Annotated in this window: 58 protein-coding genes and 1 pseudogene; 36 read left to right on the top strand and 23 right to left on the bottom strand. The window is 35.3% G+C overall.

What is annotated here, in order from left to right:
• The 4 genes and pseudogenes from V7Z48_RS05605 to V7Z48_RS05590 form a co-directional block, all read left to right on the top strand.
• A pseudogene (locus V7Z48_RS05605) lies at positions 1-354 on the top strand (ribosome biogenesis GTPase Der); the annotation flags it as partial.
• A gap of 233 nt (positions 355-587) precedes the next feature.
• Complete coding sequence (locus V7Z48_RS05600; protein WP_334112419.1) at positions 588-1430, top strand: hypothetical protein; 843 nt, start codon at positions 588-590, stop codon at positions 1428-1430.
• 151 nt (positions 1431-1581) lie between these two features.
• The gene (locus V7Z48_RS05595) at positions 1582-2301 is read left to right on the top strand and encodes an FISUMP domain-containing protein (protein WP_334112418.1); all 720 of its coding nucleotides are present in this window, start codon (positions 1582-1584) and stop codon (positions 2299-2301) included.
• Between the two features lie 170 nt (positions 2302-2471).
• Positions 2472-5255 (top strand): outer membrane beta-barrel protein, encoded by a 2784-nt coding sequence (locus V7Z48_RS05590; protein WP_334112417.1) that lies wholly within the window; start codon positions 2472-2474, stop codon positions 5253-5255.
• A 154-nt stretch (positions 5256-5409) separates the two neighbouring features.
• On the opposite strand, the gene V7Z48_RS05585 is transcribed toward V7Z48_RS05590, so the two are convergent.
• The 5 genes from V7Z48_RS05585 to V7Z48_RS05565 are packed head-to-tail and all read right to left on the bottom strand — an operon-like array spanning position 5410 to position 8662.
• A complete protein-coding gene (locus V7Z48_RS05585) occupies positions 5410-6246 on the bottom strand; it encodes a TPM domain-containing protein (RefSeq protein WP_334112416.1) in 837 nt (278 codons plus the stop codon).
• A 12-nt stretch (positions 6247-6258) separates the two neighbouring features.
• Positions 6259-6696 carry a TPM domain-containing protein gene (locus tag V7Z48_RS05580; RefSeq protein WP_334112415.1) on the bottom strand — a complete coding sequence of 146 codons (438 nt, stop codon included), beginning with the start codon at positions 6694-6696 and terminating at the stop codon, positions 6259-6261.
• A 51-nt stretch (positions 6697-6747) separates the two neighbouring features.
• Positions 6748-7347, bottom strand: a complete 600-nt coding sequence (locus V7Z48_RS05575; protein ID WP_334112414.1) for a LemA family protein — start codon at positions 7345-7347, stop codon at positions 6748-6750.
• A gap of 11 nt (positions 7348-7358) precedes the next feature.
• Complete coding sequence (locus tag V7Z48_RS05570; protein ID WP_334112413.1) at positions 7359-7688, bottom strand: MerR family transcriptional regulator; 330 nt, start codon at positions 7686-7688, stop codon at positions 7359-7361.
• A 2-nt stretch (positions 7689-7690) separates the two neighbouring features.
• Positions 7691-8662, bottom strand: a complete 972-nt coding sequence (locus tag V7Z48_RS05565) for a M23 family metallopeptidase (protein WP_334112412.1) — start codon at positions 8660-8662, stop codon at positions 7691-7693.
• Between the two features lie 130 nt (positions 8663-8792).
• Between V7Z48_RS05565 and alaS the strand changes: the two genes are divergently transcribed.
• Positions 8793-11423, top strand: coding sequence for an alanine--tRNA ligase (alaS, locus tag V7Z48_RS05560; protein ID WP_334112411.1), 2631 nt, complete (start codon positions 8793-8795; stop codon positions 11421-11423).
• Between the two features lie 319 nt (positions 11424-11742).
• Here alaS and V7Z48_RS05555 read toward each other — a convergent pair whose 3' ends face one another.
• The 3 genes from V7Z48_RS05555 to V7Z48_RS05545 form a co-directional block, all read right to left on the bottom strand.
• Entirely contained in the window at positions 11743-12378 is a 636-nt protein-coding gene (locus V7Z48_RS05555; RefSeq protein ID WP_334112410.1) for a DUF6705 family protein, read from the bottom strand.
• 66 nt (positions 12379-12444) lie between these two features.
• Positions 12445-12933, bottom strand: a complete 489-nt coding sequence (locus V7Z48_RS05550) for a hypothetical protein (protein WP_334112409.1) — start codon at positions 12931-12933, stop codon at positions 12445-12447.
• Positions 12926-14572 carry a hypothetical protein gene (locus V7Z48_RS05545; protein WP_334112408.1) on the bottom strand — a complete coding sequence of 549 codons (1647 nt, stop codon included), beginning with the start codon at positions 14570-14572 and terminating at the stop codon, positions 12926-12928. The genes V7Z48_RS05550 and V7Z48_RS05545 overlap by 8 nt, the downstream gene beginning before the upstream one ends.
• Positions 14573-14882: 310 nt before the next feature.
• Here V7Z48_RS05545 and V7Z48_RS05540 point away from each other — a divergent pair, with 310 nt between their 5' ends.
• The 5 genes from V7Z48_RS05540 to V7Z48_RS05520 all read left to right on the top strand — a co-directional run bounded on the left by V7Z48_RS05540 (position 14883) and on the right by V7Z48_RS05520 (position 21335).
• Positions 14883-15830 (top strand): GSCFA domain-containing protein, encoded by a 948-nt coding sequence (locus V7Z48_RS05540; RefSeq protein ID WP_334112407.1) that lies wholly within the window; start codon positions 14883-14885, stop codon positions 15828-15830.
• 77 nt (positions 15831-15907) lie between these two features.
• The gene (locus V7Z48_RS05535) at positions 15908-16432 is read left to right on the top strand and encodes a DUF6252 family protein (RefSeq protein ID WP_334112406.1); all 525 of its coding nucleotides are present in this window, start codon (positions 15908-15910) and stop codon (positions 16430-16432) included.
• Between the two features lie 7 nt (positions 16433-16439).
• Positions 16440-18344: an outer membrane protein assembly factor BamB family protein gene (locus V7Z48_RS05530; RefSeq protein WP_334112405.1), complete on the top strand. Its 1905-nt coding sequence runs from the start codon at positions 16440-16442 to the stop codon at positions 18342-18344.
• Between the two features lie 430 nt (positions 18345-18774).
• Positions 18775-20619, top strand: a complete 1845-nt coding sequence (locus tag V7Z48_RS05525; protein ID WP_334112404.1) for a tetratricopeptide repeat-containing sensor histidine kinase — start codon at positions 18775-18777, stop codon at positions 20617-20619.
• Positions 20620-20684: 65 nt separating this feature from the next.
• Positions 20685-21335, top strand: a complete 651-nt coding sequence (locus tag V7Z48_RS05520; protein WP_334112403.1) for a response regulator transcription factor — start codon at positions 20685-20687, stop codon at positions 21333-21335.
• Positions 21336-21359: 24 nt separating this feature from the next.
• Here V7Z48_RS05520 and coaD read toward each other — a convergent pair whose 3' ends face one another.
• Entirely contained in the window at positions 21360-21818 is a 459-nt protein-coding gene (gene coaD / locus V7Z48_RS05515; RefSeq protein ID WP_334112402.1) for a pantetheine-phosphate adenylyltransferase, read from the bottom strand.
• Between the two features lie 54 nt (positions 21819-21872).
• Positions 21873-22859: a D-alanine--D-alanine ligase gene (locus V7Z48_RS05510; protein WP_334112401.1), complete on the bottom strand. Its 987-nt coding sequence runs from the start codon at positions 22857-22859 to the stop codon at positions 21873-21875.
• A 227-nt stretch (positions 22860-23086) separates the two neighbouring features.
• Here V7Z48_RS05510 and V7Z48_RS05505 point away from each other — a divergent pair, with 227 nt between their 5' ends.
• The 3 genes from V7Z48_RS05505 (at position 23087) to yaaA (ending at position 25597) form a co-directional block, all read left to right on the top strand.
• Positions 23087-23698: a PASTA domain-containing protein gene (locus V7Z48_RS05505; protein WP_334112400.1), complete on the top strand. Its 612-nt coding sequence runs from the start codon at positions 23087-23089 to the stop codon at positions 23696-23698.
• 3 nt (positions 23699-23701) lie between these two features.
• Positions 23702-24745 (top strand): RluA family pseudouridine synthase, encoded by a 1044-nt coding sequence (locus V7Z48_RS05500; protein WP_334112399.1) that lies wholly within the window; start codon positions 23702-23704, stop codon positions 24743-24745.
• A 93-nt stretch (positions 24746-24838) separates the two neighbouring features.
• Positions 24839-25597 carry a peroxide stress protein YaaA gene (gene yaaA, locus V7Z48_RS05495; RefSeq protein ID WP_334112398.1) on the top strand — a complete coding sequence of 253 codons (759 nt, stop codon included), beginning with the start codon at positions 24839-24841 and terminating at the stop codon, positions 25595-25597.
• Positions 25598-25650: 53 nt separating this feature from the next.
• Here the strand turns inward: yaaA and V7Z48_RS05490 are convergent, their stop codons facing one another.
• From V7Z48_RS05490 to htpG, 3 genes are all read right to left on the bottom strand, one after another.
• Positions 25651-25896, bottom strand: coding sequence for a 30S ribosomal protein THX (locus V7Z48_RS05490; protein ID WP_334112397.1), 246 nt, complete (start codon positions 25894-25896; stop codon positions 25651-25653).
• 124 nt (positions 25897-26020) lie between these two features.
• Positions 26021-26344: a TraR/DksA family transcriptional regulator gene (locus tag V7Z48_RS05485; protein ID WP_334112396.1), complete on the bottom strand. Its 324-nt coding sequence runs from the start codon at positions 26342-26344 to the stop codon at positions 26021-26023.
• Positions 26345-26436: 92 nt separating this feature from the next.
• On the bottom strand, positions 26437-28320 hold the full coding sequence (gene htpG, locus V7Z48_RS05480) for a molecular chaperone HtpG (RefSeq protein WP_334112395.1): 1884 nt from the start codon (positions 28318-28320) through the stop codon (positions 26437-26439).
• Positions 28321-28538: 218 nt separating this feature from the next.
• Here htpG and V7Z48_RS05475 point away from each other — a divergent pair, with 218 nt between their 5' ends.
• Together V7Z48_RS05475 and V7Z48_RS05470 are read left to right on the top strand one after the other, a co-directional pair.
• The gene (locus tag V7Z48_RS05475) at positions 28539-29549 is read left to right on the top strand and encodes a 3-oxoacyl-ACP synthase III family protein (RefSeq protein WP_334112394.1); all 1011 of its coding nucleotides are present in this window, start codon (positions 28539-28541) and stop codon (positions 29547-29549) included.
• A gap of 261 nt (positions 29550-29810) precedes the next feature.
• The gene (locus V7Z48_RS05470) at positions 29811-30173 is read left to right on the top strand and encodes a CoA-binding protein (RefSeq protein ID WP_334112393.1); all 363 of its coding nucleotides are present in this window, start codon (positions 29811-29813) and stop codon (positions 30171-30173) included.
• Here V7Z48_RS05470 and V7Z48_RS05465 read toward each other — a convergent pair.
• A complete protein-coding gene (locus V7Z48_RS05465) occupies positions 30144-31589 on the bottom strand; it encodes a sodium:solute symporter (RefSeq protein ID WP_334112392.1) in 1446 nt (481 codons plus the stop codon). The genes V7Z48_RS05470 and V7Z48_RS05465 overlap by 30 nt on opposite strands.
• A 139-nt stretch (positions 31590-31728) precedes the next feature.
• Here V7Z48_RS05465 and V7Z48_RS05460 point away from each other — a divergent pair, with 139 nt between their 5' ends.
• The 13 genes from V7Z48_RS05460 to V7Z48_RS05400 all read left to right on the top strand — a co-directional run bounded on the left by V7Z48_RS05460 (position 31729) and on the right by V7Z48_RS05400 (position 44285).
• On the top strand, positions 31729-34236 hold the full coding sequence (locus tag V7Z48_RS05460; RefSeq protein WP_334112391.1) for a VPS10 domain-containing protein: 2508 nt from the start codon (positions 31729-31731) through the stop codon (positions 34234-34236).
• 92 nt (positions 34237-34328) lie between these two features.
• Positions 34329-34946 (top strand): recombination mediator RecR, encoded by a 618-nt coding sequence (recR, locus tag V7Z48_RS05455; protein WP_334112390.1) that lies wholly within the window; start codon positions 34329-34331, stop codon positions 34944-34946.
• A gap of 10 nt (positions 34947-34956) precedes the next feature.
• Complete coding sequence (locus V7Z48_RS05450; RefSeq protein WP_334112389.1) at positions 34957-36063, top strand: glycosyltransferase family 2 protein; 1107 nt, start codon at positions 34957-34959, stop codon at positions 36061-36063.
• 80 nt (positions 36064-36143) lie between these two features.
• Complete coding sequence (locus V7Z48_RS05445; protein ID WP_334112388.1) at positions 36144-37499, top strand: dihydrolipoamide acetyltransferase family protein; 1356 nt, start codon at positions 36144-36146, stop codon at positions 37497-37499.
• A gap of 80 nt (positions 37500-37579) precedes the next feature.
• Complete coding sequence (locus V7Z48_RS05440) at positions 37580-38356, top strand: exonuclease domain-containing protein (protein ID WP_334112387.1); 777 nt, start codon at positions 37580-37582, stop codon at positions 38354-38356.
• Between the two features lie 38 nt (positions 38357-38394).
• Positions 38395-39006 carry a fumarylacetoacetate hydrolase family protein gene (locus tag V7Z48_RS05435; protein ID WP_334112386.1) on the top strand — a complete coding sequence of 204 codons (612 nt, stop codon included), beginning with the start codon at positions 38395-38397 and terminating at the stop codon, positions 39004-39006.
• Complete coding sequence (locus tag V7Z48_RS05430; protein ID WP_334112385.1) at positions 39007-39348, top strand: Hpt domain-containing protein; 342 nt, start codon at positions 39007-39009, stop codon at positions 39346-39348. It begins immediately after the preceding gene.
• On the top strand, positions 39348-40595 hold the full coding sequence (locus tag V7Z48_RS05425; protein ID WP_334112384.1) for a CinA family nicotinamide mononucleotide deamidase-related protein: 1248 nt from the start codon (positions 39348-39350) through the stop codon (positions 40593-40595). Before V7Z48_RS05430 ends, V7Z48_RS05425 begins: the two co-directional genes overlap by 1 nt.
• A gap of 80 nt (positions 40596-40675) precedes the next feature.
• On the top strand, positions 40676-40915 hold the full coding sequence (gene rpmB / locus V7Z48_RS05420) for a 50S ribosomal protein L28 (protein ID WP_334112383.1): 240 nt from the start codon (positions 40676-40678) through the stop codon (positions 40913-40915).
• A gap of 23 nt (positions 40916-40938) precedes the next feature.
• Positions 40939-41121, top strand: coding sequence for a 50S ribosomal protein L33 (gene rpmG / locus V7Z48_RS05415; protein ID WP_334112382.1), 183 nt, complete (start codon positions 40939-40941; stop codon positions 41119-41121).
• A gap of 6 nt (positions 41122-41127) precedes the next feature.
• The gene (locus V7Z48_RS05410; protein ID WP_334112381.1) at positions 41128-41280 is read left to right on the top strand and encodes a DUF4295 domain-containing protein; all 153 of its coding nucleotides are present in this window, start codon (positions 41128-41130) and stop codon (positions 41278-41280) included.
• A gap of 220 nt (positions 41281-41500) precedes the next feature.
• Positions 41501-42454, top strand: a complete 954-nt coding sequence (gene ftsY / locus V7Z48_RS05405; protein ID WP_334112380.1) for a signal recognition particle-docking protein FtsY — start codon at positions 41501-41503, stop codon at positions 42452-42454.
• A gap of 94 nt (positions 42455-42548) precedes the next feature.
• Positions 42549-44285, top strand: coding sequence for an amidase family protein (locus V7Z48_RS05400; protein WP_334112379.1), 1737 nt, complete (start codon positions 42549-42551; stop codon positions 44283-44285).
• Positions 44286-44308: 23 nt separating this feature from the next.
• On the opposite strand, the gene V7Z48_RS05395 is transcribed toward V7Z48_RS05400, so the two are convergent.
• Both V7Z48_RS05395 and V7Z48_RS05390 read right to left on the bottom strand, forming a co-directional pair.
• Positions 44309-45493, bottom strand: coding sequence for a tRNA modification GTPase (locus V7Z48_RS05395; RefSeq protein WP_334112378.1), 1185 nt, complete (start codon positions 45491-45493; stop codon positions 44309-44311).
• Between the two features lie 122 nt (positions 45494-45615).
• Positions 45616-46692, bottom strand: a complete 1077-nt coding sequence (locus V7Z48_RS05390) for a serine hydrolase domain-containing protein (protein WP_334112377.1) — start codon at positions 46690-46692, stop codon at positions 45616-45618.
• Between the two features lie 84 nt (positions 46693-46776).
• Between V7Z48_RS05390 and rimO the strand changes: the two genes are divergently transcribed.
• Positions 46777-48087: a 30S ribosomal protein S12 methylthiotransferase RimO gene (rimO, locus tag V7Z48_RS05385; RefSeq protein WP_334112376.1), complete on the top strand. Its 1311-nt coding sequence runs from the start codon at positions 46777-46779 to the stop codon at positions 48085-48087.
• On the opposite strand, the gene V7Z48_RS05380 is transcribed toward rimO, so the two are convergent.
• The 6 genes from V7Z48_RS05380 to recF are packed head-to-tail and all read right to left on the bottom strand — an operon-like array spanning position 48080 to position 51801.
• Positions 48080-48769, bottom strand: a complete 690-nt coding sequence (locus V7Z48_RS05380) for a hypothetical protein (RefSeq protein ID WP_334112375.1) — start codon at positions 48767-48769, stop codon at positions 48080-48082. The genes rimO and V7Z48_RS05380 overlap by 8 nt on opposite strands.
• Before the next feature lie 14 nt (positions 48770-48783).
• A complete protein-coding gene (gene def, locus V7Z48_RS05375) occupies positions 48784-49437 on the bottom strand; it encodes a peptide deformylase (protein ID WP_334112374.1) in 654 nt (217 codons plus the stop codon).
• A 24-nt stretch (positions 49438-49461) separates the two neighbouring features.
• The gene (locus tag V7Z48_RS05370) at positions 49462-49956 is read right to left on the bottom strand and encodes a CIA30 family protein (protein ID WP_334112373.1); all 495 of its coding nucleotides are present in this window, start codon (positions 49954-49956) and stop codon (positions 49462-49464) included.
• Positions 49957-50012: 56 nt separating this feature from the next.
• Positions 50013-50309 carry a DUF721 domain-containing protein gene (locus tag V7Z48_RS05365; RefSeq protein WP_334112372.1) on the bottom strand — a complete coding sequence of 99 codons (297 nt, stop codon included), beginning with the start codon at positions 50307-50309 and terminating at the stop codon, positions 50013-50015.
• A gap of 2 nt (positions 50310-50311) precedes the next feature.
• Positions 50312-50725 carry a lipocalin family protein gene (locus V7Z48_RS05360; RefSeq protein WP_334112371.1) on the bottom strand — a complete coding sequence of 138 codons (414 nt, stop codon included), beginning with the start codon at positions 50723-50725 and terminating at the stop codon, positions 50312-50314.
• Positions 50722-51801: a DNA replication/repair protein RecF gene (gene recF, locus V7Z48_RS05355; protein WP_334112370.1), complete on the bottom strand. Its 1080-nt coding sequence runs from the start codon at positions 51799-51801 to the stop codon at positions 50722-50724. Before recF ends, V7Z48_RS05360 begins: the two co-directional genes overlap by 4 nt.
• Positions 51802-51936: 135 nt before the next feature.
• On the opposite strand from recF, the gene V7Z48_RS05350 reads away from it, so the two are divergent.
• From V7Z48_RS05350 to V7Z48_RS05320, 7 genes are all read left to right on the top strand, one after another.
• A complete protein-coding gene (locus V7Z48_RS05350; protein WP_334112369.1) occupies positions 51937-52701 on the top strand; it encodes a tetratricopeptide repeat protein in 765 nt (254 codons plus the stop codon).
• An 11-nt stretch (positions 52702-52712) separates the two neighbouring features.
• A complete protein-coding gene (gene ribH / locus V7Z48_RS05345; RefSeq protein ID WP_334112368.1) occupies positions 52713-53198 on the top strand; it encodes a 6,7-dimethyl-8-ribityllumazine synthase in 486 nt (161 codons plus the stop codon).
• Between the two features lie 100 nt (positions 53199-53298).
• The gene (locus V7Z48_RS05340; RefSeq protein ID WP_334112367.1) at positions 53299-53529 is read left to right on the top strand and encodes a hypothetical protein; all 231 of its coding nucleotides are present in this window, start codon (positions 53299-53301) and stop codon (positions 53527-53529) included.
• On the top strand, positions 53516-53800 hold the full coding sequence (locus V7Z48_RS05335) for a riboflavin synthase subunit beta (protein ID WP_334112366.1): 285 nt from the start codon (positions 53516-53518) through the stop codon (positions 53798-53800). Before V7Z48_RS05340 ends, V7Z48_RS05335 begins: the two co-directional genes overlap by 14 nt.
• A complete protein-coding gene (gene mutL, locus V7Z48_RS05330; protein ID WP_334112365.1) occupies positions 53800-55632 on the top strand; it encodes a DNA mismatch repair endonuclease MutL in 1833 nt (610 codons plus the stop codon). Before V7Z48_RS05335 ends, mutL begins: the two co-directional genes overlap by 1 nt.
• 1 nt (position 55633) lies before the next feature.
• Positions 55634-56386 (top strand): rhomboid family intramembrane serine protease, encoded by a 753-nt coding sequence (locus tag V7Z48_RS05325; RefSeq protein WP_334112364.1) that lies wholly within the window; start codon positions 55634-55636, stop codon positions 56384-56386.
• Entirely contained in the window at positions 56386-57261 is an 876-nt protein-coding gene (locus V7Z48_RS05320; RefSeq protein ID WP_334112363.1) for a rhomboid family intramembrane serine protease, read from the top strand. The genes V7Z48_RS05325 and V7Z48_RS05320 overlap by 1 nt, the downstream gene beginning before the upstream one ends.
• Here the strand turns inward: V7Z48_RS05320 and V7Z48_RS05315 are convergent.
• Positions 57258-57609 (bottom strand): DUF6122 family protein (locus V7Z48_RS05315; protein ID WP_334112362.1); only part of this gene is annotated, 352 nt, incomplete at its 5' end. The genes V7Z48_RS05320 and V7Z48_RS05315 overlap by 4 nt on opposite strands.

The following is a 57609-nucleotide window of genomic DNA, read 5'->3' as shown; positions in this document are numbered from 1 at the left end:
CCTTTTACCGATGTGCCTATTATTTTTATATCGGCGTTAACCAAGCAGCGTATTTTCAAAGCTATCGAAACTGCTGTTGAGGTGTATAAAAACAAATCGAAAAACATAAAAACCAGTGTTTTAAATGATGTGATGTTGCCTATTATAGAAAACAATCCACCGCCTGCACTTAAAGGTAAATATGTTAAGATCAAATACATTACGCAGTTACCAACACCTCAGCCACAATTTGCTTTCTTCTGTAATTTGCCGCAGTATGTAAAAGAGCCATACAAACGCTTTTTAGAAAACAAATTACGTGAGCAATTTGATTTTCATGGTGTACCGATTAGTATTTATATGCGGAAGAAGTAATTTTTTTTGATTAACTTTTCTGTTTATTCTTTGTTCAAATTATTTATATACATTGGTATAAAGTGATTGAAAACATTTATTGTGAATTGTGCAAATACGTTTTTCAGTTTCTCCAAGGTTTACCAATAATTTTAGTTAAAGATCCCAGTCAAATAGGTGTAAATAATTAATTTAGTACTTTGTAGTTAACAATGTACTTTTTAAATAATTTTAAATTTATAGTAGCTTTATTCATGCTCTGTCTTTTGTGTTCCAGTCAGGTACAAGGACAGAGCAATGATGTTGAGGCAGGTTTAGCCAATATAGGTTTAGGTGCTGTTGTTGGTGGATTAGGTGCCATAATCAATAAAAAACCGGAAGAAAAAACAGGGAAAGTATTTTTAAAAGGTTTATATCAAGGTGCCTTTGGTGGTTATTTAGTGTTTGAAAGTAAAAGATTAATTGGAAAATTTGCCGAAACTGAGAATTATGCATTTGTTTGGCCGTCTAAGTTGATAAATAGTGCAGGTACTTCTATAATCGAAAATGCAGCTCTTAACACTAATTTTTGGGAAGTATGGCACCTTAATATCGGGTTTAACCGATTGCAATTTTATACCAAAGATAAATTTAAGGTAGATTATAGAATCATGCCATTTTCATTAGGTGCTGCCGTTTATGGTTTTACACAAGGTAATTTAGATTTCAGAACTTCTTTGAAAACGGGAAATTTCGTGTTTATAAATAATAGAATGACAACCAATCGTGACGGCTTTGTAATTGACGGTATGACGGCTGCTAATGTTATATTTTATAGAATAGAAGAAACATCTATGTTATCAAAAAATCAAATTGTAGCTCACGAAATTATTCATGTTTACCAATATGAAAGTCTTTCAGGAGTAAATACCTTTTTAGATAAGCCGACTAAAAAATTTAATTCTAATTATAAATGGTTAAATAGCTACCATAAAATTTTTTATACTGACTTTAATTTTTTATTAGATGGGACACTAGCAGTCATCAACCCAAATTTTGAAACGAATTTTCTTGAACGTGAAGCAAGATATTTTGTAAATAATAGAGTTATGGATTAATATTTTAGATTTACTCTTGATTCATAATGATTATAAAAGCTAAAGTTATGTCCAATAAGATTTTATAAGTGATAATAATTTGAATACAGGGGAATAGCTTAACTTTAAACTTATATATTAACATATCTATCTTATAATAAACCATGTGACTATGAAGCGTTTACTTTATTTGATACTATTGGTCAGCTCTTTTACGATTTTGATTGAGTCTTGCTATAACGACGACGGCAACCTACCAACGAGCAGTTTTACCGATGCCCGTGATGGCACTATTTACCAAACGGTTACTATTGGTGACCAAGTTTGGATGGCTGAGAATTTAAAATATTTACCTATTGTAGTAGGCCCTGATATGGGATCCTTAACAACGCCCTATTCTTATGTAAATGATTTTTTTGGTTCGGATGTAAATAATGCCAAAGGAACTGAAAATTTCAATATTTATGGGGTGTTATATAACTATCCTGCTGCTATGAATGGTGCATTAAGTAGTATCGAAAATCCTAGTGGCATACAAGGTATATGTCCTGATGGATGGCATTTACCAAGCAATGCAGAGTGGCAAGAACTCGTGAATTTTATTGGCGGAGAAGCGAATGCTGATTTACTGATCAAAACAGACACTAATAAATGGGCATTCCCCAATGAAAATGCAACTAATGAATTTGGCTTTAGTGCCTTACCAGGTGGTTCTTTTTCTAATAGTGGTAATAATTTTTCTTCAGTAGGCTTAGAAGGTTATTGGTGGACTTCACAAGAGTTTGAAGAAGAAAACGCTCTATTGTTTAGATTATCAGATGAAAACATAGTTGTTATTGGTTTCTCAATATCAAAAGCTTCAGGTTTTTCTGTTCGTTGTGTCAAAGATTGATTTATGAGGTAAGTGGTTTTTTGTTCTATGCTTGTTCTATGTGTGATCACATAATTTTTCCGCTTTGAAATTGATTACTTGATAAAATTTTGATGTTTTTAAAGAAAATTCATACGAAATTACAAAAGCTTTCGTTTCTTGTACATAATTAATCGTCAATCAATCAATTAATGAACAGTAAATTTGTTGTTACGCTTATTTTATGTTGTTTCGTTTCACTAATTTCCGCTCAAAATTCATCTTATAAAATATCTGGAATTATTATTTCAGAAGATGAAAAGTTACCTCTCGAATCTGCTACTATTTACCTAGAAACTATAAAAGATAGTACGCTTATCAGTTACACTATTTCTGATAAAAATGGCGCTTTCAACCTAGAAGGCAAGACCTTTTATGAACGTTGCAATTTAACAGTTTCCTATTTGGGGTATGAACCTTACACGTCCATTATCAATTTCAAGGACGTCATTACCGATTTAAAAAACATTACCATGAAGCCAGCCAATTTATTGGATGCTGTTTTGGTGAAATCGCGTGCGCCTATTACCATAAAAAAGGACACTTTAGAATTCAATGTGAGTTCGTTTAAAACCAAACAAGACGCCACAGTAGAAGATTTATTGAAAGAACTACCTGGTGTTGAAGTAGATGAAGAAGGCAACATTACGGTAAACGGTAAGCCTGTTTCAGAAATATTGGTGAATGGCAAACCGTTTTTCGGAGATGATGCGACCATTGCTACACGAAATTTAACCAAAGAAATTATTGAGAAAGTTCAGGTAGTTGATACCAAAACCGATGCTGAAGCTTTTGCTGGTGAGGAAGGCGATCAAAAAAGTAAAACCATTAATCTTACCATAAAAGAAGAAAACAACAAAGGTCAATTTGGTAGGTTGGCGGCAGGTATTGGTACCGACGACCGTTATGAGTTTGCTGGTATCTACAACAATTTTAATAACGACCGTCGCATTAGTGTTTTGGCTGGTGGCAACAATATCAATTCGCCGGGATTCAGTTTTGGTGAAATTCAGAAAATGTTTGGCAATGCCAGTTTTATGTCGGTGAGCTCCAATGGTTCCTTTAATATTGATGGCAGAAGTTTTGGCGGTGGCGAAGGCATTGTGACTTCTTCTAATATTGGTGCTAATTATGCTGATGTTTTAACTAAGGGAGTTGACATCACCTCTGATTATTTCTACAGTAGAAGTGATTCAGAAAACGAAAGTATCACCAATAGAGAAACCATTTTGGCTGACAATAGATTTTTCACCAACTCCACCGGAAGTAACTTGACTGATAACCAAAATCATGCGTTCAACACGCGGATAGACGTGAAGTTAGATTCTACCTTATTGCTTAATATTAGACCTGCCTTTTCTTATGGGAATTCTCAATCAAGTAGCAGTAATACTCAAGAAACTTTTAATGCTAATAACGAATTGACCAACAGTTCGGAAGCCATTACTTTTGCTGAAAACGAACGTCGAAATTTTAGAAATCGAATGGACCTCACCAAGCGTTTTGGCAGCAATGGCAGTTTTTTAAAATTTGGATTTGATACAGAATTTAATACAGGCAAAGCAGAAAATTTCCTGCAATCTGAAGCTCGTTTTGAGGATGAGAACCAAGACGATGTTATAAGGAATCAATTTACGCAACGCGATGATAAGGTCAATAATTTGGGTGTGAATGTTACCTACCGGCTTCCGTTAATTGGCAAAATTCTGTCTTTGGATATGAAATATAGTTATGGTTATAACAATGAGGTAAATCAAAACAGCACCTTTGATTTTGATGAGAATAGTGAAACATTTTCTCAGTTTAATACTGACTTGAGCTCTGATTTCACCAATACTAATAGGGTTAATAAGCCGAGTGTCAAGTTGAGCTATCGCAAAGAAAAATTTTCAACTTCTGTTGATGTTGGTTATGTGTTGCGTAATTTGGAAAACAGCGATCAGCTTCGTCCCGAATTAAGTTTGAATCGCAATTTCAATGCTGTTGAACTTCAGGCGAATATGAATTATAACTTTTCCGAAAAGGGCAGTATTTATTTATGGTACAATTTGGCGAATCGGCCGCCGAGTGTCAATCAACTTCAGCCATTTCAAAACGTCAATAATCCACTCAATATCATCACTGGAAACCCAGATTTAAAGCCAACCAATTCGCACGATTTATATATCAGTTTGAATAATTTTGATTGGGAAAAAGGCACAGGATTTTATAGCTATTTTAGTTTAAATGTAGATACCGACAGAGCCATAGCCAAAACCACCATCGACGAGAATTTTGTTAGAAACACAACTTACGAAAACGTGGATGGCAATTATGACCTATATGGTGATATAAGTACGAGTCGCAGCATAAAAATAGATTCTTTGAAAACCTTAAAATTTAATATTGGGGTTTATAGTAGTTTTGCAAATGCAGTGAATTTTAATAATGACGTTAAGTATAATTCAACCAATTTTAATCTAAGTCCGAATTTGGGTTTCACCTTCAATTGGAAGCAATTATTTGAGTTTAGACCTAATTATAGATTGACTTTTACGGATAATAGATTTGACCTTGAGAATATCGAAAATCAAACCTTTGTGAGTCATTCATTACGACTAGGAACGGCAACTTTTTTTCCAAAGAAGTTTGAGTGGCGGAATGATATTGCCTTTAATTACAATCCGAATGTCGCAGAGGGATTTCAGCGCAGTGCTTGGTTTTGGAATAGCACTTTGGCTTATACGTTTTTAAAAGACAAAGCGATTCTCACTTTAAAAATTTACGACCTATTAAATCAAAACACCAATGCCAGACGTATCGCTTCTGGTGATTTTATACAAGACACCCAGAGCACGGTTTTAAGGCAGTATTTTATGCTGAATTTTAGTTGGAAGTTTAATACCTTGGGTAAGAAAGGAAATACTAATGATGGTAACTTTATGTTTATTGATTGATAATTGCTATGGAAATTCTTTGTAAGAATTTCTGCTGGAAAACTATAAAGCAGTTAAATTTAATTAGTAAGTTTTTAGAAAACTAGACCTCACAGGTTTTCAAAACCTGTGAGGTCTTATGTGAGGTATTCTACTATGTAAACTAAGCAAATTTTTACCAACCGCCAGAAGCGCCACCACCACCAAAACTACCACCACCGAAGCCACCGCCAAAGCCACCAGAGCTTCCGCCACCAAAACCTCCGCCAAAACCACCTGAACGTCTTCCGTAACTGCTTCGTCCCATGTTGCTCAAAATAATGGCATCTAACAAACTACCTGCTTGACGTCGATGACCGCCTGAGCCGCCATGGTTGTTTTTTGTCTTTGAAATTGCAATGATAAAAATGATAAATACGATAAACATGACCATGAAAAAACCATAAGGGAATGGCGCCTCGTCGCTTTGCCTTGTGCCTTGGTAGGCGCCAGTAAGGACTTCAAAAATTGCGTCGGTACCACGGTTAAGTCCTCCGTAATAGTCGTTTTGTTTAAAGAAAGGAATGATATCGCGTTCGATAATGCGTCGGCTCATGGCATCGGTGAGGAGATATTCTACACCTTTACCTGAATTAATTCCAATTTTGCGATCGTTTAATGCCAATAAAATCAAAACTCCGTTGTCTTCCTTAGCTTGACCAATACCCCATTTTTCGCCCCATTGCGCACCGAGATAGTTGATGTATTCACCTTTGGTGCTCTCTATTACGACAATTACTATTTGCGTTGAGGTAGTATCGGAATAACGAATTAGCTTTTGTTCTAAATTGGTTTTTTCGTTAGCGTCTAATAAGTTGGCATAATCATAAACGCTTGTTTGTTCTTTGGGTTTATCAGGAATAGTGTATTGCGCCAACAACATCTGGCTGCTACCAAGCCATAAGACTCCAATTATTAGAAGCTTAGTTAGACTTGAAAACAATTGAGGTTTCGCATGACCTATAGGTTTCATTTGCGCTTATTTTTATCCTTTTGAAATCGCGTTAGGCAGTTCGTTTTGGTTGCCAGGTTTCCAAGGAAAATATTCAGCAAGCACGGTACCTGCTTCTTCTATGCCTTTTATAAGACCTTGTTTGAAATCTCCTTTTTTGAAGTGTACAAGCATGGCATCACGTGTACTATCCCAAAATCCAACTTGAACCGCATCGTTGATGCCTTTGTCGCCGTAAATTACAAATTGTTTTAAGTCGACCGCCACATAAATCAAAACGCCGTTTTGAAGTTTTGTATTGTCCATTTTTAGCTCATGAAAGACTTCCATGGCATGATCGAATGGGTCGTTTTCGCATTGACTTTCTATATGCACCCGAATTTCACCAGAGGTTAAAGCTTCGGCTTTTCTAATGGCATCAATGATTTGTGATTCGTCTGTGATTGATAAAAAATCTTCGATATTCGACATTTGACAATGATTTTATGATTATAGCACGTTAGTTTACAAACACTTTAGATTTTAATTAAAATCAAACTCCACATCGGGCGCTATTTCAGAGCCAGCTTCTGCTTTGTAATAATTGAGATCTTCAAAACCGAACAATCCTGCTAATATGGTATTAGGAAAGGTTTTAATGTGTTTGTTGTAAGGCTCCACGGCTCCGTTGAATCTATCACGTGCTACGTTGATTCTATTCTCTGTGCCTTCTAACTGGCTCTGTAATTCAAGGAAATTCTGATTCGCTTTTAAATCAGGATAACGTTCAACCGTTACCAGTAGTCTCGATAAAGCGCTGCTCAAACCACTTTGGGCTTGATTGAATGCAGCTAAATCTTCAGGGGTAATGTTGGTAGGATCGATGGTTGTTTTCGTCGCTTCAGCACGGGCTTTGATCACCGCTTCTAAGGTACTTTTTTCGAAATCGGCGGCACCTTGCACTGTCTTTACTAAATTGCCTATAAGATCGTTACGACGTTGGTAACTACTTTCTACATCACCCCATGTTTTAGTGGCAGTTTCTTTTAGTTCAACAGCAGTATTATTAAATCCTTTTGCCCAAGAATAGAGCCCTATCCCAATTACGGCAATAATAATTACAGGGATTAACCATTTTTTCATGATGATAAGTTTTAGAGTTGATTTTTTATATTGATGAGTTGTTGTTTGATACCTTCTAATTTACTAATAATTTGAAAATTAGATAAACTTTCTTTACGTTCTTCTTTGAGGTGAATTTTTGCGCCTTCAAGGGTGAAGCCACGTTCTTTTACCAAATGGTAAATTAACCTTAGGTTTTGGATGTCTTCCGGTGTGAATTTTCGGTTGCCTTTGGCGTTTTTCTTTGGTTTTAAAACGTCGAATTCCTTTTCCCAAAAGCGCAATAGCGACGCATTAACATTAAAAGCTGTGGCTACTTCGCCAATGCTGTAATATCGTTTTTCTGCTAGTTCAATATACATGATTAGTCGAGAGATTGGTTTTCAAGCGACGCGCGTTTTAACAGCTCATCAAATTCTTCTGGTGATAGGTTGCCGTAATAGAAGTTTATAGGATTAATGCGTTCGCCGTCTTTAAAAATTTCGTAGTGCAAATGCGGTGCTTCTGAGCGACCCGTACTTCCGACGTAGCCAATTAAATCGCCACGTTTTACGCGTTGGTTCACTCTCACATTATAATTATACAAATGCGCATAAAGCGATACGTATCCGTAGCCGTGGTCAATTCTAATATGTTTTCCGTAACCCGTGGCGCTATTATCGGCACGTTCGATAATGCCATCGCCTGTCGCATAAATTGGCGTTCCGCGTGGCGCTGTAAAGTCCATACCGTAATGAAATTTTCTAGCTTTGGTGAATGGATCCGTTCTAAAACCATAGCCAGAAGCCATTCTGGTTAAATCTTCATTACTTACCGGTTGAATCGCAGGAATTGCGGCAAGAAATTTCTCTTTATTTTCAGCTAAAACAGCTACTTCATCTAAGGATTTAGATTGTACCACAATGGCTTTTTCTAGAACATCGAGGCGTTTATTACTTTCAACGATAAGTTTTGAGTTGTCGTAACCTTCATATTTTTTATAACGGTTGATACCACCAAAACCAGCACGTCGTTGCTCTAAGGGAATCGGGTTGGCTTCAAAATACAATCGGTAGATTGAATTGTCTCTTTCTTCAACATTTTCAAGTGCAGCGTAGGCTTCATCCAATCGTTTGTTAAGAAGTTTGTACTGCAGTCGCATGTTAGATAATTCTCTAGATATTTCGCGTTCACGAGGCGATTCAATAAACTGGCTGGCAATAAAAATCATTAAAAATGCGAAAAGCGCCGAAGCCAGCATAAATAGCGCAACATATTTAACGGTTGTGCGCTTTTTTCGCTGAATTTTACGGTAACTTAGTGTTTCGTGGTCGTAGTAGTATTTTACCTTACTCATTTACTAAATTATACTATTTTTGCACTGTTGAAAGCGCCAATTTATCGCGCTTAAACAAAGTTAACGAACAAATATAAAGATTGTTTCGCATTAAATGTAATTTAACAACTGTTAGCAGTATCATCAGCCTATGAAATCTCAAGAAGTACGACGTAAATTTTTAGAATTTTTTGAGCAGAAATCTCACACTATTGTGCCATCGGCGCCTATGGTTGTGAAGGATGATCCTACTTTAATGTTTGTAAATTCTGGAATGGCACCGTTTAAAGAATATTTTCTAGGAAACGCCAAACCTAAAAGTAACCGCATAGCTGACAGCCAAAAATGTTTACGTGTTTCCGGTAAGCATAATGATTTAGAAGAAGTTGGTTACGATACCTACCACCATACACTTTTTGAAATGCTAGGCAATTGGAGTTTTGGTGATCCTACCAATCCGGATAGTGGTTATTTTAAGAAGGAGGCAATTGCATGGGCTTGGGAATTATTGACCGAAGTTTATAAGATAGACAAGGATATTCTTTATGTGACCGTGTTTGAAGGCAGTGATGACGATGGATTACCCATGGATAGTGAGGCTTATGATTTATGGAAATCCTTTGTTCCAGAAGACCGGATATTGATGGGCAACAAGAAGGATAATTTCTGGGAAATGGGTGATCAAGGGCCCTGTGGGCCTTGTAGTGAAATTCACGTGGATATTAGAAGTGCGAACGAAAAGGCGCAGGTTGATGGTAAAAGCTTGGTGAATCACGACCATCCGCAGGTAGTTGAAATATGGAATTTGGTATTTATGCAGTACAATCGCAAGGCCAACGGTAGTTTAGAACCCTTGCCAGCCAAGCATATTGATACTGGTATGGGATTTGAGCGGTTGTGCATGGTATTACAAGGAGTTACCTCGAATTATGATACCGATGTATTTACGCCAATTATTAAGGAAATTGAAACCATTTCAGATATAAAATACGGTAGCCAAACAGATACCGATGTGGCTATTCGGGTGATTGTTGATCATATTCGTGCGGTGGCCTTTTCTATTGCCGACGGACAATTACCGAGCAATACAGGAGCAGGCTATGTGATAAGACGTATTTTGCGACGCGCTATAAGGTATGCTTTTACCTTTTTAAATCAGAAAGAACCGTTTATCTATAAGTTGGTTAGGGTTTTAACTGAAACCATGGGCGAAGCATTCCTAGAGCTTAAATCGCAGCAAGCGCTTATTACAAATGTCATAAAAGAAGAAGAGCATTCCTTTTTAAAAACCTTAGATCAAGGTTTGGTATTGCTGAACCGTATGATAGAAGAAGAAAAAGGAACAGTAATAGCTGGCGAACGCGTTTTTGAATTGTACGATACTTTTGGATTTCCTAAAGATTTAACTGCGCTTATTTTAAAAGAAAACGGCAAGCAAATAGACGAAGCAGGATTTGAGGTTGAAATGCAAAAACAGAAAAACCGTTCAAGGGCTGCAGGTGAGATGACCACAGACGACTGGACTATTTTGAAGGACGACGCACATGAAGAATTCGTAGGCTATGATAGTTTATCTGCGACAGTATCCATTACACGTTACCGGAAGGTTGTGTCAAAAAAAGACGGAGAACTGTATCAGTTGGTATTTAATCTCACGCCTTTTTATCCAGAAGGCGGCGGACAAGTAGGCGACAAGGGCTACATAGAAGCAATGAATGGCGATGTCACTTATATATTAGATACGAAGAAAGAAAACAATGTGATTATTCATTTTGCCAAGGAACTACCAAAGCATTTACAAGGAAATTTTACTGCAAAAGTTGATGAAACTTTTAGAGCACCCGTTACTTGTAATCACAGTGCAACCCATTTGTTGCATCAGGCTTTAAGAGATATTTTAGGCACTCATGTTGAGCAAAAAGGAAGTGCGGTTAGTGCCAAACAACTTCGTTTTGATTTTTCGCATTTTTCGAAATTGAGTAAAGAAGAATTGGTTGCCGTTGAAAATTTTGTGAATGATAGAATAGAAGCGAAAATCCCATTGCAAGAACAAAGAAATATTCCAATGGAACAGGCTGTAAGCGAAGGTGCAATGGCTTTATTCGGTGAAAAGTACGGCGATACGGTACGTACCATAAGGTTTGGTAAATCTATTGAATTATGTGGTGGAACACACGTACAAAACACTTCCGATTTATGGCATTTTAAAATTGTATCCGAAGGCGCTGTGGCTTCGGGAATCAGACGTATTGAGGCCATTACCAATCAGGCAGTAAAGCAATATTATTTTGAAGCTCATGATCAATTACACGAGGTAAAAAGTTTATTGAATAATGCACAAGACCCGATTCAGGCCGTTGAAAACTTACAAGATGAAAACAATGCCCTAAAAAAACAATTAGAGCAGTTGTTAAAAGAAAAGACCAAGCAGTTACAGGTAGGAATAAAAGAAGAGCTTAAGTTAAAAAACGGGGTTCAATTTTTAGCGAAAGCTGTTGATTTAGATGCGACTGCGATTAAAGACCTGAGTTTTGATTTGGGGTCGAATGTAGATAATTTGTTTTTAGTATTGGCTTCGGCGCAGGATGGTAAGGCGGTGTTATCTTGTTATATTTCAAAGGAATTGGTAGCTGATAAAGGTCTGAATGCTGGAAGCATTGTTCGGGAATTAGGAAAATTTATTCAAGGCGGTGGCGGTGGACAGCCATTTTTTGCCACGGCTGGAGGTAAGAATCCAGAAGGGATTGCTGAGGCTTTGAAGGCGGCGGAAAGTTATGTTTAACATTTAGTGGGCTGATTTAGTTGTATCGCAGACTTGCCGGCAGGCAGGCAGGGTTGCACAGCGCTTTCACGTAGTTGCCCCAGAGTTTTAAATTACATACTTTTTTTGAGACACAGATTTGCTTAGCCAGTTCGCTTCGCTCGTGTCACGGATAATCACGGATAAGTGAGTAAATTCTATAAGGTTGAAAATAAAATTCCTGCCTTTCGGCAGACAAGCTTGTAATCCGTGTCAAACAAATACGTTTATATTTACATATAAAAAGAGCCATTGCTGACTTTACAACAATGGCTCTGTAAGTTGTAAAAATTAATATTGGTTAATCTTGTTTGATTAAAATATATTCACCAAACGGCAAGGCATATTCATTACATGGAGGTGGATTACCATACATGTCAGTCATAAATCTTTCACCTGAATTAAAGTATAACAGTATTTTCTCAACCCCATTTTCAACAAAATATCTCATGCTTAAAACCGGACTCATCCAACGGTCGCAGTTGGGCTCACTATAACTACCTCTTAAATAAATATCCCTTGGTTGGCAATTTATACAAGTGTTAATATCGCTTGATATAGAAACACTGGTCATAACCATATTGTAATCGTATGGGTCTGAATAATTATTGAGGAGATTCTGTAACGTATTAATTTTTTCGATACCATTTTCAATGAATTTATATTCTCCAATAACGACATCAGTATAATAATCTGAACTTAAATCTGAGGTAGTTACGTGAACCATTGCCTTTTTTTGAAGTGTAGTTGTTAATGAGGTGTTACCGTTGGTATAGACCCAAGTGTCCTCAAACACATTTAAATAATTATTAAAATCTTTATAATAGTATCCATTTATACCGAATGCCTCGGCTGAATTGTGTAAGCTTACAGTTGATTGTTGAGCCTTACAGGTGAACAAAGTTGTAATAAAGACTATTATGATTGTGTTTTTCATGATTTATAAATAGCCAATGTTCTGAATTTTTAAACATTGGCTTTATTTGATTAGAGACTTTAAAGCTTATTCTATATTTGGATATGAAAACAACAGCTCTTTAATAATTAAATGTTTTTTAGTAAAATCTGATTTATCAATAAGTAAAATTTTACTGGCATTTTTAAATGATTCTATAGCTTGTTCATATCCCATTTCATCTAATTGGCGCTTTGTGATAATGATGTCTTTATTTTTTCGTAAAAACGATTTTGATACTTTTAAGTACAAAACTTGCTTATTGGCAAATTTGTCATCAAAATCAGCATATTTACTATATCTAAATCTTAAAATGTGTTGGGTAGAATGTTCACTAAACTTTTTAAGATGAAATTGATATAAAACATCATTTTCTAGATTTTCTTTAACAGGGCTTTGAGATGACCTTTTAACTTGCATTGTATCATTTTCGTCAAACAAAATTATAACTGTATTAGATTGACTTAATACATTTTGCTGTGTAGCTAGCAATAAAAGTATTGTTAAATAATATTGTATTGTAAATGCTTTATTCATTACACTCTTTTCTAAAACTATCTCGACCATAGGTTATTGCATATTTCTGAAAATTTTCTTCAAGGTGACTGCCTGGCGGTATATTCCATTGAAAGGTATCAGTATTTTGTAAACCAGCCATGCTTAAATATTTGTAAAAATTATTCCAATCCCATGGAACTGTTGGTCCATAAGGGTTATTCTCATCTTTAAAAGAAGTATCTGATTCCGCCAATTGTCTATGTGTCAACGGTATTAACGAATCTCTAATATCTGCTAAAATTTCTGACATAGCTGGTATCATTTTATCGAACATAAACTCATGTTGCTCTTCTAAAGGACATGCTGTCTCATAATAATAGTTTAATAATTCTTCTAAGGATTTGTTGTTAATATCATCAATCAATTCTTCAAAAGGCGTACCTAAATTACAATTAAGATGTTTTAATATTAAATAGGCATGAATACTTTCATGTAATATTGTTCTAGCTACTGCTATTGAGGAAGCACTTTCTAGGTAGTTTGAATTGATATAGATTTCTACATTCAATAGCAAATCACCAGTTTGTGAATTTATAGTCGAGCCTTGTGCTGCTTTTGCCATACCATTTACGCTTAATGTATCGGACAACTTAAATTTTACATTTAAATTTTGGCTTTCTTCAAATGTGTTAAGAAATAATGTTTTGAATTTGTTGCTTTGGATTAGCTTATTATATAAACACATAAATTTATCGTTGTCAATATCACTTGTGGAAATTCCTTCACAACTTGGTCTTACATCAATTAAATCGACCTGAAAAGGAGAAAATTGACTATAATATGAATTGAAATCCAAATCTGAAACGGAACAGTCGTCATCATCTCCAGTCGCTGGATTACATCCGTCTAGATCTGTTAAACCGGTAGATTGACTATCGCATGGTTTCGTAGGTTTTGTGCTACCTGTTGAGTTGCCATCACCACCGGGATTCCCTGTGTTTCCGCCTGTGTCGCCTCCGCCGTCACTACCTGTGCCTCCACCAACTGAACCACCGGCATCTATAGTTTCTGGGCAAGAACCGTAAGTAATATCTAAATCCCAATCCCATTCCGTACATGATGTACCCTCGCCAGGTGCGTGATTTTTACCAAAATTACAAGTCCAAACAATTTCGAGGCTTACCACACAAATTCCAGAGGAACGACCTGATGATAACTGTTCAAGATTTAGAATGTTACTATCAATTAACTCAACAAAACCATCGTAAGGTTGTTCAGGGTTATGAAACCATGCTTCGGTAGGCGTGTATTTTAAAAATTTATTGTCAACGGTATTGTGTTCTAAATCGGTTTTTAAAGTTAAATTGTAGAAATCATAACCTTCAGATTCCGTTAAAACTTTAAAAGTGTAATGATTATATATACTGTCCGTTATCATTACAATATCATCGGTTAGAATTATAAATTGGTTTTCTCCTTCATTTCGATTAAATAAATCACTCTCAGATTTTTCAAAATTAAAATCAGCATGACTTTCTATGGCGTTTATTAAATCCTTGTTTGTATTGATTTTTTTGAATTCTTCAAAATTAATTCTACTAATTTTTTTCTGACCATTGGGTTCATTTTGTGTGAAAATCTCGTCCTTTTGACAAGAATAGTTTAATAAAATTAACACCACGATGATTTTAGTAAGTAAGTTAGTGATATTAAACCTTAATAGCGGTTTGAGTGGAATTTTTAGTCTGTCAAATGTTTTAAAGTCGCTTGGTGCTTGGTGCTTGCATATTATTTTAGATTAATGGATTTAAAGGCAAAAAGTTAGAAATAAAAAATAAATGATCCAATACCTAATGGCACAAAATTTAAGATTCTTTTAAGAAAAACAGAATTTTCTTTTAGAATTTACGCATCCTTTAAAACTAGACTTTTGTTTCATAAAAGATTGTTTAATTTTACCAAAAAATACTTTAAAATTCGCAAACCCTATGCAACTCAGCACCAAAATACCAATTCAAGCAGGCAATAAACCTATAGACTATCAGTCTGATGTAGTTTTATTAGGTTCTTGTTTTGCTGAAAATATGGGATCTAAGTTTGAGTATTTCAAATTTAAAAATTTTCAAAACCCCTTTGGTATTCTATTTCATCCTTTAGTCATTGAGCGGTTGGTTGTAAATGCCTTAGACAAAAAGGAGTATACTTCAAGTGATATTTTTTTTCATCAGGATTTATGGCATTCTTTTGACACGCATTCAAAGTTGAGTAATGCATCACCGGATGCGTTAATTCAAACACTCAATACACAATTGGAAGCTACTTTTGCACAGCTACATAAAGCTTCGCATATCATTATCACGCTGGGAACAGCTTGGGTTTACGAAGCATTGGCATCAGGTAGGTATGTTGCCAACTGTCATAAGGTGGCTCAAAAGGAATTTCAAAAAAAATTATTATCCGTTTTGGATATTGAGACGTCACTTCAACATATCATCGCTCAGATTCAGAATATAAATCGGAAGGCCACTATCATTTTCACCATTTCTCCAGTGCGACATATCAAAGATGGGTTTGTGGAAAATACTTTGAGCAAGTCGCATTTATTCACAGCTTTGCACGCTGTGATTTCAAGGTCATCCAATTGTCATTATTTTCCATCATATGAAATCATGATGGACGAATTACGCGATTACAGATTTTACAGTCGGGATATGATTCATCCAAACGATTTGGCCGTTGATTACATCTGGAAAAGATTTTGGGAAGCTTGGATTTCAAAAGATGTTGAAACCCTAATGGCACGAGTTGAAACTGTTCAAAAAGGACTTCAACACAAGGCTTTTCAACCTAATTCCGATGCTTATGGTAAGTTTAAAACTCATTTAGAAGAGGAACAACTTCAACTAAAACAAATAGTTAGTCACATTTCATTTTAAAATACGGCATTTGTCGTATTGTTTAGCCGCCTTCTAGGTTGCATTTTTGTTTCATTATTAACCACAAATTATTTATTATGAAACAGATTCATCAATTTATGTTTATTATCATTGCTATTTCGGCACTTTCATTCACTTCTTGTTCAAGCGATGATGACGGTGGCGGAAATGGCGCACCGACCTCGGGTATTGTTACTGCGAAAATAGATGGTGCTAATTTTAGTTCCTTAGAAATCACCTCGGTGGCTAATAAGGTCAATGCAAGCAGTACTTCAACCCTAACGGTTCAAGGTAATGATGCCAGCGGCAAGACTATTGCACTTGTTATCAATGGTTACGCAGGTGAAGGTAGTTATGATATCGGCGGACCAAATAGTGTTGCGGTTGTAGGTTCGTATGTTGAAGTTAATATCAACAATCCTCAGGACACGCAAACCTGGCAAGCTCCTTATGATTCTGCCGTTGTGGGATCAATTACCATTACTGAAGAAGGCACAGGTAGCATAACTGGTAACTTTGAATACACTGCAAAAAATCCACAAGACGATAGTGTTAAGACAATTACTGAGGGTGCATTTAATGTGTCATTAACCATTAATTAGAATTGTTATGAGAACATATAAAATTATTAGTTCAACTATTTGTTTGATATTATGTATCGCTAGTAGTAGTTTGATGGCGCAAAAAGCGGAAGCACCAGATATGACCTATGATTTAGGTGCAAGTATCAATGAAATGACCTTAACACAAGCAGGTATTTTGGTGGTGGCCACTAATGATGGTTTAGCGGGTATCGACCCAAAAAAAAGCGCAGCAATATTTACCTTTAATGATTTTGGTAAGTTAAAACCAGAAGAAACAGAATTTATACCAAATTCACCTTACATAGTTGTTTCTCAGGGAGCAGGTTCAAGGTTGGCAGGCTTAACAAAAACCAAACGTGCTGTTATAGACTATGTTTTAGGCAAAGTTATTTTCAATTCTGATAACGATAATTGGAATCAAATTCACACTTGTAATGTGATACTTCCACAAAACAAATTAATTGTTAGTGGTATTCAAAAAGAAGGTGATAAGTTTGAAAAAATGACTCCGAAATTGGCTGTCTATGATTTAAGTACTTCTAAATTAGATTATAGTTTCTTTTTAGATAAGCCTGGAAGAGTAGGTGCTGTAAAAGATTTTAGTGTAACGGGTGTACCATTATTATTGAATGAATTTTTAATTATTCCCACTGCACAAGGGTTAATTGCAAAAACGCATACCGGTGACGATTTATGGCAAACAAAAATTAAAGGTATCAATTGGCTAGTTGCCGATGAGACAGAGAAGGAGATTTATGGTTTTGAAACGACTGCCAATGGAAAAAATACCCGTATCCATAAAATTGGCAGTGACGGTGCCGAACTTTGGAAAGACGATAGAAAAGTGCAAGGCAATGTATCTAATTTTCAAATTTTACCACAAGGTTTAGCGGTTGTAAGTGACGTTACTGGTGGAAATAGTGCGTTATCGGCCCGATCTGAATCTAAAATCACCATGTTTAGTGCGGCTACCGGTGAAGATTTATGGGATAAAGCCCCAAAAACAAAAGGTTATGTGCAGCATTTTTACGTAATGGACGATGGTATCCTGTTTGGTATTTATGAAGGTGGAATCAATAAAATTTCATTTGATGGCCAAACCTTATTTAAAAAACCCTTAAAAACGGGAGAAAATATTTTGGTGATGGCCGAGTCTCCACAGGGGCTTATTTATATTACAAGTGAGGACGCCAATATTGTGAATCTTAAAACAGGCGACGCAGTTTGGAATAAACCATTAAAATATAAAAGTGCATCCTCGGTAGCTTCTACTTTTGATGCAACTAATAACCGTTATTTAATTGCTGCTGATGGAAAGATTATGGCTATTGACGAAAATTCTGGTAATGTGAGCGATTTTGCAAAATGCGAGTTTGATGAAAAGGAATCACCGAGTACAATGCAAATCAGAAAACAAGGAATTTTCTTGTCTTCAGATCAAAATATGAGTGTTATTGGATTTGATGGTAGTCAAGTATATCATGAATACTACAAATCTCCAGGCAGAAGTACTTTTGGTAAAATAATGGGTGGTTTAACTGCGGTAGCGACTACGGCTATGATGGTTTCAATGAGTGCTGCCGCAGGAGCAAATCGCACTGGATATGGAGGCGTTAACGATTTAAGTAGCTATAATGACTATGGAAAAGATGCCAAACGAGCTGCTGATATGTTTTCGAATATTGCCAGTGCATCCTTCGATTATTTATCAACCCGATTCAAGGCTACATCAGCTACTGAAAACTCACAATTTATTTTAACAAAATTAGATGATGGTATTGGTTTAGTAAAGGTGAATAAAGATACTGGAAAAGTAGAAAAGGAAATCGTACTTAAAGATAAAAAACCTGAATATGAGGTTGATGAATTTGGTGGTACATTATTTTACAAAGCAAACGGAAGCACCATATATGCTTATAGTTTGAAATAAACAAGTTCGACGAAATGTTCAACATTTTAGTTGTAAAATTTCGAGTTCACCCTTTAACTTTTTTAATTGCCACTTATCGAAAAAAAAATCTGACAAGTCCATTAAGTTCTATATTCGTAATGCTATTAATCAATTTTATAAAGAAGCGTCAGTTAAGCTGAGTGTGTCAAAAACACTTATTTTCTGATGCTTTTTTTATTCTATTTTGAAAAAAGAAGTTTAAATCCTTAAACTTTTTTTTGAGTTTTGAAAGTATTCTTTTAACAACAGTGAATGGTTTTCATAACTTAAAAAAGTTTACTACAAAAATATACACAAGTCATTTTTTATTATTTTAGACAAGGGAACGCGTATTATTTTAAATTTCAAAAAGCCTTCATAAACTATTGCAAGTCTCATGTTGAAACAGTTTTTTATTTTATTTCTTTTTTTGAGTTACAGTTTCAGTTGGTCACAAGAAATGGTTGACAGTCTTAATAATGAAGCCATGTCAATTTATAAGCAAGACCCGAATTCGGCCTTAAAACTTCTCGAGCAGGCATTAGATTATGCAAGAAGCAAGCAGGATATACAAGGTATTGGAAAATCCAAGAACAATTTAGGCATAGTACAAAGGGATTTAGGACAATTTGAAAAGGCAAAATCCTTGTCTCAAGAGGCATTGGATATAGTAACAGATTCTCTCACAACCGCATCGGCTTACAATAATATTGGTGTAGCCATGCGTAGTTTAGGTGATTATGAATCCTCACTTCAAAATTATCTCCTTGCTTTAGGCATTTATGAAAAAACCAGTTCAAAACGTGAACAAGCCACCGTAAGTAATAATATTGGCATGGTTTATAGTTATTTAGGTTTCGTTGAAAAAGCAAAGGAGTATCACAATAAAGCGAAGGTAATTTTTGAGGAATTAAATAACCAAAAGGGTCTTTCGGAAGTTTACAACAATTTGGCAATATTGTTTGCCAATGAAGGCGAATTAGATATATCACTAGAGTATTTTAAATATTCATTAAAAATAGAGGAAGCTTTAGAGGATCAAAAAGGGATTGCTGAGTCGGCTAATAATGTTGGTGCTGTTTTTTATTATTTAACCGAAATAGATTCGGCCTTGTATTATTTCAATAGATCTGTGGCTATAGAAAAATCGTTAGGTAATTTGTCTGGATTGGGTGCCAGTTATAATAATATTGCACAAATTTTACTTGAGTCTAAGCAGCCGAATACAGCCAAAACCTATATAGACAGTGCTTATTATTACGCGAAAAAAACCAAAACAATTTTTGATATTAAGCAGGCTTTGGATAGTTATGTGTCTTATTATGAATTAAAGGATAATCCTAAAGAAGCATTAAACTATTTGCGTGCCTATATTAACGTTAATGATAGTATATTAAATCTTGAAACTACCAGCAAGGTTGCCGAACTCGAAATACAGTATGAAACTGAAAAAAAGGAGAAGGAGATTTTAAGCCAAAGGGCTAATTTGGCAGAAAAAGAGTTAGCGCTCAACAAAAAGAATTACTATATCTATGGTCTTATTTCATTTGCCGTGGTAGTTGGCTTGCTTGGCTACTTATTATATAACCAACAAAAGCTCAAAAATCATCAACTTCGGAAGGAAAATGAATTAAAAGATGCGCTATTAAAAATTGAAACCCAAAACCGTTTACAGGAACAACGCCTTCGCATATCAAGAGATTTACACGACAATATTGGTGCGCAGTTAACCTTTATCATTTCGTCTATTGACAATTTGAAATACGGATTTGAGTTACCCGAAAAATTGAATTACAAATTGGAAACTATTAGCGAATTTACAACCGCTACTATATACGAACTACGCGATACCATTTGGGCTATGAATAAGGATACTATTTCTGTGGAAGATTTTGAATCGCGTATCTCAAATTTTATTGATAAGGCCAATGTGAGTAATAACCACATCAGTTTTGATTTTACGCATCAAATGGATGATACAGTTTTGTTTTCATCGGTAACAGGAATGAACCTCTATAGAATAATGCAAGAAGCGGTAAATAATGCCTTAAAATATTCTAAAGCCAACGAAATTAAAGTGCACTTAGAGACTAGTGAATCTCTGGTAAAAATTACCATTCACGATAATGGAATTGGCTTCGATACCCTTTCAACTACCTCTGGAAATGGACTTCAAAATATGAAAAAGCGCGCCCAAGACATCAATGCCAGTTTTAGTTTAAAATCGGAGCCAAATAAAGGTACAAGCATTGAAGTTACTTTAACTCATTATTAAATACGGCAAATAGCGTATGTTATCATTGAATATATTCGGTTAAATTGCTGTATAATTATAAGCTTATGAAAGTTAAAATTGGAATTGTTGACGACAATAGTTTCTTGATAAAGGCTATTCAGGAAAAACTATCTTTTTTTGATGCTATTGAAATAAAATTTATTGCCATGAATGGCTCTGAATTGCTGCAGCAATTAAATGACAATCACAATGTAGATTTAATTCTTGTGGATATTGAAATGCCCGTTTTGAATGGCATTGAAACCACCGAAATCATCAAAACAAAGTACCCGCAAATAAAGGTCGTGATGCTTACGGTTTTTGATAATGACGAAAACATTTTTAACGCCATAAAAGCTGGTGCCGATGGCTATTTATTGAAAGAAATTAAACCACAAGACTTGTATAATGGCATATTAGAAACCCTGAATGGCGGTGCTGCGATGAATCCTTCAATCGCTTTGAAAACTTTAAAATTATTGAGAAATCCAGCCTCCATAGAACATCAAAAAGATCAAGAAGACTTAAAACTTACCAATCGTGAAATTGATGTGTTGGAACAGTTGGCAAAAGGATTAAATTATGTAAATATTGCAGAAAACTTGTTTGTATCGCCATCTACGGTTAGAAAGCATATTGAAAATATCTATAAAAAGCTTCAAGTTCATAATAAATTAGAAGCCGTGCAAAAAGCTAAAAAAAACAACTTGATTTAGTGATTGTGTTATGATGACTTATATTTATTTAGCTACCTTCACACTATCTGGCACCAAAACCGTGAAATCACCATTATTTCTTATAACATCGCGCACAATGGAAGATGAGATATAGGATGTTCTTGCGGCTGTTAACAAAAACACAGTTTCAATTTTGGAAAGTTTTCTGTTGGTATGGGCAATTGCTTTTTCAAATTCAAAATCGGCCGGGTTTCGCAAGCCACGTAATATAAATTGAGCATCAATTTTTTTGCAAAAATCTATGGTTAGACCTTTATAAGTAACCACTTTTACTTTTGGTTCGTTTTTAAAAGCTTCTTCTACAAATTGTTTTCTTTTTTCTAAGGAAAACATGTATTTTTTTTCAGCATTAATTCCTATGGCGACCACAACTTCATCAAATAAATGCACACCGCGCAAAATAATGTCGTAATGACCTAGTGTTATCGGGTCGAAAGATCCAGGAAATAGTGCGCGTCTCATTTGTTTCAGGTTAAAGTAATGTTTTTCAAAGATAATAATTAATAACGGTTATGATTATTGACTTTTTTGTCTCAAGCATTCATCAATAGCGTTTTCAAATAAAGCTTCAAGACTAATACCGGCTGCTGCTGCTTGTTGCGGTAAAATACTTGCTTTGGTTAAACCGGGTACGGTATTCACTTCTAGTAAATGAGGTTCGCCGTTTTTAAATATGTATTCGCTTCTGCTAAAGCCTTTTAATTGAAGTACTTCATATACTTTTTTTGCTACAGCACGTACGCGTTCGGCTAAATGTTCAGGTATTTGCGCTGGTGTTATTTCTTTAGATTGTCCGAGATATTTTGCTTTATAATCAAAAAAATCGTTATCACTAATAATTTGTGTTATCGGCAATACCATAATTTTACCTTTATAAGTAATCACACCAACCGAGACTTCAACACCGTCCAGAAACGATTCAATAATAATTTCGTCGTCTTCTTTAAAAGCGACATCAATGGCGTTTTGTATTTCTTCTGGCTTGTAAACTTTTGTAATTCCGAAACTACTTCCAGCTTTATTTGCCTTCACAAAACAGGGCAATCCAACGGTATTTACAATGGTGTTTACGTCTACAACATCGCCTAAATTCAGGTAATAACTTTCGGCCATTTTTATGCCATAAGGTTTTAGCACACTCAAGCAATCTCTTTTATTAAAAGTGAGTGCAGCCTGATACATGTTGCAGCTGGTATGCGGAATGTTAAGCAATTCAAAATAGGCTTGCATAAATCCATTTTCGCCAGGTGCGCCGTGAATGGCATTAAAAACAGCGTGGAACTGAATTTTTGTTTGATTTTCTATAATGCTAAAATCATCCTTATTTACAGGATGCTCGACATTTTGATCATCAACATACACCCATTTATTTTTAAATATATGAATTCGGAATGCTTTAAATTTATTTGGATTAAGCATTTCATACACCACGTTGCCACTTTTAAGCGAAATTTCGTATTCGCTAGAGTAGCCTCCCATAATAATGGCAATATTTTTTATCATATTGAAAAGAAAACTATGAATTTATTAATATGAAGCACGTCTATTCAGTCATTAAAAACGTAACTATACTCCATAAAAGCTAAGGTATTATTATTAATGGAATTTTAAGATAATACGGGTCGTTTTTTTAATTCAGAACAATTCAAAAGCACAATATGACGTTTTTAAAAGCTTATGTTTATATTTACAACTAATTATAAATTCCCCTTTCAGATAGATTTACATTCATGAGTATTATTAAATTTTTAGGCAGTAAGGTTTTTTTAAAACACATAATTTTAGCAATTGTCGCCACTATAGTTTTAGCATTTTTGATACTTTCTTGGCTTAAAGTCACGACTAATCACGGCGAATTTATTCAGGTTCCGAACCTTAAAGGAAAATCTTTGGCAACCGTTAATATTGAATTAAAGGATTTAAAATTGCGCATGGAAATTCAAGATTCGGCTAATTATAATCCGAATTATCCAAAATTTGCAGTCATTGAACAATATCCATTAGCTGGCGAATCTGTAAAAGAAGACCGAAAGATTTATTTAATTCTGAATCCTTCTGGATACAGAAAGGTTCAGGTTCCAGATGTCGTTCGACGCACATTTCGTCAGGCAAAACCAACATTAGAGTCGGTTGGGTTTGAAATTGGAAACATCATCTACATAAATGATATTGGCAAAGATGAAGTTTTAGAAATGTCTTATAAAGGCACCAAGCTTAGAGATGGTGATGTATTGCCATTAACTTCCAAAATTGATTTGGTATTGGGTAACGGAAAACGACCTGGGAGCAGTGACGAAGAAGAAATTGAAACCGAGTCTGAAACCTTTTCTCAAGAAAATTAAACCATGTTAGAAGAAGCTCAAACCCCAGAAGAACAGGACGACGACGAATTATATGAACATTACGCATTTACGGTCGAGAAAGGACAAAATCCGCTAAGAATAGACAAATATTTAATGAATTTTGTTGAAAACGCCACCCGTAATAAAATTCAAACGGCTGCAAAGGAAGGTAGTATTTATGTAAACGACACACCTGTAAAATCAAATTATAAAGTTAAGCCTTACGACAAAATTAGAGTGCTATTTCAGCACCCACCGTATGAGTATTTACTAACGCCCGAAAACATTCCGTTAGATATCGTTTACGAAGACGAATATTTGTTGGTTATCAACAAACCAGCAGGTATGGTAGTGCATCCGGGTCATGGTAATTATTCGGGAACTTTGATAAATGCGCTTATTTATCACTTCGAAAATTTGCCTAATAATAGTAGCAATCGTCCAGGTTTGGTTCATCGAATTGATAAAGATACCAGCGGTTTATTGGTAGTTGCGAAAACTGAAACTACCATGGCACATCTTTCTAAGCAATTTTTTGATAAATCCAGTGAACGTGAATACGTCGCATTGGTTTGGGGTCATGTAGAAGAAGACGAAGGCACGGTTGAAGGTCATATTGGCAGACATCCCAAAAATAGATTACAAAACACAGTTTATGAAGGTGATGAAGCCATAAAAGGAAAACCAGCAGTTACACATTATAAAGTTTTAGAACGATTTGGTTATACTACCTTGCTATCTTGCAAATTAGAAACTGGGCGTACGCATCAAATCCGCGTGCATATGAAACATATTGGTCATACCTTGTTTAACGATTCAAGATATGGTGGTGATGCCATTTTGAAAGGAACAACCTTTACCAAGTACAAACAGTATGTAGATAATTGTTTTAAAATTTTACCCAGACAAGCACTGCATGCCAAAACATTGGGGTTTATACATCCTGTTTCACAAAAATTTATGCTGTTTGAATGTGCTATTCCTGAAGATATGCAGGAATGTATAAGTAAATGGCGCGATTATGCAAAACACCAGGAATTATTATAAATCTAGTCTATATCACTATTGAATTTTGATTTGCCTAAAGGTTGATTTCAGAAGCATTTAATCATATTTTTATATTTTATTAAAAAGTACATTATGAAATTAGTTTTATCACCTGCGAAATCTTTAGATTTTGAAAGCAAGTTGCCAACCCATCGTACCACACAAGCCTTGTTTCTCACCGAATCAGAGCGGATAAATAAGTTATTAAAAAAGCAATCGGTTAAAAAGCTTGGGCAATTGATGAATATTTCCACCGATTTAAGCGAACTGAACTACCAACGCAATCAAGATTGGCAGTTACCGTTTCCTGAGAATGAAGCCAGACAAGCCATTTACGCTTTTAATGGCGATGTTTATCGTGGCTTAGATGCTTATACTATCTCAGAGAATAAACTAGAAAACACCCAAAACACTGTTAGAATTTTATCAGGGTTATATGGACTGCTAAAGCCTTTCGATTTAATAATGCCCTACAGATTAGAAATGGGTACCAAATTTCCAGTGGGTAAAAACAAGAATCTTTATGATTTTTGGAAAGTAAAAATCACTGACGCATTAAACAGCGAAATGGAGGAAGATGAAATTTTACTTAACCTTGCCAGTAACGAATACTTCAAAGCTATAGATGTCAAATCCTTAAAAGGAAATTTGATTCAAGTCGATTTTAAAGAGTTTAAAAACGGCCAGTACAAGACCATTGGTTTTTTTGCCAAATATGCAAGAGGTTTAATGGCACGGTTTATAATTGACAACTCGATTAATGACTTAGATGGAATAAAAGCCTTCGATTTGGAAAACTATGCTTTCGATACTAACTTATCCGAAGGCAATAATTTAGTTTTTACCAGATAAAAAAAGCGACTCTTTCTTAAAGAATCGCTTTCTTATCAAAATAGATTAAAATTTTATTTGTCTGCAGCCACGGTTTTTTTAGCCGTGGTTTTTTTCTTGATAGTAGCGGCGGTTTTCGTTTTTGCTGTCGCTGCTTTTGTTGTTGTCTTTTTTGTTACTTCCTCTAGTTTTGGTTCAACTTTAGGTTTTGGTTTTTTTACTGATACAACTTCGGTTGTTGCTTTTTGTCTCGGTCTTAATACGCCGTAACTACCGCGATTAATTTTACCTCTTCTTGTTTTTTTATCTCCTTTACCCATAATTCATTTCTTTAAATTAAACATCGATGAAATTACGAAAAAGGGAATGATAATCAAAATGATAAGTGAGATAGATCAAAAATGGAAGTTACTGATTAAATTCAAGTACCGAATGTCTTTCTGTTTAAGTCGCGCATTGCACACAATATGCACTCTCGGGTCTTATTAAAATTCGGCCCAAAGGTATTTGCTGTTTACATTTTAGGCACATTCCAAAATCCGGACTTTCAACATTCGATAGAGCGTTGTTTAATTTGCGAAGTTTTTCTTCTGCTTGTTGTAAAGCCGATTCAATAACACTTTTGTTGTTAATATGATCTATACGCGACACCCTGCCAATTGCTGCATCGGGCGCTACGGGTTTTGTGAGTTCTTGATAGGATTTGATTTGCGCCTCAGTTTTTTCAATTTCTTGGGCTATAATTTCTTTTATGTTTGAAGTATCCATAATAGGTCGCTCTCCGTTCTATTTCAAATGTACAAAAAAACCAACCAGTAAAATAACTGATTGGTTTTGATATTTATGAGAATTTCTATTACTTATTTAATCATCTCGTAACTGCGTTTTATAAAATCGGAGAGTTCTTTACCTTTCAATAATCCTTGCGACAATCTGGCCAAATCTAAACTTTGACTAATTAAGCGCTCTTGTTTCTTTTTGGTTTTGGTATTGAGAATTTCGCCAACAAGTGCTGAGTTGGTATTGACCACCAAATTGTACATTTCTGGCATATTACCCATACCAAACATACCGCCACCAGTGGCTTGCATCTCTTTCATACGGCGCATAAATTCTGGTTGGGTAATGATAAATGGTGCGGCATTGCTATCCATCGGTTCTAATTGCACCATGAATTTTTCAGAAGGAATGGTTTCTTTTAACAATTCGTCTAAAGTGGCTTTTTCTTCATCTGAAAGTTTTGAAATTTTGGTGTCATCTTTTTTGATAAGATTATCAATATGATCGGCATCAACACGTGCAAAACTTACATTTTCTTTACTGGTTTCCAGTTTTTGCATTAAATGGCTCACAATAGGAGAATCTAGTAACAATACTTCATAACCTTTATCTTTTGCTGCTTCAATGTAGCTGTGTTGTGCATCGGTGTTTGAAGCATATAGAATCACCAATTTATCATCCTTATCGGTTTGTTTGGCTTTTATTTTATTGAAGAGTTCTTCGTAAGTGAAGTAGCTGCCGTCAACCGTCGGATATAAGGCAAAGGCCTCAGCTTTTTCGAAGAATTTTTCTTCAGAAAGCATCCCATATTCGATCACTACTTTAATATCATTCCATTTTTTCTCAAAATCTTCGCGGTTCTCAGTAAAGAGTGATTTTAGTTTATCCGCTACTTTTCTGGTGATATAAGACGCTATTTTTTTAACACTACTATCAGCTTGTAGATAGGAACGCGAAACGTTCAATGGAATGTCCGGTGAATCAATAACACCGCGTAACATGGTTAAAAATTCGGGCACAATACCTTCAACATTGTCGGTTACAAAAACCTGATTTTGGTACAGTTGAATTTTATCCTTTTGAATATTTAAATCATTCGTCATCTTAGGGAAATACAAAATTCCGGTAAGATTAAACGGATAGTCAACATTTAAATGAATGTTGAATAAAGGTTCTTCGAACTGCATTGGATACAACTCACGATAAAAAGATTTGTAGTCTTCATCTTTTAAATCTGTTGGTTGTTTAGTCCAAGCAGGGTTTGGATTGTTAATGATATTATCAACCCTTACTTTCTCTGGTTTGGCATCTTTTTTAGCATCTTCAGGTAGCGGTAAAGTTTCTTCTTTGGTTCCGAATTTAATTGGAATTGGCATAAACTTGTTGTATTTCAACAAAAGCGTTCTAATGCGTGAATCTTCAAGAAATTCGGTAGAATCTTCAGCAATATGAAGAATGATTTCTGTACCTCTTTCAGTTTTATCTGAAGGTTCTATGGTAAAGTTAGGCGAACCGTCGCAAATCCAATGTGCTGCAGGTTCGTCTTTGTAAGATTTGGTAATAATTTCAACCTTTTCTGCTACCATAAAGGCTGAGTAAAAACCAAGACCAAAATGACCAATAATTCCTGGATCATCTACCTTGTCTTTGTATTTATCGATAAATTCTTCTGCGCCAGAAAAAGCAACTTCGTTGATGTACTTTTGCACCTCTTCGGTTGTCATACCTAAACCTTGGTCGATTACGTGAATTTTTTTGTTGTCTTTGTCAACTTTGATTTCAATTTTCGGACTGCCGTATTCTACTTTAGCTTCACCAATGTTGGTAAGGTGTTTCAGTTTTAGAGTAGCATCGGTGGCGTTACTCACCAATTCTCTTAGAAAAATCTCGTGGTCGCTGTAGAGGAATTTTTTAATTAGCGGAAAAATGTTTTCTACTGATACATTAATGGTTCCTTTTGTCATGATTATTTTGTTTTATGATGTTTGTAAGAAATTATGCTGTTTTTTTTCATTTAAGTCAGCCAAATAACTTAGGCAAATAAAATACCACAATAGTAATTGTGACAAACTGACACTTCATAGGTTAGCTTGAAGATGTTATGCATGCATAACGAATGCGATTTTAATTGAAATATTGTATATAGTTAAATGGTTAAATTGCAATACTTAAAAAACTTACAATGTACAATTCTAAAATAACAGGATTAGGATACTACGTGCCTGATAATGTGGTTACAAATGAAGACTTATCAAAATTAATGGATACCAATGACGAATGGATTCAAGAGCGTACTGGGATCAAAGAACGACGTTGGATTAAAGAAAACTCTGGAGACACGACTGCATCTATGGGAGTTAAGGCTGCCAAAATTGCGATTGAGCGTGCCGGCATCAGTAAAGATGATATTGATTTTATAGTGTTTGCAACCTTAAGTCCCGATTATTATTTTCCCGGACCAGGCGTACAAGTACAACACGATTTAGATATAAAAACAGTAGGCGCTATTGATATAAGAAATCAGTGTTCAGGTTTTGTATATGCCATTTCAGTGGCTGATAATTTTATTAAAACTGGCATGTACAAAAACGTGTTAGTAATTGGTAGTGAATTGCACTCTCTTGGATTAGATAAATCTACCAGAGGTAGAGGTGTTTCGGTTATTTTTGGTGATGGTGCAGGAGCAGCAGTACTCTCGAGAGAAGTAGATACAACCAAAGGTATTTTATCGACCCATTTACATTCCCAAGGTGAGTTTGCCGAAGAATTGGTTGTTAAAGCACCTGGAATGGGAACGCGTTGGGTAACTGATATTTTGGCTGAAAATAATCCAGATGACGAAAGTTATTATCCATATATGAACGGTCAATTCGTGTTTAAAAATGCGGTGGTTCGTTTTAGTGAAGTAATTATGGAAGGTTTGGAGAAAAATAATTTAGGTCCACAGGATATTGATATGCTCATTCCACATCAGGCCAATTTGCGTATTTCGCAATTTGTTCAAAGAAAATTCAAGTTGAATGACGACCAGGTTTTTAATAATATAATGAAATACGGTAATACAACCGCAGCTTCAATTCCAATTGCCTTAACCGAGGCTTGGGAACAGGGCAAGATAAAATCCGGAGATACCGTGGTGTTAGCCGCTTTTGGTAGCGGCTTTACTTGGGGAAGCGTTATTATAAAATGGTAATAAAAAAGCCGGAATTATTAAAACTCCGGCTTTTTCAGCTATTAACCAACTTAAACTAACACTAAACTATTTAAACATCTTGCTTAAAAAGTTTAAACTTAAACTTATTTATTAAGACGTAGAACTTGTAACTTTATTACATGAGATTGTAATTTTAACTCGTAATTAACAGTTTAGCTTTAAAAATCCAATAAAGTAGGCTGTGAGATTGTTATTTTTGAATCTTATGTTTATAACTCTTTTAAATTAAAGAAAAATTTAATGAACAAAACAACATTAGTTATGGGTGCTTCAACCAACCCAAGTCGCTATTCTAATATGGCTATAAAAAAGTTGCGGAATGCTCAAGTGGATGTAAAAGCATTCGGATTAAAAAAGGGTAAAGTTATTGATGTGTCTATAGACACTGAACCTATAGATTATGATAGTATAGATACGGTAACTTTATATTTGGGTGCTAAAAATCAACCAGAATATTATAACTATATTATTGGACTACAGCCACGTCGTGTGATATTTAATCCTGGAACTGAAAATCCGGATTTTTATAAAATTCTGAAAGCTAACGATATAGAATCTGAAGTTGCTTGTACCTTAGTGCTTTTGGGGACTAATCAGTATTAAAAGTCCTAAAAAGGTGAGTAATCCGTTCAGTATAAGGATGAAAAATCCAAATTCAAATTCAAACCATTTTGAGCTATAAAAGCTAATAAAATAAGATAGGATTGGCGATAAAATGGCAATTAGTGGCACCAATTTATCTTTAAGTTGCCACTTGGTAAATAGCCCAAAAGCATAAAGGCCGAGTAAGGGACCATAGGTGTAGCCTGCAAAAACAAATAGTTTAGCAATTACGCTTTCATCTTTAATGAGATATTTGAAGGTGATAATTACTAAAATAAGCACCAAGGAAATCAGAATATGAATTTGCTTTCTTACACGTACTTGTTTAAATTTGTCGTATTTTTTTTCAATATCTAGAATGTCAATACTAAAAGATGTGGTAAGGGAAGTTAATGCACTATCGGCACTACTGTAGGCCGCTGCGATGAGTCCGATTAAAAAGAATACAAAAACCCCAATCCCCAAGTGATTTTTCGCTAGTAATGGAAATAAATCATCCTTATGAGCATCAATGCCGTTTTGCGACGCGTAAACAGTTAAAAGCAACCCAAGACTTAAAAAAACAAAGTTCACCACCGTGAGCACAATCGTAAACCAAAACATATTTTTTTGAGCGTCTTTTAGGTTTCGACAAGTGAGATTTTTCTGCATCATATCTTGATCCAATCCTGTCATAACAATGGCAATAAAGGCCCCTGAAATAAATTGCTTCCAGAAGTAATTATCAGATTTAAAATCTTCGAAAAAGAAAGTTTTAGACAAATCATGATCTAGAACATAACCCACCAAATTACCGCCGCTAATTCCCAAATCTTCACTCACAAAATATATCGTAACGCCAACTGCAATCAACATAAACAAGGTTTGAAATGTATCGGTCCAAACAATGGTTTTAATACCAGACTTAAAAGTATACAGCCATATTAATGCAACAGTAATGGTTACTGTTTGCCAAAATTCAATACCTATTTCATCGAATAGAATAATTTGTAATACTCCAGCTACCAAATACAATCTAAAACTAGCTCCAACTACTCTGGACAAAAGAAAAAAGGAAGCGCCTGTTTTGTAGGAATAGTTTCCGAAACGCGATTCTAAATAAGTGTAGATAGATGTTAAATTCATGCGGTAATACAAGGGAAGTAGCACCGTGCCTATTACCAGATAACCTACAATATAGCCTAGTACCACTTGCATATAGCTAAACTGCGATGCCTCAATCCAACCAGGAACAGAAATAAAGGTTACACCAGAAAGCGATGCACCAATCATACCAAAGGCCACTACATACCATGGTGATTGTTTATTGGCTTTAAAAAAAGTGTCATTACCATTTGATTTTCCTGTAAATAGGGAAATTAAAATAAGTAAACCAAAATAAGATGCAATAAGTAAAATTATAAAACTTGGCGACATGTTTTTACGTAAATAATTGAGATAAAGAAAATTTCTTCTATTTTTGAGACAAATTGTACAACAATATTAAGCAAATTAAAGGAAATCGCAGCTGTGGTTATTTTCGATAAATTTAATTAGCTTATTTTTAATATTTCTTATGAAAAAATTCTACTTACTGATTAGTCTTGTTGTGACTTTTGCTATGTCGTATTCCCAAACTTATCAAGAAATGATAGCAGACGGTTCTTATACAGTTCAAGAAATTCAAGAAGCAGCAACTGCCTATTTTGAGACAAAGGGTTATGGTCGAGGCACCGGTTTTAAGGCCTACAAACGATGGGAATACCAAGCATTAAGATCTATGGATGAAAATGGTAATTTAAAAACTGCGGATTTTTATTATAACGAATTACAGAACTACAACAATTATGTAAATAAGAATTTTGGTTTCTCAGCAAGAAGTACTACGGGAACTTGGCAAGAGCTCGGACCTACTTATTGGAATCAAACAACGGGATGGAATCCTGGAGTTGGCAGAATAACCGCTATGGCTATCGATCCCAATAATACGAATCATATTATAGCAGGAGCTGAAACTGGTGGTGTATGGAAAACTTTAGATGGTGGCCAGAGTTGGACGGTTTTAACAGACGATTTATCAACGTTGAATGTTTTTGCTTTATCAATGGAACCTGGCAATTCAAACGTTTATTATTGGGGTTCAAGTAGCGGTGTGATATTTAAATCCTCTAATGCAGGCGCTACGTGGGATTTTTTGGCAGACACTGGAAATGGTATTGTCAATAAAATATTGATAGACCCAAATAATACCTCAAAAATGTACTGTTCGGTTCAAAGTGGAGGACTTTATAAATCCACAAATGGTGGTCTGAATTGGACTCGCATTGCAACAAATGCAACTCAAGGTTTTGACTTTGAGTTTAAACCAGGCAACTCCAATATTATATATGCCTCTGGAAATAATTTTTATAGATCGGAGGATGGCGGTATTACTTTTTCTCAATCACCCACAATAACATCATCGGGTCCTAAAATGATTGGCGTTTCCGCAAACAATCCAGAAGTTGTTTATGTAATCGAAGCTCAAAATGGATTGTTTAATGCTTTGTACAAGTCAACATCGAGTGGTCTTTTATTTACGGAATTAAACCACGATAACAAAAATTATTTCGGTTACAGTTCTACCGCAGATGACGACCTCGGGCAAGCGCCGAGAGATATGGATATTGTTGTAAATCCAAACAATGTAAACGAGGTACATATTGCAGGTATTAATACGTGGCATTCAGTAGATGGGGGTACTTCTTTTAACATTACTTCTCAATGGGTGCCACAAAATGCAGCAGCAGCGAATATAGGTTATTGCCACGCCGATGTTGACATTATGGATTATGTTAATGGCAAGCTATATGTGGGTACCGACGGCGGAATTTTTGTAGCTGAGGATCCTCAAGTGGTTACCGATGAATATTATACCGATTTAACTACTGGAATGGGTATTAGACAGTTTTATAAAATTGGCGTAAGTCAAACCATACCGGTCGTTATAACGGGCGGTTCACAAGATAATGGCTCTTCCGTTTTTGACACTTCTGGAATTTGGAATGATTGGCTAGGCGCTGACGGTATGGAAGGTTTTGTTGATAAAAATGATCCTACAATTTTGTACGGAACTTCTCAGTTTGGGGTATTGTATAAAGGTACTAATACTGGTAATAATGCTTCTAATGTCCCGAGTCCCGATGGAAAAGGTGGCAACAGTCCATGGAATTGGATAACGCCATTTGAACAAGATCCACAAGTTCCTAATGTAATTTATGTCGCCTATGATGAATTGTATAGATCGGAAGACGACGGGCAAAATTGGACGTCTATTTCTCCCAATTATGGAACACCTATCAATCACTTAAAATTTGCGCCTTCAAATAATAATCATATCTATATGGCGGTTAATAACACTTTTCATGCGAGCATAAATGGCGGTGTTAATTGGTTTCAGTCACCAACATCATTTGGGGTAAATATTAATGCCATTGCGGTACATCCAACAAATCCTGAAAAGGTGGCTATCGCCGTTAACGATGCTCAAAAGGTTTATGTTAGTACGAATTCGGGTATTAGCTGGACATCGATAAGATTTGATCTTCCTAATTTTCCACCTCAAGATTTGGCATGGGATAATAATGATGATCAAGGTCTTTATTTAGGTATGAACTATGGAGTTTATTATATAGATAATACAACTAACAACAGCTGGTTGCCTTATAGTAATAATCTGCCTAATGTTCAAATAAGTGAATTAGAAATCAACTTCTCTGAAAATAAATTATATGCTGCTACCTATGGTCGCGGACTTTGGGTTTCCGATACTTATAGTTCAACTTTGAGTAATGATAAAGTTGTTTTTGAAAACCTTCAGATGTACCCCAATACAGCCTCAAACGAAGTATTTTTATCATGGAATAAACCCGAAAATGTTGATATAAGATTATTCAATACTGAAGGTAAAATAATTTATTTTGCCAGGGGAGTTATCTTGAATCAGCCATACAAAATTGATATTTCTCAATACTCAGTGGGTATGTATTTTGTTAGGATCAACAATGAAAATGGAGAAATAACCAAAAAACTGATTAAACAGTAAATAATTACAGAATGGTATTAAAACTGCCTTATTTGATTTTTTCAAAGGGCAGTTTTTTATTGCATTTCAGTAAAATACATTAATTTCGTTCTATGGAATTTTCTTCAAAATTATTACAAAATGCAGTCGATCAAATGTCGCAATTACCAGGGGTCGGTAAACGCACAGCATTGCGTTTTGTACTGCATTTACTCAGGCAACCGGCAAGTCAAACCAATCAGTTAACTCAAGCTCTAAGCGATGTACGATCGCAAATTAAATTTTGCCAAAAGTGTCACAATATCAGCGACTCAGATTTATGTGACATTTGCCAAAACCCAAAAAGAGATGACAGCATTATTTGCGTGGTAGAAGATATTCGGGATGTTTTGGCTATAGAAAACACAGCTAGCTATAAAGGTTTGTATCATGTTTTAGGTGGAAAAATTTCTCCTATGGATGGCGTTGGTCCCAACGAATTAAACATCCAAAGTCTAATTACCCGAGTGAAAGCTGGTCAGGTGAACGAGCTGATTTTTGCTTTGAGTGCCACAATGGAAGGCGATACTACCAATTTTTATATTTTTAAGCACTTATCGGACGTCAATATCAAAACTTCAACCATCGCTAGAGGTATAGCAGTTGGAAATGAACTAGAATACGCCGATGAGGTGACTTTAAGCAGAAGCATTCAAAATAGAATTCCTTTTGAAAATTCTCTAAAATACTAAACTAATTGGCTTGAAACTATCTGTAATTATTCTTAATTATAACGTGCGCTACTTTTTAGAGTTGTGCTTGCAAAGTGTTGAGCAAGCCATCGAAAACATTGATGCGGAGATTATTGTAGTGGATAATAATTCAGCCGATGACAGTTGTGATATGGTTCAAGCCAAGTTCCCGAATGTTAAGCTTATCTCCAACTCAGAAAACGTGGGTTTTTCTAAGGGAAATAACATCGGAGTTCAGCATGCAACAGGCGAGTATGTTTGTATTTTAAATCCAGATACAGTAGTTTCCGAAGAAACTTTTACAAAGTTGATTGCTTTTGCTGAGCAACAAGCTAATCTCGGAATTGTTGGTTGCAAATTAATTGATGGCACTGGGCATTTTTTGCCGGAAAGTAAAAGAAATCTTCCCACGCCTGTGGTTGCCTTAAAAAAATTATTAGGATTTTCAAATTCGTATTATGCCAATCATATAGAAGAAAATGAAACGGGTGAAGTGCAAATTTTAGTAGGCGCATTTATGTTACTTAGGCGCAATTTATACAATCAACTACATGGTTTTGACGAAGACTTCTTTATGTACGGTGAGGATATAGATTTGTCGTACCGGGCCACAAAACTTGGATTTAAAAATTACTATAACGGCGCTACTACCGTCATCCATTTTAAAGGTGAAAGTACACTAAAAGATCAACTGTATGCTAAACGTTTTTTTGGGGCTATGAAACTGTTTTATCAAAAGCACTACAAAAGCAATATGCTGATTAATTTATTGGTTTATTTTGGAATAAGGTTAGCTTATTTCACGAAATCCTCAGGTGAACCCAAAATCAAGTGTTCATCCAATATTTGGTTTTATGGAAAGTCTACTTATCTACAATCTCAATTAGTTAGGATAAATACTGTTAATTTTCTTGAAAAGGATGCATCTATTGATAATAACGTTACTGTTATTTTCGACGCTAATATGATGTCTTTCAAATTTATAATTGAACAATTCATTCAAAATCGTATAAAAAGAACGACCTGTTTTAAAATCCTGCCTAAAAAAGTTAATTTTATCATTGGAAGTCACACCGCGAACATTCAAGGAAAAGTGATGTGGCTTAAAGACATTTAGTTGAACAAATCATAAAATTATTGGTGAATAATCATTAATTTTGCAACCAAAAATATAAATAACCTCTTTCTATTAAGAATATGGCAAAATTTGAACTTAAATTACCCAAAATGGGGGAAAGCGTTGCCGAAGCAACCGTGACTGCATGGTTAAAAGAAGTAGGTGACACCATCGATGCTGATGAGGCTGTTCTTGAAATTGCTACTGATAAGGTGGATAGTGAAATACCGAGTGAGGTAGAAGGTGTGTTAATAGAAAAATTGTTTAATGTAGATGATGTGGTCCAAGTGGGTCAAACCATTGCAATAATCGAAACTTCTGGAGATGCTCCAAAGGCTAATCCAGTTGCTGAAGTCGAAGAAACCAATTCTAAAGTAGAAAAATCTGAAACTCCATCGGTAGCCGAAGTAGCAAAAACAAATACGCAAGCTCAAGATGCAGTGGCTTCGCCAGTGCAATCCTCAGACGATAGATTTTATTCTCCATTAGTTAGAAATATTGCCAAAAAAGAAGGAATTACGCAAGCAGAATTAGATGCTTTACCAGGAACTGGTAAAGAAGGTCGAGTAACGAAAAATGATATTTTAGCCTATCTTGACCATAGATCAGCGCCAGTGCCAGTTGCCAAAATTGAAGCAAAACCGGAGTTGGCTCAACCAGAGATTAAACAAACGGCATCAATTACACCACCAAAACCAAAACAAGAAACACCTGCTGTTGTTAAGGGTGAAGATGAAATAATAGAAATGACCAGAATGGGCAAACTTATTGCTCATCATATGGTTGAAAGTACGCAAACTTCAGCACATGTCCAATCATTTATCGAAGTAGATGTCACAAATATTTGGAATTGGAGAACGAAAGTTAAAAGTAGCTTCGAAAAACGCGAAGGCGAAAAGTTAACCTTCACCCCGATATTTATGGAAGCGGTGGCCAAGGCTATAAAAGATTTTCCAATGATTAATATTTCGGTAAGTGGCGATAAACTCATCAAACGTAAAAACATTAATTTGGGAATGGCGGCAGCATTACCAGACGGTAATTTAATTGTACCTGTTATAAAAAATGCCGATCAGCTTAATTTATTAGGAATGACCAAGGCCGTAAACGACCTTGCCGAACGTGCTAGAATTGGTAAATTAAAACCAGACGATACTCAAGGCGGTACTTATACAGTGACTAACGTTGGAACTTTTGGCAGTGTATTTGGTACACCAATTATCAATCAGCCACAAGTTGCTATATTAGCGTTGGGCGCCATTAGAAAAGTTCCTGCAGTTATAGAAACACCTGATGGCGATTTTATTGGTATTCGATATAGAATGTTCTTATCACACTCATACGATCACCGGGTGGTTAATGGTGCTTTAGGCGGACAATTTGTAAAAGCTGTGAAAGATTATCTAGAAGCTTTTGATGTGAATCGTGAGATATAAGACAAAAAAATATTTGAAAAAGCCCTAGTTTGTTTAGGGCTTTTTTTATTCTTAGTATCTTTACCATATAAATTTATATAATGACACTCAACCTTAACAAACCCATTTGTTTTTTTGATTTAGAAACCACTGGTGTTAATATCACTTCTGATAGGATTGTTGAAATTTCTATTTTGAAAATTCATCCAAATGGAAAAGAAGAAAGCTATACCAGACGTGTTAATCCAACCATTCCCATTCCTGCTGAGGTAACCAAGGTTCACGGTATTTCGGATTCCGATGTTGCCGATAAGCCAACTTTTAATGAGTTAGCCAAAGAAGTTTATAATTTGGTGAAAGATTCTGATTTGGGTGGTTTCAATTCTAACCGATTTGACATTCCGTTATTAGCTGAAGAAATGTTACGCGCACAAGTTGATTTTGATATGAAAAACCGTGTAGCAGTTGATGTGCAAGTTATTTTTCATAAAATGGAACAACGCACCTTAGGCGCAGCCTATAAGTTTTATTGCGATAAAAATTTAGACGATGCGCACAGTGCCGAAGCCGATACAAGAGCGACTTATGAAGTTCTAAAAGCTCAAATTGAACGTTACGACGAACTTGAAAACGACACCAAATTTCTTGCCGAATTCAGTTCTCGCAAACAATTTGCGGATTTTGCTGGCTTTATAATTTATAACAAAGACGGTGACGAATGTTTCTCATTTGGGAAACACAAAGGAAAAACGGTATTGGAAGTCTTAGACAAAGAACCTGGCTATTTTGGATGGTTGCTGGATGCGGATTTTCCTTTATATACTAAAAAAGTATTGACAGCAATTAAGTTAAGAGCATTAAATAATAAATTGAACTAGGCGCCTAAGAAAGGGAACATAGATTTTATTTTCGCCATATGAAACTCATCTGCATCGGTCGTAATTACACCGAACACATCAAGGAATTAGAAAATGAAAAGCCAGAAAATCCTGTGGTGTTTCTAAAACCTGACACTGCCATTCTGCTTAAGAAGCAGCCATTTTTTATTCCAGACTTTTCAAATGATGTGCATCATGAAGTTGAGATATTGGTTAAAATTAATAAGGTTGGTAAGTATATTGATAGAAAATTCGCTCATAAGTATTACGACGAGATTGGATTGGGTATCGATTTTACTGCCAGGGATTTACAGTCGCAACTTAAAACAAAAGGATTGCCTTGGGAAAAAGCCAAAGCCTTCGATGGCGCGGCGGTAATCGGGAAATGGTTGCCTAAATCAAATTTTGAAGATTTAAACAATATCAATTTCAGTTTGAAAAATAAACAACAAGTTGTGCAGCAAGGAAATACGAGTTTGATGTTGTGGAAAATTGATGAAATCATCGAATATGTATCAAAATATTTCACTTTAAAAATTGGAGATATTATATTTACAGGCACGCCAGCAGGCGTTGCTAAGGTATCTGCTAACGATGAGTTAACAGGATTTATAGAACAAATCGAAATGTTTTCGGTAAAAATTAAATAAATGGAACAGCATTATAAACTTTACAGAGTTAGGGAAATGGCTGATGGTGATGAGGATTTCATCATGGCCTTGGCTGGCGCATTTCTAGAAGAAGTGCCAGAAGACGCGGCAAGACTTAAACTGGCAGTTGCCGAAAAAGATTTTTACACTACTTATCAAGCAGCACATAAAATGAAACCAACTATAGATTTGTTTGAATTGGGTGTTTTAGATAAGCTTATAATTGTGCAAGATTGGGGAAAATTTGAGCAAGGAGACAAAGATGTATCGGCTGAATTAGATACAGTTTTAAATGCAGTTGCCAATGCATCTGAAGAAATCAGGGAGGACTTTAATCTATAATGCAAGCCGAAATAATTACCATAGGCGATGAGATTCTCATCGGTCAAATTATTGATACCAATTCAGCTTTTTTAGGAAAGCAACTCAACAAAATAGGGGTTTCGGTTTATCAAATTACTTCAGTACAAGATAATAAGAGTCAAATTTTAAAGGCTTTAAAAGAGGCCGAATCAAATGCTGATATTATTATTATCACAGGTGGCTTAGGTCCTACCAAAGACGATATTACAAAACATACGCTTTGTGAATATTTTGAAGATGAACTCATTCAAAATCAAAAAGTTTTAGACAATATCGAAATGCTTTTTTCGAAATATATCAGTACACCAATATCAGATATCAACAGGCAGCAAGCTATGGTTCCTTCAAAATGTAAGGTGCTAATGAATAAATATGGTACGGCGCCAGGAATGTGGTTTGAAAAGGTAGAAAAGGTATTCGTTTCCTTACCTGGTGTGCCTTATGAAATGAAAGCCTTAGTAAACGATGACGTGTTACCAAGATTAAGAGAAACCTATAAGTTTCCGTTCATTCTGCATAAAACTTTACTTACCTATGGCTTAGGTGAAAGTGCTATTTCGAATAGAATCGAGGTATTTGAAGATAACCTACCAGATTTTATCAAGCTTGCTTATTTGCCAAATTTAGGAAAAGTACGACTGCGCTTATCTGCCAAAAATATGGATAGAACATTAGTTGAGCAAGAAATGGAACGACAAGTACAGTTGCTCATACCGCAAATTGAAGATATTTTTGTTGGTTTTGAAGAAACTGAAAGTATTGAAACTATTATTGCCAAACAATTTAAAGAACGTTCACAAACTTTAGCCTTGGCCGAAAGTTTTACTGGTGGAAAAATTTCTGAAATAATTACCAAGCACGCAGGAGCCTCACAATTTTATAAAGGTGGCATAAATTGTTACGCCACTGAAAGTAAGATTGAAATTTTAGGTGTTTCCGAAGCTATTATCTCCAAATTTGGCGTGGTGAGTAAAGAAGTTGCAGCTGAAATGGCGATTGCAGCCAAAAAGCTTTTTAAATCGGATTATGCCATAGCAACCACAGGAAATGCTGGTCCCGAAAAAGGTGATGAAAAAGCTGATGTAGGCGAAGCTTGTATTGCCATAGCAACCCCAAAAGCACTTATTGTAGAAACCTTTAACTTTGGAAATCACCGAGAAAAAGTCATTGATAAAGGTGTTAATAAATCCTTTGAAATGTTGCTTAAAGAAATTTTAAAAAACTAACAACAATAGTTTGTTGTGTGGTAAAGTTTTATTAAATTTGCACCCTGTTTTAAAATTACATACCTAAAAGTTAGAAAGAAATGTCAAGAGTTTGTGAACTTACCGGGAAAAAAGCAATGGTTGGAAACAATGTTTCTCACGCCATGAATAAAACCAAGCGTACCTTTGATGCCAATTTAATCAAAAAACGTTTTTACATTCCTGAAGAAGATAAATGGGTAACTTTAAAAGTATCTACATCAGCATTAAAAACCATCAATAAAATTGGTATTTCTGCAGCAATAAAAGATGCAAAATCTAAAGGATTTTTGAAAAAATAGCACAACGCTAAATTAGAAGTATAATGGCAAAAAAAGGAAATAGAATTCAAGTTATATTAGAGTGTACGGAGCACAAGGATTCTGGAAATCCAGGAACCTCGAGATATATTACAACCAAAAACAAGAAAAATACGCCTGGAAGAATGGAGATTAAGAAATTTAATCCAATCCTTAAGCGTATGACTGTTCACAAAGAGATAAAATAATAAGTCATGGCAAAGAAATCAGTAGCATCGTTACAAACCGGATCTAAAAGATTAACCAAAGCTATAAAAATGGTTAAATCTCCTAAAACTGGCGCATATACATTTGTAGAATCTGTTATGGCACCTGAATTTGTAGACGAGTTTTTAAAGAAAAAATAAATATATTTTATATATTTTACCAGACTGCTTTCCTTGTGAAAGCAGTTTTTTTTTGCGCTTTTTTAGAGTTTCATAGCAAATTATCTTGAGACTGAAAACCTATACTATTTTATTAAGAATTGAAACCGAAAAAAATACGTAGTTTTGACTTTATATATGTCATTTTTGCAGGTTGCAGTCATGGTTCAATTTTTGACATTCCATTGAAAAATAAACAACAATGAGTTTCTTTAAAAAAATATTTTCTTCCGATAAAAAGGAACATTTAGACCAAGGTCTGGAAAAAACAAAATCTTCGTTTTTTTCAAAATTAAACAAAGCAGTTGCTGGTAAGTCAAAAGTTGATGATGATGTTTTAGACAATTTAGAAGAAGTTTTAGTAAGTAGCGATGTAGGTGTCAACACAACACTAAAAATCATTGAAAGAATTGAAGCCAGAGTTGCCAAAGATAAATACTTAGGGACGAACGAACTCAATCAAATTTTAAGAGAAGAAATAGCGGCTTTACTTTCTGAAACAAATAGTGGCGAGGCTACCGAGTTTGGAGTACCAAGTGACCAAAAACCTTATGTAATTATGGTGGTTGGTGTAAATGGTGTTGGTAAAACTACCACCATCGGTAAATTGGCTTATCAGTTTAAAAAGCAAGGTTTAAAGGTTGTACTAGGTGCTGCTGATACTTTTAGAGCCGCCGCTATCGATCAGTTGCAAGTTTGGGCTGATAGGGTAGATGTGCCAATTGTAAAACAAACAATGGGTAGTGATCCTGCTTCTGTGGCTTTTGATACGCTTCAAAGTGCTGTGAATCAAAATGCCGATGTCGTGATCATAGATACGGCTGGAAGATTACACAATAAAGTAAACTTAATGAACGAACTTACCAAAGTTAAACGGGTCATGCAAAAAGTAGTTACCGATGCACCACACGAGGTGATGCTGGTTTTGGATGGATCAACAGGACAGAACGCTTTTGAACAGGCAAAACAATTTACCGCAGCAACAGAAGTTACTTCTTTGGCCGTTACAAAATTAGATGGTACAGCTAAAGGTGGTGTTGTTATTGGTATTAGCGATCAGTTTCAAATCCCAGTTAAATATATTGGCGTAGGTGAGGGTATTGAACATCTTCAGGTTTTTAATAAATTTGAATTTGTTGATTCATTTTTCAAATAAACTGTCATCTTATATTTGGTTTTTTCTGTTTACCGCTCAACGATTTTCTGTTGTTCGTAACGTGTTTTTTGTTATTTTTAGAAAAAACTTAAATATGATAGCATCCCCTGCCAAGCATTTTTACAATCTTTTTTTTAAACTAATTGAACAAAAGATTCTGAAATGTTTTTATAATTTCAGAATCTTTTTGGTTTTAGGTCTATTGCTAAGTTGGTCTTGCAAAGAAACTTCTAAAGTCACCGACAGCAATGAAACACCATCAGCTCAAGAATCTAGTTCTGATTTAAGTGCCATCGCCACCAAAGAGTTCCGTGAATTTGAGGTGTTAGATTCGAGGTTTGTATCACGATTAGACATTTGGACGTCTTTGAATGCCTCTATGAGTGATTTCACTGAGGACGATTATAATCGTTTAAAAAGTTTGGTGTTAGATCAAGATATCCCAACCTTACAGAGCCATGTTAAATCTGGCAAATTGAGTTACGAACAACTCACAAAATTTTACTTATACCGTATTCGCGCTACTGACAGAGAAAACGATTTGTCACTCAATTCAGTAATCTCCCTTAATCCTAATATAATTACTGAAGCTAAGGCTAAAGATGAAGCAATAAAAAATAATAAAAATGCGCATCTTATATACGGTATGCCTATTTTGTTAAAGGATAATATTAATACCATAGGTATGCCAACAACCGCTGGCTCTGTTGCTTTAAAGGATAACAGAACTTCAGATGCTTTTGTGATAAAACAAATTAAAAATCAAGGCGGACTTATTTTAGGCAAAGCTAATTTGAGCGAATGGGCTTACTTTTTCTGCGGAAATTGCCCAAGTGGATATAGCGCCTTAGGTGGTCAAACGCTTAATCCTTACGGAAGAAAAATATTCGACACGGGTGGTTCTAGCTCTGGAAGTGCGGTAGCTGTTGCGGCAAATTTTTGCGCTGCGGCTGTTGGTTCAGAAACTGCTGGTTCTATTTTATCTCCCGCTAGTCAGAATTCGGTTGTAGGCATTAAACCGACCATTGGTCTTATTAGCAGAAGTGGAATCATTCCTATTTCTGAAACCTTAGATACGGCTGGGCCAATTGGCAGATCTGTAATCGATATAGCTATTTTACTTGATGCTATGTATGGTTTTGATCGTGCCGATAAAAAATCTATGAATGTTCAGTTTCAATCAAAACATTTTTATACTAATATCAAAAAGGATAATTCGCTCGAAGGTAAAAAATTTGGTGCCTTTAAGCCTTTGTTAGAAGATCCGCTATATAAAGATGCAATTTCAGCATTGGAAAGTAAAGGAGCAATCATTGTTCAGGTGGACGAGATTGACGTCAGTTTACCTCATTTTATAAGATTGTTAAATCTCGATATGAAAAAAAATTTCCCATCGTACATGGCCAATCATGCCAATCCATCTGTTAAAATCTCAAACATAGACGACGTAATAGCCTTTAATATTCAAGACTCAGTGAATGTTATGCCTTATGGTCAGGCATTATTTAGAGGAATTTCAGAAGATAAAGGCAATGCTCAATTTTTAAGACGTATCAAAGACACCCTTAAAACCAACGGTCGCAGATTTTTTGATGAACCAATTAAAGAATTTAAACTGGATGGACTTCTTTCAATTAACAACTACCATGCGGGTTTTGCTGCAGTAGCCGAGTATCCCGCTTTAACAGTGCCTATGGGATACGCTGAAAATGGCGCTCCAAAAGGACTCACTTTTATTGCCCAGCCGAAACAAGAAAAACAGCTTTTAACTTGGGCTTATAGCTATGAACAAGCAAGTAAGAAACGAGAATCGCCTAAAAATTATAAATAATCTAATTGAGAAGGTTTTTATTTTCAAAACAAAGTATAGCCGAATATTACACTGGCAGTAGTGTAATTCGAACTCCAAAACACATAATCAGTTAATATATTTCTGTTGGGTTGATACCTTAACTCTATGCTATATTTATCATTTTGTTTAAGGCCTAATCCAAATGCAAAATTTGAGCTATTACCAATTATAAGCTCATTTATAGACGAATTACTGCTCAAATCAAAAACAAATGCACCGTTTATAAAAAGTTTAGAATTTTTATTTAAAAAAATGTAATGTCTTATTCCAATCGGCACTTCTAAAGACTTATAATCGACTTCGAAATTTCGAGTTGCAATTGATGAGGTAATCGTTTCTTTAGTTTTAAAATATTGATAAGTTGGCTCAATTGTGAAAGCCCATTTGTTGTTATAAATTGGCAAAATAAATTCAACTTCTATACCAAATCTAAAACCAATTTTGTCATTAAAATCAACAGCGTTAGAACTTGAACTGTTATTCTCTATTGAAAGAGTTGCACTATTTATGCCGGGACGAAAATTTAAGTTGAATAAGTCTCTTTTTTGTTTTTCTTCAAAATTTGTGAATTCTGTATTATTACATTCATTGTATTTCACGAAAAAAGTGATCAATTCATTTTTTCGGTAATTCACATTTTCAGCATCTTGCTTTTTGATGGTTGAGCATTTTAAATCATCCAATAGCTGTTGTTTGAACATATTATTTTGAGAGATTTTTCTATCATCATTTAAATATTCTTTAAATATTAATTGTTCAATTTTCGAATCATCTAAACTGTAAAAAAATCTTTTGAATTTACTGTTTTCAAATGAATATAAGCTTGCCTTTCCTTCTATTAAAACTCTTAAAAAAACTTCTTGTTCTTCCAACAAAGCTTTTCTTTCTCTACTCAATTTATCAATACTTTTCTCTGATTGATCAATCATCACATTCTTTCGGATGTATTTAAATTTACCATAAATATGGAACTCTTGAACAGTTTGGATGCTCGCTTTTTGTATTTCTGCGTCTTCCGTTAACTTAAACTCAAATTCGGTTGGATTTATTTTTAAATTAACGTTTCGAATAAGGCAATCTACTTTTTGGTTTGAATTATTAATAAAATATCCTGTTTCATAGTTAATTTGCGAATAGCAGATGATGCTCGAAAAGGTGAGCAGAAGCAGTAGAATTTGTCCTTTCATAAATAAAAAATCAAAAATATTTAAATACCGCCACAAGATAAACTTTTCAAATAATTTTGAAGGAAGTTTTCGTTTTTCTTAAATATTCTGATGCAGTAATCAATAAATTTAATTTTTTCAAACTAGTCTGTAAACGCATTGATGCGTACCCACAACTCATCGTCAAATCCAGACAATGCAAAATTGGTCTCGTCTGCCGAATTACCCATCCTAATCACTACCAGTTTTTTACTTGGAACGATGTATATTTTTTGGTCATCTCTACCCAAAGCGCAATACATATCATTCGGTGCATTAGGAACCAGCGAACCATTAAACTGAAATTGTACTTGTGGTAATCTGTAAGTAGACTTGCCATTTAGCCACCACATATAACCATAAGCTTGATTTAGGTTTTGCGAGGTGTTTACAGCATCGTTAAGGAAGTTTGCGGGAATAATCTGTTGGTCTCCCCATTTACCATCAGCATAGACTAACAATCCAAATCTGGCCATACTTCTGGTATTGCTCCAATAGACATTCAAGTCTTCATTTGGAATCCAAGCGCCAGTCATGCCAATTCTATTTTTCAATTTGATATTGAAATAATTATCCCACGAGTTTCCACTGGCTTGAGCAACCACATCTTGAAGTTTCACATACACATTATGATAAGCCCAACGGGTTCCTGCATCTGCTACATATTGAAGATTTGCAGGAGAAACATCGCTTCCTAAGGCATCGTTTAGACCAGAATTCATCGATAATAAATTTTTACAGGTAATCAAGTTTTCTTTGTCAATCGGCGCACTTGTCCAACTGGCTCCTAAATAATCTGATACTTTGTTATTGATATTGATGAAGCCTTCGCTTTCCGCAATTCCAGTAATGGCGGTAGTTAATGTTTTACCGGCACTGGCCCAATACCAAGGTAAAGTCGCTGTGTGTCCATTAAAGTAAGACTCTACAACTATGTTGCCGTTATGTAAAATCATAAAGCTTCTGCTGTTCTTTTCTTCTAAAAAATCTAATAGTGGTTGCAGTTCGCTTTCATTCCAGCCTAAAGACGCTGTAGTTTTTGTCTCCCATACGTCGGAATTAATGGGTGGAAAATAAATGTCCTCGTCTGGGGTAATAATTTGTGGCGGATTATCGTCGGTAGATGAGCATGAAAAGAAACTGAACGCCACTAAAGCTAGAATTCTTAAATAGATAGACATGGTATAACAGATTTTCTATTAAGACTTAAAAATATATAAAAGGTTTAACATTGGTTGTATCTTTGTGCCTTCATTTAAATAATTATGCGGACAAAAACATTAAAAAAGAATAGAATTAACGTTGTAACACTTGGCTGTAGTAAAAATGTTTACGACAGCGAAGTGCTGATGGGACAATTAAAAGCCAGTGGTAAAGATGTTGTACATGAAGAAGAAGGTAATATTGTAGTAATTAATACTTGCGGTTTTATCAACAATGCCAAAGAAGAAAGCATCAATACTATTTTAGAATTTATGCAGAAAAAGGAAGCGGGCGAAGTTGATAAAGTATTTGTTACAGGTTGTTTAAGTGAAAGATATAAACCCGATTTACAAAAAGAAATTCCCAATGTAGATCAATATTTTGGCACTACGGAATTGCCATCTTTGTTGAAAGCCTTAGGCGCCGATTACAAACATGAATTAATTGGCGAACGTCTTACCACAACACCTAAAAACTATGCCTATTTGAAAATTGCTGAAGGCTGCGACCGACCTTGTAGTTTTTGTGCCATTCCGTTAATGCGCGGTAAACACAAATCTACACCTATTGAAGATGTAGTGAAGGAAGCAGAAAATTTAGCGGCTAAAGGCGTCAAGGAACTTATTTTAATCGCCCAAGATTTAACTTACTACGGACTAGATATATACAAAAAACGCAATTTAGCCGAATTGCTTGAAGCCTTAGTAAAAGTTGAAGGTATTGAATGGATACGATTACATTATGCCTTTCCAACAGGATTTCCTATGGATGTGCTTGAGGTGATGCACCGCGAAACTAAAGTTTGTAATTATATTGATATTCCGTTGCAGCATATTTCTGATCGTATCTTAAAAAGTATGCGTCGCGGTACCACCCAAGAAAAAACTACCAAACTACTGCACGACTTTAGAAAAGCAGTTCCCAATATGACGATTAGAACCACTTTAATTGTTGGATATCCTGGCGAAACAGAGGAAGATTTTCAAACTTTAAAACAGTGGGTTAAAGACATGCGATTTGAGCGTTTGGGTTGTTTTACCTATAGTCACGAGGAAAACACACATGCCTATAACCTAGAAGATAACGTACCTGAAGAAGTCAAACAAGAGCGAGCCAACGAAATCATGGAATTGCAGTCACAAATTTCATGGGAATTAAATCAGCAGAAAATTGGTGAGGTTTTTAAAGTAGTTATCGATAGAAAAGAAGGCAATTATTTTGTTGGTCGTACTGAATTTGATTCGCCAGATGTGGATAACGAAGTATTGATAAATGCATCCGAATCTTATTTAAAAACAGGTGAATTTGCTACTGTAAAAATCACCGCTGCGGAGGATTTTGATTTGTATGCTGAAGTGGTTAAAACTACCTAATACGATAATCAATCAAATCACCTTCAATTTTGAAAGGGTGGAAGCGGGAAAACATTTCTTCTGAATACCAGCCCAATTCGCGTGTTTTTTTAACCATTTCGGCATGCTTAGGATTTTTGTATGCGTAATCCATCATTTGTGAGCCTTGTTCCCAAAGTGAAAACGTGGCTTGCATAAAAATAGGCCATTCGCCTATGCCTTTGGTGAAAATAAGTCCGTTGTAACCATCCATAGATTTTGACACCGATGGCACGTATTTCCAGAATTTATAAGCCAATTTCGGTTTTATAGTGGCACGTGTAATTACCGCCAATGGTTTTTCTTCGTTGAATTTTTCCGAAGAAATAAAAGGCTCCTGTTTGCTCCACTGACCATGTGCCTTAACGGAATGCATCCAAATATGACTAAACTTTTCGGCAGTTTCAGTGTAGTTTTTTATAAGGTCTGAATTTATAAATGCACTCGCTTCTTTTTCAGAATTAAATACCGTGAGTAAACCAAACATTGAGAAATCTGGCCAAATTGAAAATCCGTTACCACTGCCGCTACCGAGTGCTTTCCAAAAAGTAAGTCCTTCAATAGTTTGATTTAATAATGGCGGACGACCCATTCTTACAAAGGCTTGCCATTGGTGCCTAAAGCCTTTGTACTTAAAAAAAGAAACTATTGTAGTTTGGGGCATTAAATTTAAAAGTTTTAGTTTGAAACTGAATTTATTTTCAAAGCTTCATCCATTAAATCGATGTACAAAACGCCATTGAGATGATCTACTTCATGCTGGAAAATAATAGCGGTGAAGTCTTCGACCATTTCTGTACGATGTTCTCCTTCTAATGTGATATATTCGAGCAAAATAGCATACGCTCTACAATTCAGCGTTTCTCTTCGGTTGGGAATAGACAAACAACCTTCGGCGCGGGTTTGTTTTTTTTGAGAATATTGAATAATTTTCGGGTTGAGGTACACTTCAAAAGGAAATTCTTCTTTATCAAAACGTTGCACCCAAATAATATTTTTTAAAATACCCACTTGAGGAGCCGCGATACCTACACCAAGCGAGAGACTGTCGCGCACGGTAGCAAATAATCTATTGGTGAAATGTTTTAAGGTAGTATCGTTTGGGATGATAACCACATCTTCACTTTGTTTTCTTAAGAGTAAAGAATCTTGAACATTATTGATTTTAAAAACGCGCATCGGGGTATTGTTGTTGGCATTCAGAATCATGACGAGTTGCTGATCGTCAAAGTTTTTATTGACTTTCGCCGTCTGATTTTTCGTGGTAGAACAACCTAATGTTACCAATAAAAACGACATTGAAAAAATGAAAAGAAATCTTTTTGTTGCCATAAAACAAAATTTAATGGGTTAAGATCACTGCACGTTTATATAATCTATTTCTAATTTAAAGTTTTCTGGTTTGTTGTTGCCAATTAAAAAAGCTACCTCAGAAAGCGCATCGCCTGCGTAATTGGACATATTTAAATTATTGCCTCTAAAACGCGGATACATTTCAGAAAACGGAATTTCAATTTCCTGCCAGTCACCATTGGTTTTAAAGTCGTAAACGTAGCTATGTCTCTCATTTGAGCGTGCTTTACATCTAAATTGATATTTTTTTCCGTCACCTTTAATTTTGATGATAAATTTGGAATGTGCGGTTAGATTGGCGCCTTTTACTGCATGTCGTACAGAAGCAAATCCGCCGTTATTTTCTAAGGAAACACTTCCTCTAAAAACACCATATCCATTTGTATTAACAGTTATAGTACTATTTGAAATTCCACCCATAACGTCATCGTTTACTACAATCCAACTATTCTTTTTAGTATCTTTTGAAAAATTGAAAATAGTGGTGTTCTGAGACATAAGAGTTAAAATAAAAAGAAAGATTAGTATTTTAGAAGTAAGCGACATTTATCAGGTTATTTTAGAATCACTTCGGTTACAACAGCTTTACCCAAGTGTTCGTTGAGCATTTTACAAATTTTGTCTTTGCCGTAACTTAGCTCTTCCCGAAGAACGCTCGAACTTAAATTCACAAACAATTTGCTTCCATGAAGGTAAACTTTGTCGGTGTAATTGTTAACGCCAGATCCCATAAGTTCAGCCCAAGCTTCACGCACCTGCACGTCGTTTAAACCGTGTTCCAATTTATTGGTTTCAACAAACGATTTTAAAATATACGAAATAGGTAAGTGGTCGTTTTGTCTTTTACTCATGTTTACAAATCTAGCGGTACATAACGTTTATAAAGATACACATCTTTTTTGAAGTTAACGATCTTCAAATGGGTTTCATTCGCTTCTAAAACAGTTTCTTTCCATTTCGCGTAGGGCGTGGAGTAGTATAAATTTAAACTGTCGTTTTCAATTTTAACTTCAATGGCTTCGGCGTCTTGCGATGTGGTAAAGCTGCCGTCAAAATTTGGCGAGAGTTTTTTCCTGAAACCTTTTAAACTATCATTTACCATAATATAATCTATGGATGCATTGAAGTTGTAATCTTTTTCAATACCATCATTCATTTCGGCTTTACTTATTTCCCAATAGCCATTAAGATGCGTGAGCATTTTTTCAGGATTATCGGAGCAAGACACTAGAAATAAAGCGATTATTAAGGTTGTAATTCTACTCATAACTTAAATATTTTATAAGATTGATGGGTTTGTTTAACTGCCATTTCGGTTCTTTCGGGATGCGTATCACTTAAAAACAACTGTCCGAAATTATCGTTGTTTACCAATTCAATAATTTGGGCCACGCGATTTTCATCTAATTTATCAAAAATATCATCCAACAGTAAAATAGGCGATACACCGCTTTGTTGTTTTATAAAATCGAATTCGGCCAGCTTTAAAGCAATTAAAAAAGATTTCTGCTGACCTTGACTACCAAACTTTTTTATGGGATATTGGTCAATTTCAAAATTTAAATCGTCTTTATGTGTACCAACACTGGTGTATTGAAGTGCTTTGTCTTTGTTTATATTTAGTTGAAGAAGAGATTTTAAATCAACTTCAAACAAATCACTTTTATAAGCAATATCGATGGTTTCTTTATTGTTGCTGATGGCTTTATAACGGCTTTTGAAAATAGGAATAAATTGCTCCAGAAAAACGGATCTTTTGGTATGAATCTCAGCTCCGTACTTATCAAGTTGCTCGTTATAAACTTCTAAAGTTTCTTTGTTGAAGGTATTATTGAGTGCAAAATATTTAAGTAAAGCGTTCCGTTGCGCCAATACTTTATTGTAGTTTATCAAATTTTGAAGGTAACCTCTATCACCTTGTGAAATTACGGTATCGATAAATTTTCTGCGCGTTTCGCTGCCTTCAATAATTAAATCTCTATCGGCCGGTGAAATTATAACCAGCGGAATAAACCCAATATGGTCGCTAAACTTATCGTAGATTTTCCCATTGCGTTTGATAATTTTTTTCTGACCTTTTTTAAAAGAAACTACAATTTTCTCTTCGCGCTCTAATTTTTCAAAAACGCCATCAATTACAAAAAAGGCTTCGTCGTGTTTGATGTTTTGGGTGGTGATAGGGTTGAAGTAACTTTTGCCAATCGCCAAGTGAAAAATGGCGTCTAAAACGTTGGTTTTACCCTTGCCGTTTTCACCAACAAAACAATTTATTTTGTTGTCGAAATCAAAGGATTGACTCTCAAAATTCTTATAATTTAAAAGGGATAGCGTTTGTAAAACCATTAAAATTTTATCAGCAATTTTTTGAGTAAGGTCAACAACTGTTTAATCCAGCTGTACATATTGCAAAATAACAAATAAATAAGCTTTTAAATACCAATAAAAATTATATTTTTGCCACGCATAAATTGAGAAAATATGGCAACTTATAAGAAAAGAGGTTACAAACCAAAAACAGATAAAGAAAAGAATGAAGCCATTGAGGACAACTCAACAACAGCTGAAGTTTTTAATACCCTAGATGAATCTGCTTCCAAAACAGAAGAATGGGTAGCGAATAACCAGAAATATATATTTGGTGCAGTAGCAGTTATTGCTGTTGTAATCTTAGGGGTATTAGGATACAACAAATTTATAGCCGAACCTAAGCAGCAAGAAGCTATGAACGAAATGTTCAAAGCGCAACAATATTTTGATCAAGCGGTGAACGGCGCTGAAAAAGATTCGTTGTTTACTATGGCTCTTAATGGCGGCGAAGGTAAATTTGGAATGTTAGATATCATTGAAGAATACAGCGGCACGCCAGCAGCTAATATGGCTAATTATTACGCTGGAATGTCTTACTTAAATTTAAAAGACTATCCAAATGCCGTGAAATATTTAGGTAAGTTTTCTAGTGACGATATAATGTTGAATGCCATTTCTAAAGGTGCTATTGGCGATGCCTTTGTACAATTGAATCAACCAGAGGATGCTTTAGAATATTATGAGAAAGCAATTTCTGCTTCTACAAATGACTTCACCACGCCAATGTATTTATCTAAGGCAGGAAAGTTGGCGTTATCATTAAATAAAAATGACAAAGCCTTCAAATATTTTGAACGTATTAAAAAAGATTTCTCTAAATCTACTGAAGCAACAAACATTGATATATTAATCGGTAAAGCCCAAGCGCAACTATAAAATAGAAGGTCATGGCAACCGATGGAATCAATCTCTCAGGCTACGATAAAAAAACCATTGCTAGCGGTGCTAAGCTGCGTATAGGCATTGTAGTTGCCGAGTGGAATAGTGATATCACTTCTGCCTTATACAAAGGTGCATTTGATACCTTAATTGATTTGGGAGTGCAGCCAACCAATATTATTAAATGGGACGTTCCGGGTAGTTTTGAATTGGTTTACGGAGCAAAGAAAATGCAAGAACAAATGGTGAATGCTGTAATTGCCATTGGAAGCGTTATTCAAGGTGAAACCAAACATTTCGATTTTGTATGCAACGCAGTCTCACAAGGCATTAAAGATTTGAATGTCAATCGCGAAACACCAGTAATCTTCTGTGTTTTAACCGACGATACCAAGCAACAAGCCATCGACCGAAGTGGAGGAAAACACGGCAACAAAGGTGTTGAAGCAGCTGTTGCAGCCGTTAGGATGGCGCATTTACGATCAAACGCCTAAACTTTACGATACATTGTTTACAAATTTTTAGGAGTAATCCTTGAGCATTTCCTAACATTTTAAGTACTTTTGAAAGAAGCTTAAACAGATTACATCATTGGTGTTTAAACAACAAAAACCGAAGCAATTTCATTACAAACCGCGCCATAAATCCATTAAAAAGGAATCGGTGAAGGAGCCTTTTGAGGAAAAATGGCTTAGGCAAAGACAAGATACCAGACATAAATCCTTTAAACTGTCAAGAATGACTTTATTGGTAATATTACTGCTTGTGGTACTGATTTTGATGTACGTGTTATCAAATATACCAGACAATTATGAGATTTTTTAAACCGCTTCAAAACAAATCATACGATTACAAACCTCGTTACTACAAAGGCGAAGGTAATCCTTATGAAATTAAGCGAAAGTTTAATGAATTTCGTGTGAATGATGCTAGCAACAAAGGCGTTAAACAAAAATTAGTGAATGCCCTAACCGATTATAAAACCAATCCTGATAAGCAAGCCAACCGTCGTGTACTTATAATTGTGGCTATTTTGGTGCTGATATTTTTATTCATAATAGATTTTGATTTATCAATATTTACCACGGCGCGCTAATGGCAGATATCATTCAATTATTACCGGATCATGTTGCCAACCAAATAGCTGCAGGTGAAGTGGTTCAAAGACCAGCTTCGGTAGTTAAAGAGCTGGTTGAGAATGCCATTGACGCCGATGCAACAAGCATAAAACTGATTATAAAAGACGCAGGAAAAACCCAGATCCAAGTGATTGATGATGGCAAAGGCATGAGTGATACTGATGCCAGAATGAGTTTTGAGCGTCATGCCACTTCAAAAATTAAATCAGCTGAAGATTTATTTCAACTTCAAACCAAAGGTTTCCGCGGAGAAGCACTGGCTAGTATTGCGGCAATTGCCCATGTTGAACTAAAAACCAAGCCCGATTATCAAGATTTAGGAACCGCTATCGTTATTGAGGGCAGTCAGGTTAAATCGCAAGAAGTTGTAGTGACACCCAAAGGAACTTCTATTTCGGTGAAGAATTTGTTTTTTAATATTCCCGCACGTAGAAATTTTTTAAAGTCGAATACAGTTGAATTACGTCATATTATTGATGAATTCCATCGTGTAGCGCTTGCACATCCTACTATTGAATTTATAATGTACCACAATGGTGGCGAGTTGTTTAATTTGCCAAAAACTAATTACCGACAACGAATCGTCAATATATTCGGAAGTAAAACCAACGAAAAATTGGTGCCCGTCGAAGAAACCACTGAAATTGTTACCATTTCAGGATTTGTAGCAAAACCCGAATATTCCAGAAAAACTAAAACAGAGCAGTTTTTCTTTGTCAACAATCGTTTTATTAAAAGTGCGTACTTAAATCATGCTGTAAATGCAGCATTTGACGGATTGATTAAGGATACCTATCACCCCAGTTATTTTTTAAACTTGCAGGTGAATCCTGAATCTATTGACATCAATATCCATCCAACCAAAACAGAGATTAAGTTTGAAGACGAACACACGCTTTACGCCATTATTCGTTCGGCTGTTAAGCATAGTTTGGGTCAATTTAATGTGGCTCCGGTTTTGGATTTTGAAAGTGATCAAAACTTAAATACACCTTATAATTATAAAGATAAAGCCGCATCTGCGCCAGGAATTCAAGTGGATAGAAACTACAATCCGTTTAAAGAATCGTCATTTAAATCGCAAGGCTTTCAGAAATCACCACAGCCGCATTGGGAAAGCTTGTATGTAGAAACCGCCACCGACTCAAACGATGATAATTTTTCTAATATTGAATTTGAAAGCAAGGCTGAAAATTCGGTGTTGTTTGACGATCAACATAAAGAGAAAAAACAATCCACTTTTCAGTTGCAACAAAAATATATTGTAAGCACTTTAAAATCGGGTTTGCTTATTATAGATCAATACCGCGCGCATCAACGAATTTTATACGAATCGCTGTTGAAAAGTATGACCGTAAAAACGGCAGTTACACAACAACTATTATTTCAATTGAAGTTGAACTTTTCAAAATCGGACATGGAAATTTTAAAAGAACTACAAACCGAATTGGAACAAGCAGGTTTTGTATTTGCTTCATTTGAAAGTGAATATCTTGAAATAACAGGCGTTCCCTTTAACGTGTCCGATAGCGAAATCACCATTATTTTTGAGCAACTAATCAGCGATATAGAAAACGATGTGCCAGAGGCGAATTTTAGTGCTACCGATTTATTAGCAAAGTCCATGGCAAAGAGTTTGGCAGTCAAACGCGGACAATATTTAACAATTGCGGAGCAAGACCATATGGTGAATAGTTTATTTGCTTGCAAGGAGCCTTCGGTATCACCGTCCAATAAGGCAACTTTTATTACAATTGGTACCGATAAAATAGACAGAAAATTTATTTAAAATGAGATTAGGCATTACAGATACAGTTAAACACTTGTTGATTATCAACGTTATTATGTTTATAGGCACTATGGCTATAGGCAATGGCGAATTGTTTTACAAATGGTTTGCCTTGTATTTTCCAGAAAACAATTTGTTTCAGCCATGGCAAATCATCACCCATATGTTTATGCATGGTGGTTTTGCACACATCGCCTTTAATATGTTCGCCTTGTGGATGTTTGGTACGGCCGTAGAGCAACGATTGGGGTCGAAAAAATTTATATTTCTTTATATTTCAGCAGGCTTGGGTGCCGTGTTGTTTCAATTGGGATATTATTATTTTCAGTACGTTCCTATAGAAACTGAGTTGATACAATCCGGATTACTTCAATCTGAAATAAACGAAATGCTTTCTACGAATAAAGTTATTCGCGATATAAATGAAGTTCAATTTAGTCAATTACAAAGTCTGTTCGATGTTCATCGCACATCCATGGTTGGAGCTTCTGGTTGTCTAATGGGTGTTTTGGCGGCCTTCGGGATTATGAATCCCAATGCTGAATTGATGCTGATATTTTTACCCATTCCAATAAAAGCTAAATATTTTATTCCTGGGATTATAATATTAGACATTATTTCGGCATTCTCAGGTCAGTCCTTTTTTAGTCCAAGTAATACGGCTTATTTGGCTCACGTAGGAGGTGCTATTGTTGGTGCTTTGATTATGTGGTATTGGCGCAAAAATCAATTTGATAATTTTCGATGGAATTAATGAAAAATTTTGACGATTTAAAATATAAATACAGCCAACTCAATGTTTTTGAGAAAATTATTGTGATTAATGGTATCATTTTTATCATTGGTTTGTTGCTGGGTGTTGCGAAAATTAGCTTTTTAAAGGACTGGTTTGCGCTGCCGTCTCAATTTTCAGACTTTTTATGGCAACCTTGGTCCATTCTAACTTACGGCTTTTTGCACGGTGGCTTGTTTCATGTGTTATTCAACATGTTGTTTTTGTATTATTTCGCAAGAATATTACTGAACCTTCTCAATGTGAAAATGGTCCTGAACGTTTATTTACTGGGTATTATTTCCGGTGGACTGGCATTTTTGGCGATTTATAATTTGGTGCCACGAAATTATTTAATTAATACGAGTTCTTTGGTTGGCGCATCGGCTGGAATTAGAGCATTACTTGTGTTTATTGTAATTTATTTGCCTTATACTCAAATTAGAATTTTCACCTTTAATGTAAAATTATTGTACGTCATGTATGTTATCATGTTTTTTGATTTAGTGGGATTAGCTGGAACAAACCAAGGTGGCAATGTGGCGCATTTTGGTGGCTATTTGTTAGGTTTTATCTATGCCAAACAATTACAAAAAGGGAATGATATTGGTTTGGGCTTTCAGAAATTTATGGATTATTTATTAAGTTATTTTCAAAGTAGTCCTAAAAAAGCAAGCCGTATGAAAACAGTACATAAATCAAAGTCTAAAAATATGGCAGGTGTTGATAAAAAGGAATTCAATTCTCTTAATAAGCAAAAACAAATCGACGTCATTTTGGATAAAATCAGTAAAAGTGGTTACGATAGTTTAAGTGCTGAGGAAAAGGAATTTCTGTTCAAAGCTGGCAAAGACTAATTCATCATCATTAGGCAATCTACCGAATCGGCGATGATGTGAATCACCAAACCAAGGCCTAATAATCTTAAAGGCTTAAATAAAAGCATTACCAAATAAACGGCAATGGCGTAATAACTATGCAACGGATGAAAATTGATGCTACAGCGCCCGGCTTCAAATATCGGCGTTGCCAATAGGTGGTCTAAATCTATGAGCATTCCTAGTAACATTATAAAATAGGCCTTCTTCCAATGGGAACGAAAGAACAAAAACGCGATGAGTAAAGGCCCCAAAAAATGTAATCCGTAATGAATAAAAAATGCCGTCATCGTAGCAGCAGGCCCATTGATCGTCATGGAAACCGAG

It is taken from the genome of Paucihalobacter sp., assembly GCF_036825875.1.
Classification (GTDB): domain Bacteria; phylum Bacteroidota; class Bacteroidia; order Flavobacteriales; family Flavobacteriaceae; genus Paucihalobacter.
Note: the sequence above shows the minus strand (reverse complement) of the source record. Positions and strands in the feature narration are given on the sequence as shown.

What these genes read in the sequence shown, in the direction of transcription:
- V7Z48_RS05530 (WP_334112405.1), top strand. Translation starts at nt 16,440, where the DNA reads ATGAGAACATATAAAATTATTAGTTCAACTATTTGTTTGATATTATGT.
- rpmB (WP_334112383.1), top strand. Translation starts at nt 40,676, where the DNA reads ATGTCAAGAGTTTGTGAACTTACCGGGAAAAAAGCAATGGTTGGAAAC.
- V7Z48_RS05325 (WP_334112364.1), top strand. Translation starts at nt 55,634, where the DNA reads ATGAGATTAGGCATTACAGATACAGTTAAACACTTGTTGATTATCAAC.
- V7Z48_RS05585 (WP_334112416.1), bottom strand. Translation starts at nt 6,246, where the DNA reads ATGAAACCTATAGGTCATGCGAAACCTCAATTGTTTTCAAGTCTAACT.
- V7Z48_RS05575 (WP_334112414.1), bottom strand. Translation starts at nt 7,347, where the DNA reads ATGAAAAAATGGTTAATCCCTGTAATTATTATTGCCGTAATTGGGATA.
- V7Z48_RS05510 (WP_334112401.1), bottom strand. Translation starts at nt 22,859, where the DNA reads ATGATAAAAAATATTGCCATTATTATGGGAGGCTACTCTAGCGAATAC.
- V7Z48_RS05505 (WP_334112400.1), top strand. Translation starts at nt 23,087, where the DNA reads ATGAGTATTATTAAATTTTTAGGCAGTAAGGTTTTTTTAAAACACATA.
- V7Z48_RS05400 (WP_334112379.1), top strand. Translation starts at nt 42,549, where the DNA reads ATGATAGCATCCCCTGCCAAGCATTTTTACAATCTTTTTTTTAAACTA.
- V7Z48_RS05370 (WP_334112373.1), bottom strand. Translation starts at nt 49,956, where the DNA reads ATGTCTCAGAACACCACTATTTTCAATTTTTCAAAAGATACTAAAAAG.
- V7Z48_RS05350 (WP_334112369.1), top strand. Translation starts at nt 51,937, where the DNA reads ATGGCAACTTATAAGAAAAGAGGTTACAAACCAAAAACAGATAAAGAA.
- rimO (WP_334112376.1), top strand. Translation starts at nt 46,777, where the DNA reads ATGCGGACAAAAACATTAAAAAAGAATAGAATTAACGTTGTAACACTT.
- V7Z48_RS05360 (WP_334112371.1), bottom strand. Translation starts at nt 50,725, where the DNA reads ATGAGTAGAATTACAACCTTAATAATCGCTTTATTTCTAGTGTCTTGC.
- V7Z48_RS05520 (WP_334112403.1), top strand. Translation starts at nt 20,685, where the DNA reads ATGAAAGTTAAAATTGGAATTGTTGACGACAATAGTTTCTTGATAAAG.
- recF (WP_334112370.1), bottom strand. Translation starts at nt 51,801, where the DNA reads ATGGTTTTACAAACGCTATCCCTTTTAAATTATAAGAATTTTGAGAGT.
- V7Z48_RS05380 (WP_334112375.1), bottom strand. Translation starts at nt 48,769, where the DNA reads ATGCCCCAAACTACAATAGTTTCTTTTTTTAAGTACAAAGGCTTTAGG.
- V7Z48_RS05445 (WP_334112388.1), top strand. Translation starts at nt 36,144, where the DNA reads ATGGCAAAATTTGAACTTAAATTACCCAAAATGGGGGAAAGCGTTGCC.
- mutL (WP_334112365.1), top strand. Translation starts at nt 53,800, where the DNA reads ATGGCAGATATCATTCAATTATTACCGGATCATGTTGCCAACCAAATA.
- ribH (WP_334112368.1), top strand. Translation starts at nt 52,713, where the DNA reads ATGGCAACCGATGGAATCAATCTCTCAGGCTACGATAAAAAAACCATT.
- V7Z48_RS05475 (WP_334112394.1), top strand. Translation starts at nt 28,539, where the DNA reads ATGTACAATTCTAAAATAACAGGATTAGGATACTACGTGCCTGATAAT.
- V7Z48_RS05410 (WP_334112381.1), top strand. Translation starts at nt 41,128, where the DNA reads ATGGCAAAGAAATCAGTAGCATCGTTACAAACCGGATCTAAAAGATTA.
- V7Z48_RS05460 (WP_334112391.1), top strand. Translation starts at nt 31,729, where the DNA reads ATGAAAAAATTCTACTTACTGATTAGTCTTGTTGTGACTTTTGCTATG.
- V7Z48_RS05365 (WP_334112372.1), bottom strand. Translation starts at nt 50,309, where the DNA reads ATGAGTAAAAGACAAAACGACCACTTACCTATTTCGTATATTTTAAAA.
- V7Z48_RS05555 (WP_334112410.1), bottom strand. Translation starts at nt 12,378, where the DNA reads ATGAAAAACACAATCATAATAGTCTTTATTACAACTTTGTTCACCTGT.
- V7Z48_RS05335 (WP_334112366.1), top strand. Translation starts at nt 53,516, where the DNA reads ATGAGATTTTTTAAACCGCTTCAAAACAAATCATACGATTACAAACCT.
- rpmG (WP_334112382.1), top strand. Translation starts at nt 40,939, where the DNA reads ATGGCAAAAAAAGGAAATAGAATTCAAGTTATATTAGAGTGTACGGAG.
- def (WP_334112374.1), bottom strand. Translation starts at nt 49,437, where the DNA reads ATGGCAACAAAAAGATTTCTTTTCATTTTTTCAATGTCGTTTTTATTG.
- V7Z48_RS05570 (WP_334112413.1), bottom strand. Translation starts at nt 7,688, where the DNA reads ATGTATATTGAACTAGCAGAAAAACGATATTACAGCATTGGCGAAGTA.
- V7Z48_RS05485 (WP_334112396.1), bottom strand. Translation starts at nt 26,344, where the DNA reads ATGGATACTTCAAACATAAAAGAAATTATAGCCCAAGAAATTGAAAAA.
- htpG (WP_334112395.1), bottom strand. Translation starts at nt 28,320, where the DNA reads ATGACAAAAGGAACCATTAATGTATCAGTAGAAAACATTTTTCCGCTA.
- V7Z48_RS05320 (WP_334112363.1), top strand. Translation starts at nt 56,386, where the DNA reads ATGAAAAATTTTGACGATTTAAAATATAAATACAGCCAACTCAATGTT.
- V7Z48_RS05565 (WP_334112412.1), bottom strand. Translation starts at nt 8,662, where the DNA reads ATGAGTAAGGTAAAATACTACTACGACCACGAAACACTAAGTTACCGT.
- alaS (WP_334112411.1), top strand. Translation starts at nt 8,793, where the DNA reads ATGAAATCTCAAGAAGTACGACGTAAATTTTTAGAATTTTTTGAGCAG.
- V7Z48_RS05590 (WP_334112417.1), top strand. Translation starts at nt 2,472, where the DNA reads ATGAACAGTAAATTTGTTGTTACGCTTATTTTATGTTGTTTCGTTTCA.
- coaD (WP_334112402.1), bottom strand. Translation starts at nt 21,818, where the DNA reads ATGAGACGCGCACTATTTCCTGGATCTTTCGACCCGATAACACTAGGT.
- V7Z48_RS05540 (WP_334112407.1), top strand. Translation starts at nt 14,883, where the DNA reads ATGCAACTCAGCACCAAAATACCAATTCAAGCAGGCAATAAACCTATA.
- V7Z48_RS05440 (WP_334112387.1), top strand. Translation starts at nt 37,580, where the DNA reads ATGACACTCAACCTTAACAAACCCATTTGTTTTTTTGATTTAGAAACC.
- recR (WP_334112390.1), top strand. Translation starts at nt 34,329, where the DNA reads ATGGAATTTTCTTCAAAATTATTACAAAATGCAGTCGATCAAATGTCG.
- V7Z48_RS05430 (WP_334112385.1), top strand. Translation starts at nt 39,007, where the DNA reads ATGGAACAGCATTATAAACTTTACAGAGTTAGGGAAATGGCTGATGGT.
- V7Z48_RS05470 (WP_334112393.1), top strand. Translation starts at nt 29,811, where the DNA reads ATGAACAAAACAACATTAGTTATGGGTGCTTCAACCAACCCAAGTCGC.
- V7Z48_RS05550 (WP_334112409.1), bottom strand. Translation starts at nt 12,933, where the DNA reads ATGAATAAAGCATTTACAATACAATATTATTTAACAATACTTTTATTG.
- V7Z48_RS05425 (WP_334112384.1), top strand. Translation starts at nt 39,348, where the DNA reads ATGCAAGCCGAAATAATTACCATAGGCGATGAGATTCTCATCGGTCAA.
- yaaA (WP_334112398.1), top strand. Translation starts at nt 24,839, where the DNA reads ATGAAATTAGTTTTATCACCTGCGAAATCTTTAGATTTTGAAAGCAAG.
- V7Z48_RS05490 (WP_334112397.1), bottom strand. Translation starts at nt 25,896, where the DNA reads ATGGGTAAAGGAGATAAAAAAACAAGAAGAGGTAAAATTAATCGCGGT.
- ftsY (WP_334112380.1), top strand. Translation starts at nt 41,501, where the DNA reads ATGAGTTTCTTTAAAAAAATATTTTCTTCCGATAAAAAGGAACATTTA.
- V7Z48_RS05390 (WP_334112377.1), bottom strand. Translation starts at nt 46,692, where the DNA reads ATGTCTATCTATTTAAGAATTCTAGCTTTAGTGGCGTTCAGTTTCTTT.
- V7Z48_RS05435 (WP_334112386.1), top strand. Translation starts at nt 38,395, where the DNA reads ATGAAACTCATCTGCATCGGTCGTAATTACACCGAACACATCAAGGAA.
- V7Z48_RS05395 (WP_334112378.1), bottom strand. Translation starts at nt 45,493, where the DNA reads ATGAAAGGACAAATTCTACTGCTTCTGCTCACCTTTTCGAGCATCATC.
- V7Z48_RS05500 (WP_334112399.1), top strand. Translation starts at nt 23,702, where the DNA reads ATGTTAGAAGAAGCTCAAACCCCAGAAGAACAGGACGACGACGAATTA.
- V7Z48_RS05600 (WP_334112419.1), top strand. Translation starts at nt 588, where the DNA reads ATGCTCTGTCTTTTGTGTTCCAGTCAGGTACAAGGACAGAGCAATGAT.
- V7Z48_RS05580 (WP_334112415.1), bottom strand. Translation starts at nt 6,696, where the DNA reads ATGTCGAATATCGAAGATTTTTTATCAATCACAGACGAATCACAAATC.
- V7Z48_RS05595 (WP_334112418.1), top strand. Translation starts at nt 1,582, where the DNA reads ATGAAGCGTTTACTTTATTTGATACTATTGGTCAGCTCTTTTACGATT.
- V7Z48_RS05535 (WP_334112406.1), top strand. Translation starts at nt 15,908, where the DNA reads ATGAAACAGATTCATCAATTTATGTTTATTATCATTGCTATTTCGGCA.
- V7Z48_RS05465 (WP_334112392.1), bottom strand. Translation starts at nt 31,589, where the DNA reads ATGTCGCCAAGTTTTATAATTTTACTTATTGCATCTTATTTTGGTTTA.